Here is a 55,898-nt window from a genome sequence, read left to right on the forward strand (position 1 = left end):
GGGAGGAAGGCTGAGGCGGCATCAGATCCCTCCTCCTCGCCCATGCTCTTCCGGACGCCATCCCGGGAATGATTTGTGATATCTGTCACATTCTCCTCGGAAAACGTGGTACAATGGTCCGGGGCGAGGCCAGCCGGTACCGGCCCAGCGAGCCCAACCCAGAAGACCTGGCCTCCCGGCTCCGGCAGCACCCTCTCGGCGCCGGCGCCCTCTCCGGCCCCAGGCAGGGTTCCCAGCCCCGGGGCGATCCGACCCCTGGTCGGGTCACTAACGACGTGGATTCGGAGGCAGATGGGATGGAGTTGACTCGACGCCAACTCTTTCAGTGGGGTGCTCGGCTGGGCGCCGCCGGCGCGACGGGGTGGGTCCTCACCCAGAGTTCCCAAGCCCAGGCGGCCAGCCAGTCTCCCCCATCCTCCCAAAAGGGGATGCTGATCGACATCACCCGCTGCGTCGGGTGCCGTTTGTGTGAGCGGGCCTGCGCGAGCAAGTGGGGTCTGGACCCGACGGACGAGCACCCGTCCAACCAGTGGACCTGGCTGACTCAGGTGGCCTCCGCGGACGGGCCCCGTTACGTCCGGAACCAGTGTTTCCACTGCTTGGATCCGGCCTGTGTCTCCGCCTGCCCGGTGGCCGCCCTCCGGAAGACGGCCGAAGGCGCGGTGATCTATGAAGAGGCCCGGTGCCTGGGCTGCCGTTACTGCATGCTGGCCTGCCCCTTCCAGATTCCGCGGTACGAGTGGCACTCCTGGAACCCGGCGGTGACCAAGTGCGTCTTCTGCTACGACCGGCTGGCGGAAGGCGAGGCGCCCGCCTGTGCGGTGGCCTGCCCCACCGGGGCCACCCTCTTCGGCGACCGGGAAGCGCTGCTGGCCGAGGCCCGGCGGCGGATTGCAGCCCATCCCGACCGGTACGTGCCCCACATCTACGGGGAGCATGAGGCGGGCGGTACCGCCTGGCTCTTCCTCTCCGACGTGCCCTTCGAGGAGCTGGGCTTCCGGACCGATGTGCCCACCCAAGCACCGCCCCGCCGGACCGACGCCATCATGCGCCTGGTCCCGCCGGTGGCCGGCGGGCTGGTGGCGGCCCTGGGCGCGCTCGCCTGGTGGAACCAGCAGGAGGAGGCGGGCCCTGGCGTGGACAGGGGCCCTGAGCCCAAGGCGGAGCGGGACGATGAAGGGGGACCCTCGGCATGAAGGAACTCACTCTGGCGTACGCCCCGGGTCGGGTGCGGGACTGGGCCTGGCACCTCACCTGGACCTGGCCCCGGGTGGTGCTGGCGCTGGTCGCCGGCGCAGGCTTCGTCGCCACCATCTACCGGTTCATCTTCGGGCTGGGGGCGGCCACCAACCTCTCCGATGAGTGGCCCTGGGCCCTCTGGATCTCCTTGAACGTGCTGTCGGGCGTGGCCTTGTCGGCGGGGGCCTTCACCATGGCGGCGGCCGTCTACCTCTTCCGGCAGCGAGCCCTGAAGCCCCTCCTCCGGCCCGCCATCCTCCTGGGCTTCCTGGGATACCTGCAGGTGATCATGGGCCTCATCGTCGAGCTGGGCAAGCCCTGGAACATCTGGCATCCCATCATCATGTGGCAGCCCCGCTCGGCCATGTTCGAGGTGGCCTGGTGCGTCATGCTCTACACCGTCGTTCTCTTCCTGGAGTTCGCCCCGGTGCTGCTGGAGAAGGTGGGCGCCAAGGCCCGCTGGCTGCGGGCGGCCCAGCGGATCACGCCCGCCCTGGTGGTGGCCGGGGTGGTCCTCTCCACCCTCCACCAGTCCTCCTTGGGGACCTTCTTCGTGCTGGTGCCGGGCAAGCTCCACCCCCTCTGGAACACCATCCTCCTTCCCCTGCTCTTCTTCACCAGCGCCATCGTCATGGCCATCGGCGTGGTCAGCCTGATGACCGCCCTCGCCTATGGCACCCTGGTCCGGTGGGATCCCGCGCCCCTGACGGCCCGCCTTCTCCGGTGGCTGCCCTGGGCGGTGGGCCTCTACCTGATCCTGAAGGTTGGCGACCTGGTGGCCCGGGGCCAGGTGGGGGAACTCTTCACGGGCTCGCCGGAAGCAGGTCTCTTCTGGCTGGAGCTGGCCCTCATCGTGCTGCCGGCGGTTCTGGCCCTCCAGCCCCGCCTCCGCTCCAGCCGGCGGGGCCAGGGCTGGCTGGGCGCGCTGGTGGTGGCCGGGGTGATCCTCAACCGGTTCAACGTGAGCCACTTCGGCCTCCGGGCGTGGACGGCGGCCGGCTACGTCCCCAGCCTGCCGGAGCTGGCCATCAGCCTGGGCCTCATGGCCGCGACCGTCCTGGCCTTCATTGCCATCGCCGAGAACCTGCCCGTCTTCAGCCACCGGCCACCGGCGGACCGAGGCGCCTGACCCTGGGGAGGCCTGGGACCGTGGGGCGACGGCCCAGGCCTCCCCTCCCAGCGCGCCCACGCCAGGCCTTAGCGCGAGCCTCGCCTTACAGGATCCCTGCCTTGACCTCCCGTCTCAGTGCCGGTACCTCTAGAGTACACGCCTGTCCAGCCCGCCTCCCAGAGACGGTGGGAGGCATGCGCTGATGCACCCTTCCCAGAGCCCGTGGGCCATCCCCGCCCGACCCTCGCCGGCAGCCAGCCTCAGGCCTCGCCCCAGGGCCAGCTCACGCCCTGGCGACGGCTTCGGTCCCCCGGGCCGCGCCTTCCCCTGGCTGGTGGGCCTGGCGGCCTGGTGTCCACCCTACCGGCTGGGCCGGCGCTGGCAGGCGGAGCTCCTGGTGGTGGCCGATCCCCTTCCCCCATCCCGGCGGCGCCGGCGCCTCGGCCCCACCCTCAGGGGCGTGGACCTCCGGGTGACCTGGCGGAGCGTCGAAGGGCTCGCCTACTCCAGCCCTCGCCATCGGGAGATTCTGCGCTGGGGGCGGATCCTCTACGATCCGGCAGGCCTGCTCACCTCTTGGATGGCCGCCCTGGCCGGCTCTGGCGCAGGATTCCAAGCCCTCCGCGTCGAAGCCGCCCCCGCCGGACATTCTCAGAAGAGAAGAGGAGCGGAGCCCATGGCCCAGGCCGACGTGCCACAGATGTTGGAGCTGCTCCGGGGCCGGGGGGTGGACCCGGAGGACCTGGTGCGCCTGGTGCTCAAGCTCCAACGCCCATACGTGCCTGACCTGACTGCCGATGCGGCCCGGGCCCACCTCCACGCGGTCCTGGCCAAGCGGGAGGTGGAGTACGCCATCATCACCGGGGTCATTCTGGACCGGATGGCCGAGGAGGGCCGGCTCGACGAGCCTCTGGGGAGCATCGTGCGGGAGGATCCGTCGCTCTACGGCGTCGACAAGGGACTGGCCCTCTCCATCGTGAATGCGTACGGGAGCATCGGCATGAGCAATTTCGGCTATCTGGTCCACGAGCGGCCCGACGTCCTGGAGGCGTTCCGGACCCGTCCGGGACGGGTCTGCACCTTCCTGGACGACCTGATCGCGGGCCTGGTGGCCGCCACCTGCGCGCGGATCGCCCACCGCGCGGGCGATGCGGCCGAAGGAAGATCGACGTAACGAGGGGGCAAGGGAGACCGTTTGACCCAACCGCTCACCGAGGTCCGAACCTATCGGGGCTACGCCCTTGATCCGTTCCAGCAGGAAGCCATCGAGCACATCGACCGGGGCGACTCGGTCTTGGTGGCCGCCCCCACCGGGACGGGGAAGACCCTGATCGCGGATTACCTCATCGAGCAGATGCACCGGCAGGGCCGGCGCGTCGTCTACACCGCGCCCATCAAGGCCCTAAGCAACCAGAAGTTCAAGGAGTTCAAGCGCCTCCTGGGCGAGGAGGCGGTGGGCATCCTTACCGGCGACGTGGTGGTCAACCCGGAGGCCTCCATCCTCATCATGACCACCGAGGTCTTCCGGAACCTGCTCCACCAGGACCCCGAGCGGGTCGCCGATGTGGCCTACGCCATCTTCGACGAGATCCACTACATCGACGATCCCGAGCGGGGAAGCGTCTGGGAGGAGTCCCTCATCTTCATGCCGCCCCAGATGCGCCTCTTGGGCCTTTCGGCCACCATCCCCAACGTGGAGGAGCTGGCCGCGTGGATCAGCCAGGTCCACGGTCACCCGGTGCGGGTGGTGGTCCACACCGAGCGGGCCGTGCCACTGGAGCACCACCTCTTCGAGGGGACCTTGGGCTTCACCACCCGCAAGGCCCTGGAGCAGCGGTACCGCCGGTACATGAAGCGGGCCGGCCTCAAGTTTTCCGACCGGGCCCGCCTCCCCTTCCGGTTCGAGCCCACCACCCACCTGGACCTGCTGGAGGTGCTGGCGCCCGAGCAGTTCCCCGTCCTCTTCTTCACCTTCAGCCGGCGCAAGTGTGAGGTGAACGCGCTGGAACTCAGCCGGACGGGGAAGGTCTACCTCACCCCAGAGGAGCAACGCCAGGTGGATGAGGTGATCCAGGAGGCCCTGGCCACCCGGGTGCCCGAGGGCGCGGGCCACCAGAACAGCGTGACGGCCCAGCGGCTCCGGGGCATGCGGAACTTGCTGCTGAAGGGCATCGGGTTCCACCACGCGGGCCTCCTGCCCGTGGTGAAGGACGTGGTGGAGGAGCTCTTCGAGCGCCGGCTCATCCGGGTCCTCTACTGCACCGAGACCTTCGCGGTGGGGATCAACTTCCCCTGCCGGACGGTCTGCTTCGACGCCTTCAGCAAGTGGGACGGCCGCACCTTCCGGCCCCTCCTCAACCGGGAGTACTTCCAGATGGCCGGTCGGGCCGGGCGCCGGGGCATCGACGTCCGCGGCGACGTCATCACCCTGGTGGACTTCAACTACTTCATCCCCCAGGAGCTGCCCTCCATGGACGAGGGGGAGATCGAGCCGGTCCGCAGCCGCTTCTCCCTCTCGTACAACACCGTCCTCAACCTGGTGGAGGGTTACGACCAGGAAGAGGTGGCCCGGATCCTCGCCAAGAGCTTCGCCACCTACCAGGCCAACCAGCGGCGGCGGGAGTACGAGGCCCGCCTGGCCGAGCTGGAAGGAGAACGGCTCCGGATCCAAGGCTGTGCCTACATGGAGACCCCCCGGTGCCCCGTCAACCTGATGGAGCGGATGGCCCTCCTGGAGGAGAAGCGGGAGGAGGTGTCCCGGCGCCTCGCCCGGAAGGAGCGCCGGGGCGTGAAGCGCCTCCGCCGGAAGATCCGCCAGGAGGAGGCGGCCCTGAAGAAGCTCCAGGTGGCCGGCTGCCCGCCCGAGGTGCTGGACCGGTGCCAAGCGCTCCTCCCCACCTACCGCCGCCTGACCAGGCGGATCGAGCAGATGCGGGAGCGGATCAGCAACCTCCCCTCACCCCAGCGGTTCCTGGAGAGCTACCGTCAGAAGCGGGCCCTCCTGGAAGCCCTGGATTACGTGCGGGAGGGCAAGCTCACTGCGCGAGGGCTCTTCGCCTCCCAGATCAACATCCAGGAGCTCTTGGTGACGGAGCTCCACTTCGACGGGTGGTTCCATGAGCTGGATGTGGACACCCTGAACGCCCTGGTGGTCTCCATCGACTACGAGCCCCGCCGCGCCGAGCGGCGGGTCCGCCACCGCCTCTTCAACACGGCCCGGGTGGAGGCGACGGTGCAGTTCCTTGCGGAGATGGAACGCTCCTTCGGCCAGGAGCCCACCATCCGCTTCAACGACAACCTGGCCCTCCTCGCCTACCACTGGAGCGCCGGTGAGAGCTTCGCCGAGATCCTGCGCCGGGGCGACTTCGACGAGGGCGACATCATCTACGCCTTCCGGCGGGCCATCGACCTCTTGCGCCAGATCCGCCACGCGGTGCGGGATGATCCCTACCTCTCCACCAAGCTGCAGACCTGCATCGACCGGATGGACCGGGACGAGGTGGCCGTCGTCCTGTAGCCTCCCAGACCCTCGGGACGACGCGCTCGGGGCCTGCCCGCCGGAGGCGGTGCAGGCCCCGAGCCGTTGGAACCCGTTTCCCTTGGACGTTCCCCTGCTCTCCGAGGTTACCCCTTGAGGGAGCCGGCCAGCATCCCCCGGATGAAGTACCGCCCCAAGAGGATGTAGACCAGCACCGTGGGCAAGGCGGCCAGCACTGAGCCCGCCATGGGCATGTTCCACCGGACCGCCTCACCCCCAGCCAGGTTGGCCAGCGCCACGGTGATGGGCTGGGCCGCGGGCTGGGTCAGGGTAACCGCGAAGAGGAACTCGTTCCAGATCTGGGTGAACTGCCAGATGATCACCACCGTGAAGGCGGGCGCCGACAGGGGCAGGATCACCCACCGGTAGATGCCGAAGAAACCGGCCCCGTCGATGGAGGCGGCCTGCACCATCTCATCGGGCAGCTCCGCGTAGAAGTTGCGGAAGAGGAGGGTGGTGATGGGCAGCCCGTAGACCACGTGGACCAGGATCAGACCCGGCAGCCCCCCGTACAGGTTGACCGACCGGAGGAACTGGAAGAGGGGAATCAGGATGCTCTGGTAGGGGATGAACATCCCGAAGACGATGAGCGGGAAGATGTACCGCTCGCCGGGCAGGCGCCACTTGGCGAGGACGTACCCGTTCATCGACCCCATGATCGCCGAGAGCGCGGTGGCGGTGACGGCCAAGATGAAGCTGTTCCGCAGCTTGGGCGCGAAGTCCCGCCACGCCGTGGCGTACCCCTCCCAGGAGATGGGCCGGGGCGGCTCCCAGGCCGTCGGGAGGCGGATGTGGGCCGGATCCTTCAGGCTGGTGACCACCGTCAGGTAGACGGGTGTCAGGTAGATGATCACCAGCAGGATGAGCACCCCGTAGACCGCCACCCGCCCCCACCGGGCCCGCCCCGCCGCCTTCTGGCGGGACAGCTGCAGGTCGTGGGCCGGCGTTCCGGTGGCGACGGCAGGCTGATCAGCCATCACGCCTCATCCCCCTTCCGCAGGGTGGAGACCATGTAGGGAATGATCAGGAGCGAGACCAGGAGCAAGAGCAGCGTGGCGATGGCCGCCCCCTTGGCGAACTGGTTGCCCCGGAAGGTGGTCAGGTACATGAGGATGGCCGGCACGCTGGTCATGGCGTTGTCCGGCCCGCTCATGGCGAAGATCAGGTCGAAGATCTTCAGGGCGATGTGGCCCAAGACCACCACCGCGCTGAGGGTGATGGGCTTCAAGAGAGGCAGCTCCACGTACCGGTAGATCTGGAGCCGGGAGGCCCCGTCCACCTGGGCCGCCTCCCGCAGCTCTTCGGGGATCCCCCGCAAGCCCGCCAGGTAGAGGGCCATGGTGTAGCCCGACATCTGCCAGGTGGCGGCGATGATGATGCCGATCAAGGCCAGGTTGAACCCGTGGGTCTCCGGGAAGGGAAGCCCGCTCCAGTTGACCCCCCGCCCCACCAGGAGGACGTACGCCCCCGCGACCAGGCCTGGGAGGCCCAGGAGAAGGGCCTTCCGCCGGGTGCCCCGCCGCCAGGCCCGCACGCCCAAGAGGATGAGCACCACGGCGGCGAGCAGGATGAGTCCCTGAGGAACCGCCTGCCAGTTGAATTGGAGCACCCGCTGGCGGCTGGTGGTCCAGAGAAACTCCAGCCTCGGCAAGCCCACCAGGGTGGGGAGCACGTTCACCCCGCCCCGGGGCTGGAGCATCCAGCGCCAGATGGTCCCCGTCACCACAAAGGAGAGGGCCATGGGAAGCAGGAAGACCGTCCGGAAGAACCCCTCCCCCTTAAGCGGCCGGTCCAGCAGGGTGGCCAAGAAGAGCCCCATCCCCAAGCACGCCACGACGAAGATCAGGCTGAAGAAGACCATGTTGACCAGGTCTTGGCGGAACCGGACGTCGAGAATCCCGGTGAAGAGCTGGCGGTAGTTCTCCAGGCCGACGAAGGTGATCTCCGGCTGGAGGGCCAGGGAGGCGCCCCGCCCCCAGTCGGTGAGGGAGACGTAGACGGTCTGGCCGATGAAGCCGTAGACGAAGATGCCCAGCAGAATCAGGGAGGGTGCCAGCATCAGGCCGGCGATGAGGCGATCCTTTCCCGTTCTCATAGACGAAGCCCCCTCCCGGTGCGCGCGCACCAAGCTCGTTTCCACACGGTGACCGCTCCTTCTGCACCGATGGCACGGGGGCGAGCCCCCAGGGCCCGCCCCCGTCCAGACTCACCTCCGCGAGCCACCCATCGGGGCAGGCTCGGCTGCCGAGGGGCCCTGCCTCAGAGGCCGATGCCCGCCTGGAGCGCCACGGCGTGCGCCGCGTTGGAGGTGATGACGGGATCCCGGGTGGTCAGGAACATCTCCATCACCGTGGTGGCGAAGTCGTTCATGAACCGCTCGTTGGCCACCACGCCGTGCTGGAGGCTGCCCACGATCCGGTTGGTCTGCCAGTCCCGAGCCACCGACTGCCCGTAGGCGTCATACCGGCTCAGGTCGCTGTCCAACCGGGCGCTGATGGAACCCTTCAGGGGGTTGAAGATGTCCTGCCCCTCCCGGCTGCCCACGGTCCGCAGCCAGGCGATGGTCGCCTCCCGGTTGGGCGCGCCCTTGGGCAGGCCGAAGGAGTCGGCCAGCATCATGAAGATGCCCTCCGTGCCCGGCGACGGCGCCCAGCCGAAGTCGACCCCAGGCTTCAGCCCGAGGGTGGTGCTCATGTAACCCGAGGCCCAGTCACCCATGATGTTGAAGGCCGCCTCGCCGTCCACCACCATGTCGGTTGCCTGCTGCCAGGTGAGGGAGGCGAAGTCGGGGTTGGTGTACTCCATGATCCGGTCGAGGAGCTCCCAGGTGGCCACCACCTCAGGGCTGGTCCAGGCCAACTCACCCGTCCAGAGGGCCTCCCACTTGTCGGGACCGAGGACGGAGAGGGCCACGCTCTCCCACAGGTGGATGACCGACCAGTTCTCACCCACCGAGAGGGGCACCACGCCCTGGGCCTGGAGCTTGGGGGCGATCTCGAAGAACTCGTCCCACGTCGTGGGCACGCTGACACCCCACTTCTCCAGGTTCTCGGGGATGTAGTACATCACGTTGGACCGGTGGATGTTGACCGCCACCGACCAGATGCCCTCATCGGTCGAAAGCAGCTTGATCAGGTCCTCAGGCAGGACATCGTACCAGCCCTCTTCCTCATAGAGGAAGGTGAGGTCCTCCATCCGATCCGCCAGCACCCAGGTGCCGATCAGCTCCTGGCCCGCGTGCACCTGGAAGGTGTCCGGCGGGTCGCCGCCAAGCATCCGGGTCTTCAGGACGGCCTTGGCGTTGACGCCCGCCCCGCCCGTCACCGTGGCGTTGATGACCCGGACATTGGGATAGAGGCTCTCGTAGTGCTCGATCAGCGCTTCCAGGGCCGGGCCCTCATCGCCAGCCCACCAGGAGAAGATCTCCAGCTCCCCGCTCTGGGCGCAAGCCGTAGCCGGAAGCAGGAACGCCACAAGTACGGCCAGGACGCCCAGATACCAGCCAGTTCGCCGCATCTCTGATCCCTCCCGCTTTGGTTGCTTGGCAGAAACAACCTCTCGTGCCTTTCGATACCGTTTGATTTGGCTCCTTCTTGCCCAGGACTTTCGAATGGGTCTTATTCCCTTCATGTCTCGCTTTTCGAAACCATGCCGAGTACCCGTACACCATCGACGGGCCGGCACGGGAAGAGGTGGGCCGCCTCACCCCCTTCGGTGAGGTTCGCGGCCTGGTCCTGGAAGGCTCCGGCCGCCTCCCGCCGGACCACCGCCAGGATGCTGCCGCCGAAGCCACCGCCCACCAGCCGGGCGCCCAGGCACCCCGGCAGGTGGATGAGGGCCTCTACCCAGCGATCGATGGTGGGGGTGGAGACCTGGAACAGATCCCGGAGACTCTGGTGGGACTCGCTCACCAAGCGGCCCACCGTCTCCAAATGGCCCTGTTCCAGGGCCTGGGCCAGGGCCAAGACCCGGCCGTTCTCCTCCACCACGTGGCGGGCCCGGCGGTGGAGGGTGGCCACCGGGTGCCCGCGGAAGGACTCGCCCACCCGGGCTTCCAGGAAGCGCAGGTCATCGGAGGTCACATCCCGCAGCGCTTTCACGCCCGGCTTGGCCTGGGCTAGAAGCTGGGCGGCGGCCTCGCACTCCTGGCGCCGGCGGTTGTACCCCGATCCGGCCAAAGTCCGCCCTTGGGGCGGGTGAACGACGAAGAAGGTAAGGGTTTCGGGAATGGGGAGGGCCCGATACTCCAGGCTCCGGCAGTCCAGGAGGAGGGCGTGCCCCGCCTCCCCCAGGGTGGCGGTGAATTGGTCCATGATCCCGCAGGCGACGCCGACGAACTGGTTCTCCGCCCGCTGGGCCGCCTGGGCCAGCCGGAGGGGCGCCAGCTCCGCCTGGTGGAGGGTCAGGGCGAGCTGCCCGGTGGCCACCTCCAAGGCGGCCGAGGAGCTGAGACCCATCCCTTGGGGCACCGATCCGGTGAAGGCCAGGGCCATCCCTTCCAGCTGGAACCCTTCCAGCTGGAGGGACCAGAGGGTGCCCGCCACGTACCGGGCCCAGTCGGGCAGCTCACCCGCCCGGTCTGGGCTCAGCCCGTCCAAGCTGAAGCGGGCCTCCTCCTGCCGGTCCAGGGCCCGGACCCAGACCTCCGACCCGCCCCAACGGCGCCCGCTCATCACCACCCACCGGTCGATGGCGGCCGGGAGCACATACCCGTCGTTGTAATCCGTATGCTCCCCGATCAGGTTGACCCGTCCGGGCGCGGCGACGGTAACCACCGGGTCGCCGGAACCGGCCCCGGGGGCCCTTTCCAACGCTTCACAGGTCGCCCGGCGCATGGCGTCGAGTCCGTTCTGTACAGGGTCGCTCATCAAGCCTCATCCACTTCATGATCGAATCGCTTCGATATCTATGTCCTTATTTTTGGTTATTCGATTTCATCCCATTAGATTCCTTTTCACCCGCGTCTCGGACCTTTGCCGGTTGGGGCTGAGTTTCCGCTCAACTCTGCTGGCTCAAACCCACGTCCAGCGCTCTCGCAGCTCAGCTGCCTTCTCCTCGGGGAGGGTGTCGTTGATGAAGGTGCCGGCGCCCTGCTCGCAGCCCGCCAGGTACTTGAGCTTCTCCCGGGTGCGGTGGGGCGGGAGAAACTCCACGTGGAAGTGCCCCAGGGCGGGAGCCGGCGGCTTGGGCGCCTGGTGCATCACCATCAGATAGGGGAAGGGAAACTCGAAGAGCCGGTCGTAGCTGGCCACCACGCCTTGGAGGATGGCCGCCAGGGCCCGCTGTTCCTGGACGGTCAGTTCTGCCAGGGAGGCCACATGCCGCCGGGCCAGCACGTGGACCTCGTAGGGGTAACGGGCGTAGAAGGGAACGACGGCGGTAAAGGCTTCATTCTCCGCCACCACCCGCCGGCCGTCCTCTCGCTCGATGGCCAGCTGGCGGCAGAGGAGGCAGGCATCGGGCCCCTCCGCCCGCGCGCCCCGGAAGCGGGCCTGGGCTTCCAGCTCCTGCAGCGGCACGGGGGGCACATAGGGGAAGGCGTAGATCTGGCCATGGGGATGGTGGAGGGTCACCCCCACCGCCTCGCCCCGGTTCTCAAAGATGAGGACGTACCGGATCTCCGGCTCCTGCATCAGGGCCTGGTACCGGTCGGTCCAGACCTGGACCAGCCGGAAGGCGTGCTCCGGGTCGAGGGTGGCCAGGGACCCTTCGTGTTCGGGGGTGTAGCAGACCACCTCGCAGCGGCCCCGGGCGGGCTCCACGGGGCTCAACCGCGTCGCCGCCACCGCCGGCTCAGGCGGTGGCATCTTTAAGGAAGGGAACCGGTTCTCGAAGACCACGATCTGGTAGGAGCTGGCCGGGATCTCTGTCGGCTCCCGGCCGGGCCGGGTTGGGCAGAGGGGGCAGTGATCGGCTGGCGGTTTGTAGGTCCGATCCTGCCGGTGGGTGGCCGTGATCACCCACTGCTCCAAGAGCGGGTGCCAGCGGAGCTCAGACATGGCCTTCCCCCTCCTCGCCGCCCTCCCCGGGGCCGGCGCTCTCTTTCCCGGGAAACTCGTAGTAGATCAGGTAGCGGCCGTCAGGCTTGGTCTCCTGGCGCCGGGCCAGGCCCTCGGGCAGTGGTGGGGCCGCAGGAGTGGCCGGGCTATCTGGCTTCCCATGGGATGGGGCCGGGTACCCCTGGGGGTGGGCCAACCGCCACCGCCAGGCGCTTTCGATCATCGCCTCCACCGACGGCCGGCGGGGAACCCAGCCCAGCTCTCGACGGGCCCGCTCCGCGCTGGCCACCAGCACCGGCGGATCCCCGGGCCGGCGGGGGCCCACCTCCAAAGGAATGGGCCGGCCTGTCACCCGGACCGCCGCCTCGTACACCTCCCGCACACTAAACCCCGCGCCGTTGCCCAGGTTGTAGATCCGGGAGGGGCCTCCCCGGGCCAGGTGATCGAGGGCCAAGAGGTGGGCTTCGGCGAGGTCCAGCACGTGGATGTAGTCCCGAATGCACGTCCCGTCAGGGGTGGGGTAATCATCGCCGTAGATCTGGAAGGAGGGCCGCTGGCCCAGGGCCACCTCCAACAGGATGGGGATCAGGTGGGTCTCGGGCCGGTGATCCTCCCCCAACCCCCGATCGGGGTCGGCGCCGGCCACGTTGAAGTAGCGGAGGCTGACCCACCTCACCCCGTACGCCTCCTCGTACCAGCGGAGCATCCCCTCGAAGGCCAGCTTGGTCGCCCCGTAAGGGTTGGTGGGGTTGGCCGGCTCCTCCTCCACGATGGGGACCCGCTCTGGCTCCCCGTAGACCGCCGCGGTCGACGAGAAGACGACGTAGGGAATCTGGTGGCGCCGGACAGCCTCCAACAGGTGATAGCCGGCCACCACATTGTTCTCGTAGTAGAGGGCGGGGTTGGCCACCGACTCCCCCACCAGGCTGGAACCCGCCAGGTGGATGACCGCATCCCACGGGCCCCCGGCCAGCGCCGCCTCCACCTCCTCGGGCCGGCGCAGATCGGCCTGGATGAGCTCCAGCCCCCGCACTGCCAGGGGATGACCTTTGGAGAGGTTGTCCACCACCCGGACCCGATCCCCCCGCTCGTGGAGCAGGGCCGCCACGTGACTCCCAATGTAGCCGGCGCCGCCAGTGACCAGCACCCGCATCAGCCATCGCCCCTTCCCGTGGTCGGACCCGACTCCGGCGCCGGGCCCGTCGACTCCCGCACCCTCAGCTCCGTCGGAAGCCCCTCTTCCACCCCATCCAGGCCTTCGCCGTGGAGCCCCCGCAGCATCAGCTCCATGGCCCGCCGCCCCAGCCGCTCCATGGGCATGTCGACGGTGGTCAAGGCGGGGACCACAAAGGCGGCCTCGGGGATATCATCGAAGCCCACCACCGAGGCCTCCTCCGGCACCCGCCGGCCCGCCTCACGCAGGGCCCGCAGCACGCCGATGGCCATCAGGTCGTTGGCAGCCACGAAGGCCGTCAGCTCCGGGTGGCGGGCCAGAAGCCGAGACGCCGCCTCCCGGCCACCCGCGGGGCTGAACCCCCCCTCCGCCACCCATTCGGGCCGGACCTCCAGCCCGTGGGCCGCCATCGCCCGCCGGTAGCCTTCCAGCCGCTGGTAGGAGCCCCCCTGCTCCAGGAGCCCCCCGATGAAGGCAATCCGCCGGTGCCCCAGCCCGATCAGGTGCTCCACCGCCTGGAAGCACCCTTCCCGCTTCTGTCCCCAGACCGACGGGATCCCGGGCACCTGCCGCTCCACCAGGACCACCTGGATCCCCATGGCGACCAATTCCGCCAAGAGGTCGGCGGCGGGGTCGGGGCCCTTGCGGTGCTCGCCCACCAGGATGACGCCGTCCGCCCGGTTGCGGACCACCGCCTCCAGGCGCTGGCGCTCCACGTCCGGGTCGTTCTCGGTGGTGAAGAGCATCACGTCCAACCCGGCCCGCCGGGCTTCGGTGTCAATGCCTTGGAAGATCTTGCCGAAGAAGGGGTTCCGGGTGTTGGGAACCACCACCGCCAGCATGTCCGTCCGGCGGGCGACCAGCCGGCGGGCGATGGCGCTCGGCCGGTAGTTGAGCTTCCGTGCCGCGGCCAGCACCCGGGCCCGGGTGGCCGGCCGGACCCGTTCCGGATCGTTGAAAGCCAAGGAGACGGTGGAGGGGGCCACCTCCGCCTCCCTGGCCACATCCTCAATGGTCGCCCGGGCGACCACCCGCTTGCGCCGCCGGTCTCCTGAGGCCGGGCGGCGGTTTCTCACCTGGTCGGACACAGCGGCACTCCTATCGAAACGTTTCGATCCTATCTTTCACTTCTTCGGGGGCCCGCCTCATTCCTTTCCGGGCCCTTTCCCTCCCCATCGCCTTCGGAAGCCAGCGGCTTCTTCAGGAGAGGGTTCACCCTAACCTGCCCCCTCCCCTGGCTCGCCAGACGACGGGACGGGACCGGGGTGGTCCGCGCGAGGCCTACTCCGCCTGCGCGGCCTCGGCCGCGGCCACCGCCTCCTCGGGTGAGACGGCCAGGCCCTGGTCGCGCAGGACCTCCCCCAAAGCCAGCAGGCCCTGGAGCAGGTGCTCCGGCTGGATGGCTCCCATGTGGGCGATCCGAATCGCCCGGCTCTTCAGGGCCCCTTGACCGCCCGCCACCTCCACCCCCCGGGCCCGCAGGGCGCGGCGCACGGCGCCGGCATCCAGGCCTTCGGGCAGCAGCAGGCAGGTGACCGTCGGCGAGGCGTGAGCCTCCGGGGCCAGGACCTCCAGGCCCAAGGCCCGGCCTCCCGCCCGCACCATGGCGCCCATCCGCCGGTGGCGCGCGTACACCTGCTCGAGCCCCTCGGCTTCAATCAAGTCCAGCGCCCGGTCCAGGGCAAACCAGAGGGAGACGGCCGGCGTGTAGGGGGTCTCCCCCTGCTCGCCGAAGCGCCGGGCCTCCTGCACATCCCAGTAGGACCGGGGCAGGCGGGCCCGCTCCGTCGCCTGCCAGGCGCTGGGGCTCAGGGCCAGCAGAGCCAGCCCCGGCGGCGACATGAGGCACTTCTGAGAGGCGGTCACCACGCAGTCGATCCCCAGGCGGTCCATCGCCACCGGGGTGCCACCGAGGCCGCTGACCGAGTCGACCACCACCAGCGCCCCCGACTCCTGGCGGGCCACCCGGACCAGCTCCTCCAAGGGGCTCAGGGCGCCGGTGGAGGTCTCGTTGTGGGTGATGAAGACCCCCCGCACCTCCCCCGGCGGGTAGGTGAGGAGCCGCTCCCGCAAGCGCTCGGGCGGGACCACCTGGCCCCAGGGGGCCTCCAGCCGGTCCACCGCCAGCCCGAACGCTTCGGCGATGGCGGCGAAGCGTTCCCCAAAGGCGCCCGCCACCAAGACAATCACCCGGTCACCGGGCGAGAAGAGGTTGACCACCGCCGCCTCCATGGCGCCGGTGCCCGAGCCGGGGAAGATCAGAACCTCCTGCTCCGTTCCGAAGAGAGGCTTGAGACGGCGGGTCACCCGACGGTACAGCTCCACGAAAGCCGGTCCCCGGTGGCCGATCAGGGGCTGGGCCAAGGCTTCCCGCACGGCCGGCGGGACCGGTGTGGGTCCGGGGATCAAGAGCAACGGTTCCAAGGGGTTCGCTCCCTTCGGCGTGGCTTTGGTGGCCCTCACTTCGCCCGACCTGCGGGCAAGTCCTGCCCCCAGGCTGCCTCCCCAAGGGCTTCGCGCATATCCTTCCGCCCTGACGTGAAGCTAGCAGGGAGCCGGTCCACGGTGGGGAAGGAACGGGCCTAAGGAGGGAAGGCCAGTGCGCTACCACATCTCCCTGTACTTTGACATCAGCGGCACCGACCCTGAGGACTGGGTCCACGACGCTTTTGCGGCCTTGCGGGACGCGGGGCTTCTGGAGTACGTGCGGGGTGAGCTGGAGGAGGATTACGCCATCGAGCCCATGGACGAGAACGGTGAGGTGGACGGGTTCCCCCCGGACACCCTGGGGACCAACGGGGCCTCTCCCTAGGAACGCTGGCGACGGGGAGAGGGAGAGGCGGGCTCGGCCTCGAACGGTAGAGGAACAACGGGCGACGAGGGACGAGGGCCTCCCGCAGGCTCGGCGGTGCCCGGTCACCTCACCCTTCGAGGAGGATGGATGGGCGTGCAAGTCTACCTCAACGGCAAGCTGGTCCCCCGGGAGGAGGCGAAGGTCTCCGTCTTCGACCACGGTCTTCTCTACGGCGACGGCGTCTTTGAGGGGATCCGGCTGTACAACGGCCGCATCTTCAAGCTTCGGGAGCATGTGGACCGGCTCTACCGTTCGGCCCGGGCCATTCGGCTTGAGATCCCCATGACCCCCGAGGCGATGGAGCAGGCCATCATCGAGACAGTCCGGGCCAACGGGCTGCGCGACGGGTACATCCGGCCGGTGGTCACCCGGGGTGTGGGCGATTTGGGCCTCGACCCGGCCAAGTGCGAGACCCCGACGGTGATCATCATCGCCTCCACCATCCAACTCTACCCGGCCGAGCTCTACGAGCGGGGGGTCTCGGTGGTCACCGTCGCCACCCGGAAGAACCTGCCCGATGCACTGCCCTCCGAGGTCAAGTCCCTGAACTACCTGAACATGATCCTGGCCAAGCTGGAGGCCAACCTGGCGGGCGCCTCCGAGGCCTTGATGCTCAACCAGCAGGGCTACATCGCGGAGTGCTCGGCGGACAACTTCTTCGTGGTGCGGAACGGCGTGGTGGCTACCCCGCCCGTCTCCCAAGGGGCGCTAGGCGGCATCACCCGGGCAACGATTATTGAACTGGCCCGCTCCCTGGGCCACCCGGTGGAGGAGCGGCCCCTCACCCGCGCCGATGCCTGGGTGGCTGACGAGGCCTTCATGACGGGCACGGCCGCCGAGGTGGTCCCCGTGGTCACCATTGACGGGCGCTCCCTGGGCGATGGGCAGCCTGGACCCATCACCCGCCAGCTGATGGAGGCCTACAGCCGCCTCACCCGGGAGGAAGGAACGCCGGTCTACGACTGAGCCCGGAGAAACCCCGGCCGGGCCGCCAGAGGAGCTCGGCCGGCAGGCCTTCCCTCTTCACCTGCTTCAGGGGACGGTCTCCAGGCAGGACGGATGGGTCTCGACGGGGTTGACGTGGACCATCACCTGAGCCACCTCGGGGCACCCGCGCCGGATGGCCGCCTCCACCCGGTGGGCCACTCGGTCCCCTTCCTGGACGGTCAGGTGGGCGGGCACCCCGATGACCAGGTCGACCACCAGGTAGGGACCCATGGGCCGGGGGTGGATCTCCTCGACGGCCAAGCAGCCGCCTACGCTCCGCGCGGCCTGGGTGAGGCGGTGGATCAGCTCCGGGTCGGCCACCCGGTCCATCAGCTCATCGACCGCGCCGCGGGTGACGGCCACGCCCGTCCGAAGGACCAACAGGGCGATGACCAGACCAACCAGCGGATCGAGCCCCGGCCACCCCAGGCGGGCGCCCAGGACCCCGGCGAAGACACCCAGGGAGGCCACGGCGTCCGCCCGGGCATCCCGGCCGCTCGCCTCCAGGGCGGGCGACCGGTGCTGCCGCCCCACCCGGAGCAAGACCGCGGCCAGCCCTCCCTTCACGCCCACGGAGAGCAGGGCCGCGGCCAGGGCGACCGCGCCGGGCGGAAGGGGCTCGGGCTGGCGGAGCGCCTCCAGGGCCTGCCAGCCGATCTGGACCCCGGCGCCCGCCACCAGCACCCCCACCACCAAGGCCGCCAGGCTCTCCGCCTTCCCGTGACCGTAGGGGTGGTCGTGGTCCGGGGGGCGCCGGGCGATGAGCAGGCCGCCGAGGACCACCGCCCCCTTGAGCCCGTCGGCCAGGGTGTCGAAGGCATCGGCCACGAGCGCGGTGGACCCGGCCCCCCGGCCCGCCCAGAGCTTCACCAGGCCGAGGATCAGGTTGGTCGCGAAGGCGAGGGCCCCGGCGGCGACCACGGGCGAAGGGGCTAGGGGCTTGTCGAGGCGAACGGGGTCCACACGCTGGGCCTCCCACGAGGTGTTGGAGCGGCCGCAGTATATCATGGATCCCCGTGGTTGGCCAAGACAAAGGCCTTTCTTTCGCCTTGCCTGATCAGACGGCTTAGGGCGGCCTAAATCGCGGCCGGGCGCGTCCCTCTGCGGCCAGGCTCCTACGGCGTGCGGCATCCCGGGGGGCGAAAAGGCCCGGCCAGCAGGGCCGGGCCTTCCCAGAAAGCCTCCTCCTGGAGCCTACTCGGTGACGGCGGTGATGACCGCCGCCTGAACCACATCCTCCGCGCTGCAGCCCCGGGAGAGGTCGTTGACGGGGCGGCGCAGGCCCTGAATCAAGGGCCCGATGGCCGCCGCGCCGGCCAGCCGCTGGACCAGCTTGTAGCCGATGTTCCCGGCGTTCAGGTCGGGGAAGATGAGAATGTTGGCCCGGCCGCCGATGGGGCTGGTGGGCGCCTTCCGCTGGGCGATCTCCGGCACCAGGGCCGCATCCACCTGGAGCTCCCCGTCCAGGAGCAGGTGGGGCACCCGCTCCCGGGCCAGCCGGACCGCCTCCCGCACGTGGTCCACCAGCGGGTGCTCCGCGCTCCCGTGAGTGGAGAAAGAGAGGAAGGCCACCCGCGGCTCCAGATCAAAGAGGGTCTGCGCGGTCTGGGCGGTGGTGATGGCGATCTCGGCCAGGGCCTCCGGGTCGGGCTGGGGCACCAGGCCCGAGTCGGCGAAGAAGAGCAGGCCGTCCTCCCCGAAACGGCGGTCGGGGACCACCATGAGGAAGTAGGAGGAGACGACCTTCACCCCTTCCCGGGCCCGGATCAACTGCAAGGCCGGCCGGAGGGTGTCGGCCGTGGCGTGGACCGCGCCCCCCACGTACCCGTGGACCTCATCCTGCAAAACCAGCAGGGCGCCGTAGTAATTGGGGTCCTCCCGCACCAGGCGGGCCGCCTGCTCCTCCGTCATCCCCTTGGCCTTGCGCAGCTCGTAGAGCTGGCCAGCCAGGGCCTCCTGCTGCGGGTCCTGGGCCGGATCCTTCACCTCAATACCGTCCAAGCTCAGGCCGAGCTGCTCCGCGAGCGCTCGGACCCGGTCCGTCGCGCCCACCACCACCGGCTGCGCCAGGCGTTCGTCGGCCAAGATCCGGGCCGCCCGGAGGACGCGCTCATCCTCGCCCTCCACCAGCAGAACCCGCCGCTGAAGGCTCCGGGCCTTCTCCCAAAGAGGCTCCATCACTCGACGTGCCAGCTCATCTGCCAACAGCGTTCCCCCCTCAATCCCTCACCGGCTCATCCCGTCGACGAGCCCTCCCTGTCCATTTCCCCGGCGGGGCGGCGGACTCCTCGCGGCCCGGCACCCCTCCTTGCAGCCCGAGAACCCCCTTTCCAGGATCCCCCATCCGATCGGGCGGGGACCGCCCGAGGTGGAGCGCGACGGGGGGCCGCCAGCGCGGCCCCCCGTCCCAGCCAGATGAGCCGTGCCGTGCGCTCCAGGTTTAGGGGAAGATCCCCCGCAGGCGGACCGCCTCCGCCACCCGCCGCAGAGCCAGGGCGTAGGCCGCCTGCCGGTAGGGGAGGCCGTCCTTCTCGGCGACGGCCATCACCTCGTGCAAGGCCCGGACCATCTTCTGGCGGAGGCGCTGGTTCACCTCGTCCTCGTCCCACTGGTAGCGCTCCAGTCCCTGGACCCACTCAAAGTAGGAGACGGTGACGCCGCCCGCGTTGGCCAGGATATCCGGAATGACCACAATCCCCCGATCCCGGAAGATGGCGTCCGCCTCGGGCGTGGTGGGCCCGTTGGCCCCTTCCACAATCAGCTTCGCCCGCACCTGGCCGGCGTTCGCTCCCGTCAGCTGGTTTTCCAGGGCAGCGGGGATCAGGACGTCGCACGGCAGCGCGAGGAGCTCCTCGTTGGTGATGGGCTCGCCGCCCTCAAAGCCTTCGATGACGCCGTGGCGGTCCCGGTGCTCGAGGAGGGCGGGGATGTTCAAGCCCCGCTCATCATAAAGGGCGCCCGAGATGTCCCCCACGCCCACCACCTTCACCCCGAGCTCGTGCAAGAAGCGGGCCGCCGCGCCGCCGACGTTGCCGAACCCTTGAATCACCGCGGTGGTCTCGGCCAGGTTGATGCCCTTCTGGCGCGCGTACTCTTCCAGGACGTAGACCAGACCCCGGCCCGTGGCCGCATTCCGGCCCAGGGAGCCGCCCAGCTCAAGAGGCTTGCCCGTCACCACCGCCGGCGTCATGGCCCCCCGGTGCATGGAGTAGGTGTCCATGATCCAGGCCATCACCTGGGGGTTGGTGTTCATGTCCGGTCCGGGAATGTCCACTTCAGGGCCGATGACGGCGCTGATCTCGTAGGTGAACCGCCGGGTGAGCCGCTCCAGCTCCGCCTGGGAGAGCTCCCGGGGGTCCACCACCACCCCGCCCTTGGCCCCGCCGTAGGGGAGGTCGAGCACGGCGCACTTCCAGGTCATCCACATGGCCAAGGCGATCACCTCATCCATGGTGACCGCCGGGTGGAAGCGGATACCGCCCTTGGCCGGCCCTCTTGCGAAGTTGTGTTGGACACGGTATCCTTCAAACATCCGCACGCGGCCGTCGTCCATCTTCACCGGGAAGTTGACCTGCAGGACCCGCTGGGGCTTGCTCAGGTACTCGATCAGATCGTCGGCCAAGCCGAGTTCCCGGCCGGCCGTTCGCAGCTGGGTGAGCGCGACGGTCAGCGCGTTCTCGCTGGGTTGCGGCTGGTTCCCGGGTACCGCCATGGGCGAACCTCCTTGAATGTGGGGCATCCTTCCGGTACGGCCTGAGGAGGCCTTCTCTTCCCGCAGTTTCCTTACCAGTTCGCCCTGGACGGGCGGCCACCTGCTGGGGAGGTGGGGCCATGCGCCTGGAAGACCGGCTCAAGGCCGAGGGCCGCCGGCTGGGCTTTCACCGGGTGGGCATCGGGCCCGCCACCGAACTCCGGCGGGCCCGGGAGGTGCTGCAGGCCCAGCAGGCCCGAGGCATCGATCCCGCCTTTGTCCCCAAAGAGATCAGCCTCCGGACCGATCCCCAGCGGTGGCTGCCAGGCGCCCGTTCCCTCATCGCCGTGGCCCTGGCCTACCCCCGCCCGCCCCGGCCAGCCCCGCCCGACAGGGAGCCCCGGGGCCTCATCGCCCGCTACGCCTGCTTTGAGGACTACCATGCGGCCATCGAAAACCGGCTGGAACGGCTCATGCGCTTCCTGGAGGACGAGGCGGGCCGGCCCATCGCCTGGCGCTCTCTGGTGGACACCAGTCCCGCCGTCGATCGGGCCGTGGCGGAACAGGCGGGGGTGGGAGCCTTCGGGAAGAACGGGTGCCTCTTCGTTGAGGGTGCGGGCTCGTGGGTCCTCTTGGGGGCTGTGGTCACCGACCTCCCCTTGGAGCCTGACCCGCCCGTGGAGCTGGACTGCGGCGCCTGCACCCGCTGCCTGGACGCCTGCCCGACCGGTGCCCTGGAGCCCTACCAGGTGAACAGCCGTCTCTGCATCTCGGAGGCAACCCAGCTGCGGGGGCCCCTGCCGCCGGAGCGGCGGGCGAGCCTGGGCCGCTCTCTTTGGGGGTGCGACATCTGCCAGCAGGTCTGCCCCTGGAACCGGGGGATGCCCGAGGAGCCGGGACCGCTCCAACCCCTCTCCCAGGTGGGCGCCAACCCCTCCCTCCTGGAGATGCTCACCCTCAGCCGGCGGGGGTTCCTGGAGCGCTTCGCGCAGAGCGCCCTCAACTGGCGGGACGAGAAGGTCTTGCGCCGGAACGCGGCCTACGCCTTGGGGAACCTGCGGCGGGCCGAGGCGGTGCCCGCCCTCGCGGAACGCTTGGCCCACGACCCCTCGCCCACCGTCCGGGGGGCGGCTGCCTGGGCCCTGGGCCAGATCGGCACCCCCGAGGCCCGGCGGGCCCTCGAGGAACGCCTGGCCCACGAGGCCGACGAGGGGGTGCGGGCCGAGCTGGAGGCGGCCCTTACGGCCGGGCGTTGGTCAGGGTGACCACCATGGCCAGCTCCCCCGACTGGGCGAGGGCCTCCTCGAAGAGGGACCGGAGGGCCTGCCACACCTGGTCCGGCGGCCCGTGCAGCTCGGTGCTGACCGGCCCCACCTCCCACTGGACGCCGGCCTGGGCCAGGCTCTCCAGAGAGTGGTTGATCACCTGGTCGGCGTCGTCGCTCTCCACGGGGTAGAGGGCCACCTGGGCCGTGAGCATGGACCCCAACCTTTCGCGAGGACTCCTGGCGGGGACGCGAGCGCCCGCCGTCCCTGGCTGCGCCTTCCTCCGTGAAGGACGGCTCGCCTCCCCGTCAGGGCGCCTCTAGTGTGGCAGCCAAGGGGGCCGCCTATACAGGGCCAGCGAGGCTGGGCGGGACGGGGGAATGCCGGGAGCGGGCCGCCTAGGCCGCCTCCCGCATCACCCGGCGGACGGCCCTGATGGCCTGCTCCAGCTCCCCATCGCCGATGTGCCGGTGGAGCACCATCCGAATCCGGCCGGGCGCGGGGGAGCCAGCCAGGACGCCTTGCGCCCGCAGGGCCCCCAAGAAGGTCTTCTCGTCCATCTGGGCCAGCTGGAAGATGACGATGTTGGTCTCCACCGTCGCCGGATCCAGCTCGATCCCCGGGATCTCGGCCAGGGCCGCGGCCAGGCGCCGGGCCCGGGCATGGTCCTCGACCAGCCGGTCCACCATCTGCTCCAACGCGATCAGGCCCGCGGCCGCGAGCACCCCTGCCTGGCGCATGCCCCCGCCCAGGAGCTTCCGCAGCTTGCGGGCCCGGGCGATGGTCTCAGCCGGGCCGCAGAGAATGGAGCCGACGGGCGCGCTCAAGCCCTTGGAAAGGGAGATCATCACCGTGTCGGCCGGGGCGGCCAGCTGGGCGGCGGGAACACCCTGGGCGATGGCGGCGTTGAAGAGCCGCGCGCCGTCCAGGTGGACCCGGAGACCGTGCGCGTGGGCCACCCGGCAGAGGGCCTCCGTCTCCTCGACGCTGTACGTGCTCCCCCCGCCCCGGTTGTGGCTGTTCTCCAGGCAGAGCAAGGTGGTGGGCGGGAAGTGGATGTCCGGCTGCCGCAGGGCGGCCGTCACCTGCTCGGGCGTCAGGCGGCCCCGGTCTCCCGGCAGGGTGCGGGGGATGACGCCGCCGATCCGGCTCACACCCCCCACCTCATAGTAGTAGACATGGGACTCTACGTCACAGAGGAGCTCGTCCCCCGGCTGGGTCTGGCTCAGGACGCCCAGGAGGTTGGCCATGGTCCCCGAGGGACAGAAGAGGCCTGCCTCCTTCCCCAGGAGGTGGGCGGCGCGCTCCTCCAGCGCCCGGACCGTGGGGTCCTCCCCGTAGACGTCGTCGCCCACCGGGGCCCGGGCCATCGCCTCCCGCATCGCCTCGGTCGGTTGGGTGACGGTGTCGCTCCTGAGATCGATCGTCTGGGTCATGGCGTCTTCATCTCCTTCATCGCTCCTGAGCTCCGTCGAGGTGGGCGCTCCTCCTGGCTCAGGCCGTGCCCCAGGTCTCGCCCAACAGCTCCACCCGGGCGGTCCCACGGCTTTGCTCCTGCAGGACGGCCGAAAGGGGTTCCACCCCTTCCGGGGGCAGCTCCAGCTCCCAGGTGACCTCCACCCCGTAGGCCGCCTCCACCAGCCGGGCCCCCCACTCGGGCAGCCGGGCTTCCACCCGGGCCGCGGTGGCATGGTCACAGGTGACCCGGACCCGGACCAGGGGCCGCACCTCTACGGGCTGGGCGGCCGCCAGAGCCCCTTGGGCGCTCTGGGTGTAGGCCCGCACCAGGCCGCCGGCCCCCAGGAGGATCCCGCCGAAGTACCGGACCACGACGACGGCCACCTGGACCAGGTTGGACCGTTCCAGCAGGGTGAGAATGGGCCTCCCCGCCGTCCCGGCGGGCTCCCCGTCCTCGTCGTAGGACTGCCACAGCTCGGGGTTGGCCAGCCGGGCCGCCCAGACGTGGTGCCGGGCCTGAGGATGCTCCCGGCGCTGCTCGGCGTGGAGCGCGCGGGCCTCCGCCTCGTCGGCCACGGGCCGGGCGATGGCCAGGAAGCGGGATCCTTTCACTTCGATCTGGTAGGTCCCTTCCCGGGAGAGGGTCCGTCGGGGGGCCTCGGGCACGACCATCCTCCCTTCAAATCCGCGGCGGTTCTGCCGGGCCTCCGTACGTAGAATGCGACAGGGCCCAAGGGGGCTCCTGCCCAGGGAGGACGGCCCCCTGCCGTTGACACCGCCCGGGCCTGCGGCTACCATAGGAAGGGAGAGCGACTGAGAACGGATCTCACCCCTAAGAGTGCCCCGAAAGCGCGCGGCTGGGTGAGGGGGGAAGACCTTTGGACGAGGAACTGCTGGTCCTCCGGCGGAAGGGGATGCGCCTCACCCCTCAGCGCCAGGCCATCTACCACTACCTGAAGAACACCAAGAGCCACCCGACGGCGGAAGAGATCTTCGCCGCGCTTCACCCGCGTTTTCCGGGCCTGAGCCGGGGAACGGTCTACAACACCCTCAACATGCTGGTTCAGGAGGGCTTGGTGCGGGAGCTCCGGGTGGACGACACGGCCAGCCGGTACGACGCGGACACCTCCCAGCACCACCATGCCACCTGCCAGAAGTGCGGCCGAGTGACCGACTACTTCGGACCGTCCTTGGACAGCCTCCTCCGGGAGGCCGAGTCGGAGACCGGATACCGCCTGGAGAGCGCCGAGCTCTACTTCGAAGGGCTCTGCCCCGCCTGCCAGGCAAGCAACAACGTGGCGCCCTAAGCTCTCGGTCTCAGGCTCCCGTTGGCCTTCCTTTCCGTCAGCGTGAGCTCCGTTGCCGATATGGTACAATAGGCCTGTCGGACGGAGACGCACGGACTCCCCGGGCCGTCCCGCGTTCCCCGTTGGGCGGCCCGAACTGGGGGACAGACGGGAAGCATGCTACCTTTCGGAACCAAGGACGGATCCTCTGAGTCTTTTGACCCATCGAGTATCCGTCGGATTCTGGTCTTGATTCTGAGCCCTTTGGGCGACACCCTCTTCGCCACCCCAGCCCTCCAGGCGCTGGACTTGGCCTACCCGGAAGCCTCCATCACCGTCTGCTGCTGGCCCAGCAGTGGGGCCCTGCTCCAACACAACCCGCACGTGGATCGGATCATCACCTGCAAGCACAGCCTCGACCTGCCCCGGACCCTGCACGAGCTCCAGGGCGAAGCCATCGACATGGCCGTGGGGCTCTCCCACTTCGGCAGCTGGCTGTTGCCTCTGGTGCGGGCCCGCTTCCGGGTGGGCTTCCGGTCCGACGAGCTGGGCTGGCTCTACTCGGTCCCCGTCCCCGACGACCGGCAGGTCCACGCGGCCCAGTACTGCCTCGAGGTGGTCCGGGCGGTGGGCGCCCCCCAGGTTCCCCTGCGCCTCCAGATCTGGGTCCGGCCCGAGGAGCGGGCCGAGGCCGCCCAGATCCTTCAGACCCGGGGCCTGGCCGGCTACCCGGTGGTCGCCATCCACCCCGGCGGCCATCACTTCCGGGGGAAACGCTGGTCCCCCGAGGGCTTCGCCCAAGTGGCCGACGCCCTGATCGACGAGAAGGGGGTCCGGGTCGTCCTGGTCGGGGGCGACGAAGACCGGGAGCTGGCGGAGGAGATTCGGCGCCGGGCCCGCCGGCCGCTGGTGGACCTCACCGGCCAGCTCAACCTGCGCCAGACGGCGGCCCTCCTCCAACTGTGCCGCCTCTTCATCGGCAACGACTCAGGTCCCCTCCACATCGCGGAAGCGGTGGGCACGCCGGTGGTGGCCATCTTCGGCCCCACCAATCCGGCCAACTTCGCCCCCCTGATCGAACCCAGCCGGCTGGTCCGTAAGGACCTCTGCGGGCCGTGCATCCACTGGCTGGAGCCGGGGAGCTTGTACTTCCATTCCATCCGGAATCCCGACTGCAACTTTGAGTGCATCCGCCAGGTGACCGCGGCCGACGTGCTGGCGGCGGCCCGGGCCCTGCTGGAGGAGGCGGAGCCCCAGCGGGAAGTACCGGCCAGCAAGGGGTTGTGATCATGCACATCGCCATGTTCTCCGACAGCTACCTGCCCTACGTCAGCGGCGTGGTCCGCTCCATCGAGATCTTCACCCGCGAGCTCCGATCCCGGGGGCACACCGTCTCCATCTTCGCCCCCGCCTACCCCAACCAGGGCCCGGACGAGCCAGGGGTTTACCGCGTCCCCTCCATCCGGACGCCCTACCACCGGGAGTTCACCCTGGCCATTCCCTTCTCGCCCCAGCTGGCCCGCCAGGTGCGGGAGCTGGGAGTGGACGTGATCCACGTCCACTCGCCCTTCATCATGGGCCGGGTGGGGGCTCGGGCAGCCCGGCAGCTGGGGCTCCCCTTGGTCTTCACCCACCACACCCTGTACGACCAGTACGTCCACTACGTGCCGGTGGCCCCGCCCGCCCTCACCCGGCGCCTCACCGTCCGGGTGGTCACCGCCTTCGCCAACCGGTGCCACCAGGTCATCGCCCCCAGCCGGACGGTGGCCGAGCGGATCCGGGCCCAGGGGATCACCGCGCCCGTGCGGGTCATCCCGACGGGGATCCAGACGGACCGCCTGGCTTCCGGCGATCCCGGGTGGCTCGCCCGAACCTGGGGGATCCCCGCGGGTGAGCCGGTCTTGATCTATGTGGGCCGGCTGGCCAAAGAGAAGAACCTGGACTTCCTGCTGGAAGCCTTCGCCCAGGTGCGCCAGCGGGTCCCCCGGGCCTGGCTGGTCTTCGTGGCCGGCGGGCCCGAGCGGGCCCATCTGGAGGCCCGGGCCCGGGAGCTGGGCATCGGTCCCCGGCTGATCATGACGGGCGTGCTCCCCTATGAGCGGGTGATCGACGCCTATGCGGGGGCCGACCTTTTCGTCTTCGCCTCCCAGACTGAGACCCAGGGGATGGTCATCGGCGAGGCGATGGCGGCCGGGCTGCCCGTGGTGGCCGTCGCCGCCTCGGGCGTCACCGATCTGGTCCGGGACGGGGTGGACGGCTACTTGACCCCGCACCAGCTGGCGCCTTTCGTGGAGCGGGTCGTGGAGCTCTTGGAGCACCCCGAGCAGCGCCGCCAGATGGGCGCGGAAGCCCGTCGCCAGGCGGAGACCATCTCCGTCGCCCGGACCACCGATGCCCTCCTGGAGGTCTATGCCGCAGCAGAGGCCAGCCTCCGGCAGGCGGCTACCTCATCGGCCTAGAAGATGGGCCCAGAAGCTTCCCAAAGAGGAGGAGGAAGGCCTACGGCCACCCAGAAGCCCCCTCAAGCGAGCCGGCCCATTCCCGACCCCACCGGCGGCCGCCGGGCTCTGGCCGTCCCTGCCCTGGCCGGTCTGGTCCGGACCTTCTCCGGCCGGCGGATCGTCGTCGTGGGAGATTTTCTCGCTGACTGCTACCTGACCGCGGAACCCACCCGGATCTCCCGGGAGGCGCCGGTGCTCATCCTGCGGGAGACGGGCCGCCACATCCGCCCCGGTGGCGCCGGGAACGCGGCGGCCAACGTGGCCGCCCTGGGGGGCGTGGTGGAGGCGGTGGGCCTGGTGGGTGATGACGAGCCGGGCCGCTCCCTGCGGCAGGTGCTCGCCGCCTCAGGGCTGAAGGTGACCGGACTGGTGGAGGTGCCCGGCGGCCAGACCATCACCAAGACCCGGGTGGTGGCCGGCAGCCGCCATGCCGTCCAGCAGCAGGTCCTCCGCATTGACCGGGCCGAAGAGTGGGAGCCCCCCGCCTGGGCCCGGGAGCAGCTCTACCAGGCCCTGGAGCGGGCCCTGGCCCGGGCTGACGGGGTTCTCATCGCCGATTACGCCGCCCGGGTGGTGGATGAGCCGGTGGTGGACCAGATCCGGCAGGCCCGCCGGCGGCGCCCCCTGCCCGTGGTCATCGACACCCGCCACCGGCTGCCCTTCTTCCACCGGGTGGGGCTCCCCACCCCCAACCAAAGCGAGGTGGAGGAGTGGCTGGGCCAGCCCCTGCACACCCAGGGGGAGGCGGCCTGGGCCGCCCAGGAGCTCTGCCGGCGCCTGGAGGTGGAGGCGGCGCTGGTCACCCGGGGCGAGGAGGGGCTCATCGCCGCCCGGGCCGGGGGGCCCACCTTCCACGTGCCGGCCTTCCGGCCCACCCGGGTCTACGACGTCACGGGAGCGGGGGATACGGTGGCAGCTGTGCTGGCCCTGGCCCAAGCGTCGGGCGGGAGCCTCTTGCAGGCGGCCCTGCTGGCTGTGGTGGCCGGCGGCATCGTGGTCCGCAAGCCGGGCACGGCCACCGTCACCAGCCGGGAGATGCTCGCCTACCTCAACGGGAACGGGGAGCTGCCCCATCCTTCCCCAGTGGAACCCCAGCCGCCGGGAGGGAGCACCCCATGAGCCCTCCCCGCCCGCCTGAAGCCTGCCCGTCCCCGGCCAGCCCCTCCCCGGGCGCCCGGGTGGGTCCAGCCCCCATGGGGCCCGCCCACCGCCTGTACGACCTCTGGAGCTTCCAGGCCGTGCGGGCGGAGCTGGAGCAGGAAGGGGCCCGGATCGCCCTGACCAACGGCTGCTTCGATCTCCTCCACCCGGGCCACCTCCATCTGCTGCTGGTGGCCCGCTCCCAGGCCGACCGGCTGGTGGTGGGCCTCAACACCGATCTCTCCGTCCAGCAGCTCAAAGGGGCGAGCCGGCCTGTGCAGCCCGCCGCCCACCGGGCCCTCCTGCTGGCCGCGCTCCGGCCCGTGGACTACGTGGTCCTCTTCGGAGACCGCCATGCGGACCGGCTCCTGGAGGTGGTCCGGCCCCATGTCTACGTCAAAGGCGGGGACTACACGCCCCAAACCCTGCCCGAGGCGCCCACCGTGCGGCGCCTCGGCATCGAGCTGAGCTTGGTCGATCTCCGGTCGGGGCTCTCCACCACCCGCTTGATCCACCGGGTCGCGGGCGGCCCCGCCGGCTGAGGTTCCCTTGTCGGAGGCGGTGTCACGCCGACGCGCTCTGGGAGAGCTCCTCCGTGGGCTCGGCCGCCTCTGCCGCGGGAACCGCCCGCTCCAGCTCCTGGAAGAACCGCTCCTTGTTGCCGAAAGCGTACATGATCTGGCCGTACTTCAGACCCGCCTGCCGGGCCACCGCCGCCAGGGTGAGCTTGCGGCCCTTGGCCTGGAGCTCTCGGGCCGCATTGATGGCCAGCTCAATGGCCTCCTCCTTGGGGATCCGGCCCCGGACCATGGTCCAGCGGTCGCCAGGCGGGACCACCGCCTCCATCTGGCGGGCCGCTCCTTCCACCCGTTCCTGCACCTCCACGAGCTTCCGGACCACCGCCTCCACCTGGCGGAAGGTGTCCAGGGCGAACCGGTCCATCCGGTTCATGCCCGCCACCAGCTGGTTCAGCTGGGCCTCCGCCCGGTCCAGGCGGCTGCGGAGCTCGCCCATCTCCTGGAGGGCCGGCCGGAGGGCCTCGTCCAGCGAGCGGCGAACCTGGTCGGAGGACCGGCCCCATCCCAAAGCCTCCGCCGGCCGGAGGACGGACAGGTAGTCCAGCAGGTTGACGAAGGCCCCAAAGGCCTTCATCCCCATTTCCGCGTAAACACTCTGGAACGGATCGGCCACCTCGTCGGCCGCAGCCTCAGCCCGGGAGGCCGGGAGGGCCCGCTGCTCCTCCACGAGCTTGGCGTAGTAGGGCTGCCTCTCTCGGTTTGAACGGGCCACGTCAACGTCCCCCTTCTGCACGAGAGCTTTGTCTTTCGCGGCTTAGTATGGATCCGAGAGAGGCGATTGATGCGCGCATTCCAGGAAAACGCGCAAAAAAGCGACGGGCCCGCGCGCTCGGGCGGGGCCCGCCAGGGAACCGGTTCCGTCCAAGAGGCGCTGGGACGGGCGCTCAGTCGCTCTCCCGACGCCACCACTCCACATCGGTGCTGTACTGGTCCAGCGCCCGGGCCCACCGCTGCCGCTTCTCCTCCACCCGGCTGCGGAGCTCCTCCCGCTCCGCCTGGGTGAGGGAGCCCTCCACGATGGCCTCCAGCCGCTCCCGCAACTCGGGCGCGAGGGAGCTCCCCTTGGATTCGGCCACCTGCACCAGTGCATCGAGGAGCACCTTCCGGTCGCGCCGCAGCAGGAGGTCCAGCGCATCCCGCTGGACGGCGATGGAACGGTCCTCCACCGCCATCCGCCGGGCCTCGGAAAGGAGCTCCTCGCTGGGCAGGAAGTCGATGAGCCTCAGAGCCACCTGCCGGACGGCCTCTCCGCCCTGCCGGGCCAGAATCTTGATGGCCTTCTCCATGGCGTCGGCCCGGGCCTGCCGGAGGAGCTGGCCCACCTCCGCCGCGCCCTGCCCGCCGTCCCTGAGCTCCAGCCCCGCTTCCTCCAAGGCCAGCAGGGTGGTGGCCGCATCGTCGCGGTTCTTGGCATCGACCAAGACCAGCCGGACCAGATCGACGGCTGTCTCCACCATCTCCCGGCTCCGGGCCACCTCCACCCCCACCTTGCGGACCCGGCTGTTGCCGTCCGCGAGCCACTGGCGGATGACCGAGACGGGGAGCTTCTTCCCCGCTTCCAGGAGGGCATCCCGGCTCTTGCTCTCCAGCCGGTCGAGCTTCTCCCCTTCAGGCTTGCGGTAGAAGGCAACCAGGACCTCCGCCAGCCGGGGGTGGCCCGACTGGCCCGCGAGATAGATGGCCAGGCACTGGAGGAGGTAGTCGCGGGTCGCGAGAGCCTTCTCCACCGCCTTCGCCAGGTGCTCCGGCTCGAAGGCCAGGCACAGATGGATCAGCTCCCCAGCCAGCCACCCTTCGTCGGTCTGCCGGATGAGCCGGAAAAGCCCCGGCAGGACCTCCGGCTCCTGGGTGAGGGAAGCCAAGACCTGCTTGATCTCGTCCCGGGCCTCGTAGAAACGGTGCCGCAGGTGCCGCTCCATGTCGGCGAAGAACTGATCGGTCTTGCCCCGGGACAGAAGGTACGCGTAGAAGTGCCGCTGGACCTCTGGCGGCTCCCGGTCCAGCTTCTTCAGGAACTCCCGGGTCTGCTTCGGTTCGAGCGCCACCCGCTCCAGGGCCTGCCGCTCCTCGCCGCGGCCAGGTTCCTGATCCCGCAGCGCGTCAAACTGCCTCGAGACCGCCATGCGGTAGGCCTCACTCTCCATCCTCATGGGATACCAAGCCTCGCTTCAACCGTGCTCCTCGGCTACTGACGCTCCAGGAAGTGGTACTCTGTCCAGCGCACGTCGGCCCGGATGCCCAGCGGGTCCACACGCGCCTGTTGGTGGTCCAGGAGCACGAACTCTCCTTCGGTACGGAAGACCTGCTGGATGGTGACCCGACCCCACCAGTACTGGACCTGAATGCGGTTGATCAGAAAGGTCTTAGGGTCCACCCAAATGGTTCCCCAACGGGTCTGACTCTCTTCCCCGGGGAGGGGCGTCCCGTAGAAACGGTGGTAGAGGTGCCCATCCAAGGACTCCACGCCCTGGTACTCAATGGCAAAGGTCTCCAGCCAGTCGGCCACCTCGAAGAGGGTGGCCGAGATTTCCTTGGGGAAGAGGGCTGGAGCCCCTTCCAAGACGACCTCCGCCACGTCGCTCGTCTTTAGGACCCTGCCGGTGAAGTGCCAGTGCATGATCAGGAGTCGAACATCGTACTCCTGATAGGCCACCATGTCCTGACTGTAGATACGGTTCGCGGCCGCCACCCGATCGAGAAAGGGACCGATCTCGTCGGGTCGCAAGGGCTCCACGCCTGCCGCAGCCTGGGCCGCGGGCGCTGCCAGCACCAGGGCGACCAGGACCCAGACGACCCTGCTCTTCGGGGGAACCACCCTCGTCCCTCCAGGTGGCAAGCATTCTTACTGACCTGCCCATTCCGGCATCTGCGGAAGACTTCGGGTTGAGGGGCTCAATCTCCTGCCGGGGGGGCCTCCTCCCCGGTTCCCGGCCGGGCCCGGGCCGCCTCCCGGATGGCGGCCCGGGCCAGCTCGTCGCACCGTTCGTTCCAGCGGACCTGGGCGTGCCCGGGGACCTTCAGCCACCGGACCCGGTGGCGGCGGGCCAGCTCCAGCAAGCGGCGCCAGAGGTCCTGGTTCTCCACCGGCTCCTTCCGGGCGTTCCGCCAACCGTTCTGCTGCCAGCGCTTGATCCAGCCCTGCTGGAAGGCGTTGACCAGGTAGGCCGAGTCGGAGTAGAGGTCCACCTGGCAGGGCCGCTTGAGCGCCGCCAGCCCCTCCACCGCCGCCCGCAGCTCCATCCGTTGGTTGGTCGTCTCAGGCTCGAAGCCGGAGAGCTCTTTCACGTGGCCCCGGTAGAGGAGAACGGCCGCCCAGCCCCCCGGGCCCGGGTTGCCCGAGCAGGCGCCGTCGGTGTAGATCTGGACCCGCTCCCCCGCCATCGCCTCAACCCGCCAGGTCCAGCTCCGCCGCGATGCTGCTCATGGCCTGGATGACCCGTTCCACGTGCTCTTGGAAGGGCACCCCCAGCTCCTCCGCGCCCCGCTCCAGATCCTCCCGGTTGACGCCCCGGGCGAAGCTCTTGTCCTTCATCTTCTTCCGAACCGACTTGAAGGCCACCTGGTCGATGCGCCGGTCGGGCCGAACCAGGGCCACCGCCGTTAGAAAGCCCGTCAGTTCGTCCACCGCGAAGAGGGCCCGGTCCAGGAGGCTCTCCCGGGGAACGGTCGGGTCCGCATGGGCCTGGATGGCATGGAGCATGGCCTCCGGGTAGCCCCGCTCCCGGAGGATGGCCACCCCCCGGTGGGGGTGCTCCTCAGGCCAGCGCTCGTAGTCCAGGTCGTGCAGGAGGCCCGTCCGGGCCCAGAGCTCCTCGGGCTCGCCAAAGTGCCGGGCGTAGGCGGCCATGGCCGCCTCCACGGCCCGGGCGTGCTTCAGGAGCTGGGGTGAGTGGGTGTAGGTCTGCAGCAGGGCCAGGGCCTCCTCCCGGCTTTCGGGGAGGGCGCTGGACGAGGTCACGCAAACACCTCCTCGGTCGGGGCGATGGGCTTCGATCGGGCGCCGACTAGATCCGGGCGTTGAGCAGGAAGCGCTTCACATCCTGGATGGCCCGGGTCACCTCGATCCCCCGCGGGCAGGCATCGGCGCAGTTGAAGATGGTGCGGCACCGCCAGACCCCGAACTTGGAGTTGAGAATGTCCACCCGCTCGGCCGCGCCCCGGTCCCGGCTGTCAAAGAGGAACCGGTGGGCGTTGACGATGGCCGCCGGCCCAATGTAATCCTCGTTGGCCCAGAAGGAGGGGCACGAGGTGGTGCAGGCGGCGCAGAGGATGCACTTGGTGGTGTCGTCGAACCGCTCCCGCTCCTCGGGCGACTGGCGCCGCTCGGTGCGGGGGGCCGGCTCGTCGTTGATCAGGTAGGGCTTCACCGACCGGTAGGCGGCGAAGAAGGGCTCCATGTCCACCACCAGGTCCTTGATCACCCGGAAACCCCGGAGGGGCTCGACGGTGATCCGGTCGCCCAGATCCTTGATGAGCACCTTGCACGCCAGCCGGTTGACCCCGTTGATCAGCATGGCATCCGAGCCGCAGATGCCGTGCGCGCACGACTTCCGGAAGGTGAGGGTGCCGTCCTGGTACCACTTGATGGCGTTCAGGGCGTCCAAGAGCCGGTCGGTCGGCTCCACCTCCACCTCATACCGCACCATGCGCGACTTGGTGTCCGTCTCCGGGTTGAACCGCCGGATGAAAAGCTCCACTTTCATACGTCCCACCCCCGCCGCGGGGCGGGGGAAGCCCGCGCTTCCCCGCCCCCTACTCGACCCCCATCGGTGACCGCTCGTTCAGTACTTCCGCGCTTCGGGCTGGAAGCGGGTGATGGTCACCGGCTTGTAGCGCAGCTCGAAGCTGCCGTCCTCCTTCCGGAAGAAGAAGGTGTGCTTCAAGAAGTTGGCGTCGTCCCGCTCGGGGTAATCCTCCCGGTAGTGGGCGCCCCGGCTCTCCTTCCGGGCCAGGGCCGACTCCACCGTCGCCTCGGCCACATCCAGGAGGAAGCCCAGCTCCAGGGTCTCCAGGAGGTCCGTGTTGTACTGGCGGCCCCGGTCGCCCAACCGCACGTGCTGGTACCGCTCCCGGAGCTCCTTCAGCCGCTCCCGCATGGTGAGGAGCCCCTCCTCGGTCCGGAAAACCGAGACGTGCTCCGTCATCCCGTCCTGGAGATCCTTCCGGATGGCGGCCGCGTTCTCCCGCCCCTCCTGGGTCAAGAGCCGCTCGATCTCGGCCCGGACCCGCCCTTCCGGCTCCTTGGGCAGGGGCACCAGGTCCGCCTCCTGGACGAACTGGCGGATGTGGGCGCCCGCCCGGCGGCCGAAGACCAGGATGTCCAAGAGGGAGTTGGTTCCGAGGCGATTGGCCCCGTGGACGGAGACGCAGGCCACCTCGCCGGCCGCGTAGAGCCCGGGGACAGGCGTGTTCTTCTCGTCCCGCACCACCCGCCCGTCCACATCGGTGGGGATGCCCCCCATGATGTAGTGGGCCGTGGGCTGGACCGGGATGGGGTCCTTCACCGGATCGAGCCCCAGGTAGGTCCGGACGAAGTCGGTGATGTCCGGGAGCCGCTCCTCGATGATGCGGGCGTCCAGGTGGGTCAGGTCCAGGTGGACATAATCCTCGCCGTTGATCCCCCGGCCCTCCCGGATCTCGGAGTAGATGGCCCGGGAGACCAAGTCCCGGGGTGCCAGATCCAGGAGGGTGGGCGCGTAGCGCTCCATGAAGCGCTCGCCCTTGTTGTTCCGCAGGATCCCGCCCTCGCCCCGGGCCCCTTCGGTGATGAGGATCCCCATCTTCCGGATCCCCGTCGGGTGGAACTGGAAGAACTCCATATCCTCCAGGGGCAGCCCCCGGCGCAAGACCAGGGCCATGCCGTCCCCCGTCAGGGCGTGGGCGTTGGAGGTCACCCGGTACATGCGCCCCGCGCCGCCCGTGGCGAAGAGGACCGCCTTGGAGTGGAAGACGTGGAGCTCACCCGTGCGGATCTCCAGGGCGACCACGCCTGCGGCCCGGCCGTCTTCGATGAGCACGTCCAGAACCTGAAACTCGTCAAAGAAGGTGACCTGGTTCTTGATGCACTGCTGGTACAGGGTCTGGAGGATCATGTGACCCGTCCGGTCCGCGGCGTAGCAAGCCCGCCGCACGGGCCCCTCCCCGAAGTTGCGGGTGTGGCCGCCGAAGGGCCGCTGGGCGATGCGGCCGTCGGGCGTCCGGCTGAAGGGGAGCCCCATGTGCTCCAGCTGGTAGACCACGTCGATGGCCTCACGGCACAGGATCTCGATGGCGTCCTGGTCGCCCAGGTAGTCGCTCCCCTTCACCGTGTCGTACATGTGCCATTCCCAGTGGTCCTCTTCCATGTTCCCCAAGGCCGCCCCGATGCCGCCCTGGGCCGCGCCCGTGTGGGACCGGGTCGGGTAAAGCTTGCTGATGACGGCCACGCTGGCTGACCGAGAGGCCTCCAAGGCGGCGAAGAGCCCGGCGCCCCCTGCCCCCACGATGCAGGCGTCAAAGGTGTGATGCTGCATCCCGCTGCCTCCTTACTTCCTTCCCCTTCACCGGCGGGCCGCTCCCGGCCCGTGCCGAACCAGACCTGGCAGGACCACCCTGACCCGGGCTAGACGCCAGGGGTGAAGGTGAGGAGTACCTCCGTGCCCATCACCAACAGCACGAAGGCGAGCACGTACAGGGCCGATGTACAGAAGGCCCGCCAGCCCCGGTGATGGACGTAGTCGTCGATCACAACGCGAATGCCGTTGGACCCGTGCAAAACCCCCAAGGCCAGCAGGATCCAGTCGTAGACGCGCCAGAAGGGGACCGCCCACCGCCTTGCCACGAAGGCGTAGTTGATCACCTCGACGCTGTTGATGATGTGCATGATCACGATGTGGCCCAGGGCCATCAGAACAAGCAAGAGCCCCGAGATCCTCATGAAGTACCAGGCGAACAGCTCAAAGCCGCCCCCCATCGGGCGCTGGCGGCTGTAACTGCTCCTGGCCATCTCGCTCCCCCCTTGCCTCAGGCGGCCCGTCCGCCACGGGCCCTACCCCCACGCCGCCCCCACCGGCGCCGGCTAGTAGATGATGTCCCAGATCATGTACCCGGCCACCGGGACGTACAGGATAAAGAAGAGCACCACCACCACTTGGAAGAGCTGGCGCTGCTTCTGGAAGAGCCCCGCCTCGGGCCAGAAGTCGATCAGGATGACCCGGAGCCCGTTGAGGGCGTGGAAGAGGAGCGCCCCCACCAGGGCCACCTCACCCAGCCGGAAGATGGGATGCCGGTAGATGTTCATCACCGTGTCGTAGACCTCCGGGCCGAAGCCGATCAACCAGGTGTCCAGGATGTGGATCACGATAAAGATCATGACCCCCACCCCGGTCACCCGGTGGAGGATCCAGGCCCACATGCCCTGCCCGCCGCGATACACCATCCGTCACCCTTTCCCGAATCCTTTCCCGAAGCGCCCATCGGCGATCGGGGCTTACGACTCCCGGAGCCGCTGGACCGTCGCCTCATCGAGCCGGCGGATCACCGCCGCCAAGAGCTTGACCAACATCTCCAGATCCCCTTCATGCAGGATGGAGGCGTGGCTGTGGATGTAGCGGGTGGCCGGTCCCAAGGCGAGGGCGGGCGTGCCGGCCCCGTGCAGGTGGAACCGCCCCGCGTCCGTCCCGCCCCGGGGCATCACCTCGAACTGGAGGGGGATCCCCTCCTGGGCGGCGGTCTCCACCACCAGGTCCCGCAAGCCCCGGTGGGGGACCATGCTCGCATCGTAGAGGAGCACAACCGGCCCCTGGCCCAGCTTGGCCCGGGCCTCATGCTCCTTGATGCCCGGTGTGTCGCCGGCGATGGCCACGTCCACCGCAAAAGCCACGTCGGGGTTGATCCGCTCGCTCATGGTCTGGGCCCCCCGCAAGCCCACCTCTTCCTGCACCGTGCCCACCGCGTAGACGGTGTTGGGGTGATCGGTCCCTTTGAGCTCGTGGAGGAGCCGCACCGCCACGGCACAGCCCGCCCGGTTGTCCCACGCCTTGGCCATGAGGAGGTCGCCCTTGCCCAAGGGGGTGAAGGGGCAGATGGGCACCACCGGATCCCCCGGCAGCACCCCCAGCTCCTCCGCCTCCGCCCGGCTGCGGGCCCCGATATCAATGAACATGTCCGAGATCTCCACGGGCTGCTTCCGGTCCTCGGGCGAGAGCAGGTGGGGCGGCTTGGAGCCGATGACACCCACCAGCTCCCCCTTACGGGTGAGGACCCGGACCCGCTGGGCCAGCATCACCTGGCTCCACCAGCCGCCCAGGGTCTGAAACCGGAGAAAACCTTCCTCGGTGATGTGGGAGACGAGAAAGCCCACCTCGTCCAGATGACCGGCGACCATCACCCGCGGGCGCTCCGACCCACCCCGGAGCACCCCGGCCACCCCGCCCAGGTTGTCGGTGATCACCTGGTCGGCGACGGGCTTCAGGTACCGGCCCATCACCTCCCGGGCTGGCGCCTCAAAACCCGGAACCCCAGGAGCCTCCGCCAGCTCCTGGAGCATCTGCCTCCATGCCTCCATGCCCATCCTCCCTATGCCGCTCCGATCCCGCCCCCATGGGAGCCCAACCACCCATGGCGTGCCCTTCTGGAGCCGTCTCGAAACCTCCGCGTTACCAACACGGAACGGTTTCGTTGCCCCAACGCCGTCTCCTGCTTCTTTGCGGATCGCTCCTACTCGCAGGAAGCAACCCTCGTCCCGCGGGACAGGGGAAAGCTCCAAGGGGGACGAACACTTCCGTAGGAAAGGGGTTGGTCGAGGTGGAGTCGTTGACCATCGGCCGCTGGAGAGGGCTACAGCAGCTGGCCACGCCCGAGGGCGTCTTCTGCATCGTGGCCGTCGACCAGCGGGGCAACCTGAAGCGGATGCTGGAGAAAGCCGGGCGGCCGTCCGACCCCCAGGCGATGACCGCCGTCAAGCGGGAGATCGTCGGCGCGCTCAACCGGGACGCGAGCGGTTTCCTCTTGGATCCCGAGTTCAGCGCGGCCCAGCTGATGGCCAGCGGGGAGCTCCTGGGCCAGAACGGCCTGGCGGTCTCCTTGGAGGCGACGGGCTATGAGGACCGGGAGGGCGACCGGCTCACCTCCATCCTGGAGGGCTGGAGCGAGGCCAAGATCAAGGCCATGGGCGCCAGCTCGGTGAAGCTGCTCATCTACTACAACCCCCGCCGGGAGGCGGCGGCCCGCCAGCAGGAAGAGCTGGTCCGGCAGGTCTCCGCCCGCACTCGGGCGTTGGATATTGCCCTGATGGTAGAAGTGGTCACCTACCCCTCTTCCGACGACCAGACCCAAGAGGCCTTCCAGGCCGAGCGGCGGGAGCTCATCATCGAGAGCGCCCGGCGGGTCACCGCCTTGGGCATCGACCTCTTCAAGGCCGAGTTCCCCGTCCACCCGTCGGTCACCCAGGACGAGGAGGTCTGGTACGAGGCCTGCCGGGAGCTGACGGAAGCCTCCCAGGTGCCGTGGGCTCTGCTTTCGGCCGGGGTCGACTTCGACACCTACGCCCGGCAGCTGAAGGTGGCCTGTCGGGCCGGCGCTTCGGGCTTCGTCGCCGGGCGGGCCATCTGGCGGGAGGCGGCTGAGGAGACGGACCCGGCCAAGCGGGAGGCCTTCCTGCAGACCACCATGCCCTGGCGGCTGCGGGAGCTGGTGGCCATCGCCCGCCGGGAGGCGACCCCCTGGACGGCCAAGCTCTCTGCCGGCGCGGTCGACGAAGGCTGGTACCGGACCTACCCCGGCCTCAGCCTCTGAGCCCCGCCCAACCTGGCATCTATGGTGCTCCTCTCCGGGCCCGGAACCCCTCCGGGCCCGGACCCTTCCACCGAGAATAGGCCTCCCTGCCCAAGACGATACTTCCCAAGGCGGCGACCGGCAGGAGACCCCTGAGGAGGCGCCGAAGAGTCGTTCGCATACGTTGAGGTGAAGGACTCCCTTGTGATGAGCCGCGGTCCACGGTGGAGGCGTGCCGATGATGGCAACCAAGCAGCGACGTCAGACCCAGCGCAGCCAAGACCGGTACTACCGGCCGAGCCTCCGGCCCTGGGGCCACGATGACTACCTGGTCCTGGCCGATCTCCTCTTCGATGGGTTCGAGCCCGCGGAGATCGCCCGGATCCTCAACCGGTATGTCCACGACGTGCTCCGGGCCCTCCGCTCGCCCGAAATGGAGACGGCCCAGCGCTGGCTGATCATTGCCCGCTACGCCGCCCGCTTTCCCTGGTAACCCCACCCCGCCCCACGCGCTCATCGTCATCCCGTCGCTTGATTCCGCCTCGCCGCCCTCTCCCGGCAGGAGCCCCCAGCCGCGGGTCGAATTGCCTCTTTGAGCAAACGTTTGAATAGCCCCGGGAGGCCGATTTGGCTGGCCCTCCCGGGGCTGAAGGAGCTCAAGGAGTGATGCGGCGATGAAGCGTCTGGCGGCTGCCCTGGTGCTGGTCGCCCTGCTCGCTCTGGGCGCCTGCCCGGCTCTGGCTTCGACGCCCGGAACCCTCCTGATCTGGGCTGATGAGGTCCGCTCTGAAGTCCTCCTCGATCTGGCCCGGACCTTCGAGGCCGAATACGGCATCCCCGTCCGGGTCCAGGAGATGGGCTTCGGCGACATCCGGGACACCTTGAACGTCGCGGCCCCGGCCGGCGAGGGGCCCGACATCCTGGTCGGGGCCCATGACTGGCTGGGCCAGCTGGTGACCAACGGCCTGCTCGAGCCCATCCAGCTGGGTGAGAAGGCGGACGCCTTCCTCCCCACCGCGTTGGAGGCCTGGACCTACGATGGGGTCCTCTACGGCCTGCCCTATGCCACCGAGGCCATCGGCCTCTTCTACAACAAGGCGCTGGTCCCCCGGGCTCCGGCCACCTTCGAGGAGATGATCGAGCTGGCCCGGGCAGCGGCGGATCGGTCCCAGGGGATCTACGGCTACGCCCTGCCCATCCCCGACCCCTACCACACCTTCCCCCTCATGTCGGCGCAGGGCGGCTACGTCTTCGGGCCCACCCCCGAGGGGGGCTTGGACCCGCTGGACATCGGGCTGAACACCGAGGGGGCGGTGGCCGGCGTTGAGCTCTTCGACCGGCTGATCGAAGAGGGTGTCCTGCCCGTCCTCGACTTCGCCACCATGGAGGGGCTCTTCGTCAGCCATCGCCTGGCCTTCATGCAGACCGGCCCCTGGGAGCTGGCTACCGTCCGGAACGCGGGGATCGACTACGGCTTCATCCCCATCCCGCCCATCAACGGCCAGCCCGCCCGTCCCTTCGTGGGCGTGCAGGGCTTCATGATCAGCAGCTTCAGCGCCAACAAGCTCCTGGCCCAGGCTTTCCTCAACGAGTACATCGCCACGACGGAGACCATGCTCCGCCTCTTCGAGCTGGATCCGCGGCCCCCCGCCTACCTGCCCGCCCTGGAGCGGATCGACGATCCCGACATGGAGGCGGTGGCCCAGGCGGCCGCGGTGGGCATCCCCATGCCGGCCATCCCCCAGATGGCTGCGGTCTGGACGGCCTGGAGCGATGCCCTCACCCTGGTGGCCAATCAGGAGCTGGAGCCCAAGGCGGCCCTCGACGATGCCGTCGCCCAGATCCGGGCCACCATCGAGGCGAGCCTGAACCGTTAGGGAAGAGGACGGGCGGCCTCAGGCCGCCCGTCCCCACTGGGGAGGTAGGTGGGACCAAGCATGTTCGTGACCCAGCCTGCCCGGCCGGGCCCCCGAACCGCCCCGGGAGGCCGTACCCGCCCCTGGCGGTGGGCGGTGGTGGCCCTCATCGACGGGCTCGCCCTCTGGGCGGCCCTCTGGCTGGCCAGCACCGGGGCGTGGCTCCTGCTCATCATCCTGGTGGCGGGCGCCATCGGGATCAACGTGGCCTTCCTGAGCGAGCGGGCCTACCCCTTGCGCTACCTCCTGCCCGGCCTCTTCTTCATGTTCATGATGGTGGTCTACCCCATCGTCTACACAGTCTACGTCGCCTTCACCGACTACGGCACGGGCCACATCCTCACCAAGGCCCAAGCCATCCGCCAGTTTGAGAGCCGGCTCTACGAACCCCCCGGCGCACCTCGCTTCCCCTTCACCGCCTTCCAAAACGACGGCGGCGACCTACGCTTTCTGATCCCCTGGGAGGACGGGCGCTGGATCCTGTCGGAGGGGGACCAGTTCCAGCCGGTGGATCGGGACGACCCGGCCCTGATCGACGCCGACGGCGACGGCGTGGTGGACGGCCTGGCGGGAGGCTACCGGGCCCTCCCCACGCTGGGCCTGATGCGCCACCTCCATGAGCTGCAGGAGCGGGTCTTCCACTACGACGGGGTGGAGCTGCGGCTGGCCAGCCTCACCCAGTTCGCCCGTCTCTCCCCTCGGTACCGGTACGACCCGGCGGCGGACCAGCTGGTCGACCTCGAGACGGGGACCGTCTACCGGCCGGTCAACGGCTATTTCACCAGCGAGGCGGGGGAGCGGCTCACCCCTGGCTTCCGCAGTCTGGTGGGCTGGCGGAACTTCACCGCCCTGCTCACCAACCCGCGGATCTCGGGGCCCTTCTTCCGGGTCTTTGTCTGGACCTTTGTCTGGGCGTTCCTGAGCGTGGCCTCCACCTTTGGGCTGGGCTTTGGGCTGTCCTTGGTGCTGAACGACCCCCGGCTTCCCTTCCGGCGGGTGTACCGCTCCCTCCTCATCCTGCCCTACGCCTTCCCGGCGTTCATCTCCGCTTTGATCTGGCGGGGGCTGCTCAACACCGAGGTGGGGGTCATCAACCAGGTGCTGCGGGCGGTGGGCCTGGGCGGGGTCCCCTGGCTGACGGACCCCCTCTGGGCCAAGGTGGCCGTTCTTCTGGTCAACCTGTGGTTGGGCTTCCCTTATATGATGCTGGTCACCACCGGCGCCCTGCAGAGCATCCCCGACGAGCTGTACGAGGCGGCCTACTGCGACGGGGCGACGAGCTGGCAGCAACTCCGCCACATCACCCTGCCCCTCCTCATGGTCTCGGTGGCGCCGCTTCTCATCAGCTCCTTCGCGTTCAACTTCAACAACTTCAACGTGATCTACCTGGTCACCCAGGGCCGGCCGCCCATCCCCGGCGCGGGGACCCCGGCGGGGGCGACGGACATCCTCATCTCCTACACCTACCGGCTGGCCTTTGAGGGGGGCTCGGGCACCGACTACGGCCTGGCCTCGGCGGTGGCGGTGGTCATCTTCATCCTCATCGGCACCATCAGCTACGTCAACTTCCGCATGACGGGGGTCCTGGAGAGGGTGGGCGAGCATGTATAAGGGGCGCCTGACAGCCTTCGGCCAGCTCTGGCGGCACGGGCTGCTCCTCGTGGCGGTCCTCTTCGCCCTGGGGCCCATCCTGTGGGTGATCTCCGCCTCCTTCAACCCGTCCAACACCATCGTGGGCCAGTCGCTCATCCCGGCCAACCCCACCCTGGCCCACTACCGGCAGCTCTTCCAGGACCCCCGCCACCCCTTCCACCTCTGGATCTGGAACAGCACCAAGGTGGCTGTCATCGCCTCCACCCTCACGGTGGCCCTCACCGCGCTGGGCGCCTACGCCTTCTCCCGCTTCCGCTTTCGGGGCCGTCGGGGTGGGCTCTTCACCCTGATCCTGATCCAGATGTTCCCCCAGATGCTGGCCATGGTGGCCATCTACCTCCTACTCCTCCAGCTCGGTGAGGTCTTCCCGGCCCTGGGGCTCAACACCCATGCGGGCCTGATCATGGTCTACCTGGGGGGCGCGCTGGGGGTGAACACCTGGCTGATGAAGGGTTACTTTGATACCATCCCCCGGTCCCTGGAGGAGTCGGCCATGATGGATGGGGCCACCCCCTTCCAGGCCTTCGTCCGCATCATCATGCCCTTGGTGCGGCCCATCCTGATCGTCGTCTTCATGTTGAGCCTGATCGGCTGCTACTCGGAGTACGTCCTGGCCCGGATCATCCTGCAGACGACCGACCAGTACACCCTGCCGGTGGGGATGCAGCTCTTCATCTCGGACCAGTACAGCAGCCGGTGGGGCATCTTCGCGGCGGGGGCCCTCTTGGGCGCGCTGCCCATCGTCATCATCTTCTTGGTGATGCAGCGCCAGCTCGTCTCGGGGCTCACCTCAGGCGCGGTGAAGGAGTAGCTCACCCTGGGGCGGGCCCCGTCGACCGCCGCACGACCAGTTCGGTGGGGACCAGCACCTGGCGGGCCGGGGCGTCCGGGTTCTGGAGCCGCTCCAGGAGGAGCTGGGCGGCCACCCGGCCCAGCTCGAAGACGGGCACCCGGACGGTGGTCAGCGGGGGGGCCACGTAGGCGCTCAGGAGATCGTCGTTGAAGCCCACCACCGAGACCTGGCCGGGCACCGCCAGGCCCAGGTCCCCCGCGGCCTGGACCGCGCCCCAGGCCAGCAGGTCGTCGGTGGCGAAGAAGGCGGTGGGCTGAGGGGTTTGCTGGAGCAGCTCCCGGGCCGCCGCCCACCCCTGGTCCCGGGAGAAGTCCGTGTACCGGACCAGGTGGGGATCGAAGGGGATCCCCGCTTCCTCCAGGGCCTGGCGGTACCCGGCCACCCGGTCCTGGGTGACCAGGTAGTCGGGATCCCCGGCCAGGCAGCCGATGCGCCGGTGGCCCAGGGCGAGGAGGTGCTCCACCGCCTCCCGGGCGGCTTGGGTGTTGTCAGTGTTCACCCACCAGACCCCTTCCCCTTGCGGGACCCGGCCCACCACCACGAAGGGGTGGCCCTCCTGGACCAGGCGGGCGACCAGCCGGTCCTTCACCCGGGAGGCGAGCAGGATCACCCCGTCCACCCGGTGGCTCTCCAGCATCTCCACGCACTCGTCCAGCTCCTCCTGGGGCGTGAGGGAGGTGGAGAGCAGGAGCGCGTAGCGGGCTTGGTTGGCCACCGCGCCGATCCCCCGGATCACCTCGGGGAAGAAGGGGTTGGCCAGGGCCGTCTCCGCCGCCCGAGAGAGGACCAGCCCGATGGTCCGGCTGCTTTGGGTGACCAGGCTCCGGGCGATGGCGTTGGGGTGGTAGCCCAGCTCCTTCATCACCCGCCGGACCCGCTCCTTGGTGGCCTGGCTGATGCGGGGATGATCGGAGATGACCCGGGAGACCGTGGACGGCGAAACCCCCGCGGCCCGGGCCACATCCTTGATGGTCACGCCCACAACCCTTCCCCCCGATGACCCTGCCTACGTTCTGACCGGCCCAATGGTACCCGGACTCCTGTTCCCCAGGGAGCCGAGCGGCTCCTCCCGAGCCCCTTCGTCAAGTTCTCGCTGATGCAAGCCGAAGGCATGAGCAAAGAGATTGCGGAGATTGCGCCGAGAGCCTTTGGGGACCGGGGTGAGCTTATGGCCAAGGGTTGGACCAAGGGACAGCGGACTGCTAGTCGAGATCTGACCTGGTTTCTGGTCGTCTCCAGTCTCTTCATCATCCTGTTGGTCGCTGCCGGCGCCGGCGTCACCAGCCTCCTAAACGAGAAGGCGGCCCGCCTGGCCGACCGGGAGCTGGAGCTGTTGGAGACCGTTCTGGAGGTGGAGACCCGCCTGGAACGGACCCGCTCGGCCTACCTTCTCAGCCTTCCCCCAGGGGGCGAAGGCCTCCGCACCTACGCGCTCAGTTTCGGCTTCCTCGCCAACTTCTCCGCCGCCCAGAACCCGGTGGACTGGGTGGACCTCCTGAAAGGGGCGGCGGCCCAGGCGGAAGACCACCGGGAGCTCTGGCAGGAGGCGATCGATCGTTCCCTTGCTCTGGAGCAAATCTTCAGGTCCTTCAGCCAGTCGTGGGACCTGCGGGAGCAGGAGGACCTCATCGGCCAGGCCTCTGCCCAGGCCGCGGCGTTGGCCGAGCTCCTGCGCGGCTTGCGGGAAGAGGTCCGCCGAGGGACGGCCACCATCGCCCAGGAGGCCACCCAAACCGCGGCCCTGAGCATCCGCCTCTTTACCGCCTTGGGGGCCTTCTTGCTCCTCTTCAACGGCCTCTTGGGCCGGTCCAACCTCCGCCGGCTCCGCGCCAGCGTGCGGGCCATCCAGGCCGATGCGGCCAAGACGGCGGAGAACGCCTCCCGCCTGGACGCTTGGCTGGGCGAGATGGTCCAGACCTCCGAGGAGGTCCGGGCAGGGATGGAAGAGGCCACGTCGGCCGCCGATCAGATCACCCAGGGGAGCCGCCACGCGGCCGAAGCCGTCAACCGGCTGAGCCAGCAGCTGAGCCAGGTGGAAGCCCAGGTCCAAGCCAGCAGCGAGCGCCTTGCCGAGACGACCCACTCGGTAGAGCAGGCTTCGGAGAAGGTCCACGAGGTGGTCGCCCAGGTCCGCGCCGGCGCCGACAACCTCCGGCAAGGCCTGGAGGGCCTCCGGCAGAACCTGGTCCACTTCGGCACCCTGACCCAGCGGCTCGCCGGCTTCCGGCAGGAGATGCGGGAGATCCACAAGATCGTCCAGGCGATGGCCGAGATCGCCGAGCGGACCCGGGTCCTCTCCTTCAACGCCAGCATCGAGGCGGTCCGGGCCGGGACAGCGGGCCAGGGCTTCGCGGTGGTCGCCCGGGAGATCAAGGCCCTCTCCGAGAGCAGCCGGGAGTCGGCCCAGGCCATTGGGCGGATCGTGGACGGGCTGGACCGGGCCAGCGAGCAGGTGGCAGGCCAGGCGGCCGCCCTGGTGGCTGAGGTTCAGGCGGGGGCGGCCACCATTGGCGAGCTGGACACCCTCTTCGTCGCCCTGGAGGAGAGTTTCCAGGAGGTGAGCCGCCAGGGCGAGCAGATGCGGGAGCTGGCCGCGCACCAGGAGGCCTTCCGGGACGAGGTGAGCCGCCGGTTCGCCGACGCCGCGGCGGGGATCGAAGAGGTAAGCGCCCAGCTGGAGGAGACGGCGGCGGCCATGGAGGAGCTCCACGCGACGGCCCAGCAGATTCTGGGCCGCAACGCGGAGCTGGCCCGGGGTCTGGCCACCCAGCGGGATCTGGCCCACGCCCAGGAGGCTCTGGCCGCCCAGGTGCAGGCCCAGCTCCTGGTCCTGGACCGGCCGCCGACGCCCAAGATGGTGACCCAGCCCCCGAGCCAGTCGGCCTCCGGCACCCCCGCCTCCTAAGCGGGCGTCCTGCGCCTCGCCCGCCAGCGGGCGAGCAGCCCCTGGTGGGGGGCGAGCAGCAGGGCCAGGGCAAAGAGGAGACCGGCCATGGTGGCCGTCGCCCCGGCAATGGAGAGATCGAACCAGGAGGCCAGGCCGTACCCGGCCACCGCGGCCGGCACCCCCACCAGCACGCTCAGCCCCAGCATGCTCTCCAGGCGGTCGGTGAGGAGGAACGCGGTCGCCCCGGGCGCGACCAGCATGGCCACCGCCAGGATGGCCCCCACGCTCTCGAAGGCCGCCACCGTGACCAGGGTGACCAGCCCCGTCTGGAGCCAGGTGATCCAGGCGACGGGGAGCCCCACCACGGCCGCGAAGGCCGGGTCGAAGGCGATCACCTTGAACTCCTTGAAGAAGAGCCAGGTCGTCAGCCCAGCGATCAGGAGGGCGCCCCCCACCGTCCAGACGGCCCGGGGGCCCAGCTCCCAGCCCCGCCAGGCCAGGATGTCGAAGGGCACATAGACCAGGTCGCCAAAGAGGACGTGCTGGGTGTCCAGGTGAACATCGCCCGCGTGCAGGGTGAGGAGGACCACCCCCAGGCCGAAGAAGGCGGTGAAGCTGATGCCCGTCGCCGCGTCCTCCTGGACCCCGGCCCGCCGCAAGAGCTCCACCATCCAGGTGCTCAAGAGCCCCGCCGCCCCCGCCCCGAGCACCATGGGGAGCAGGCCCGTACTGCCCGTGAGCAGGAAGGCGACGACGATGCCCAAGAGGACCGAGTGGCTGATGGCGTCGCCCACCATGGCCAGGCGGCGGAGGATGAGGAAGCAACCGACGAAGCCCAAGCTGGCCGCCACCAGGACCGCGGTGAGGAGGATCCACAGATCATGGGGAGTCATGACGCCTCACCCTCCCACCGGACCGGGGTGCCGCCGGCCAGGCCCCGGCGGCGGATCCCAGCCTGCCGAACCCGCTGCACCACCAGGCCCCGGCTGCTGCCGAAGGCCATCGAGATCAGGAGGAGTCCGGTGGCCACCAGCACCACCAAAGGGCCGGTGGGCAGCTGGGGCCGGCTGAGGCTGATAAGGGCCCCCGCCACGCCCGCCAGCCCCCCGAAGGCCGCCGAGAGGATGGCCATCCGCTCCAGCCGCTCCGTCCAGAAGCGGGCAGCTGCCGCGGGGGTGATGAGGAGGGCCGCCACCAGCACCACCCCCACCGCCTGCAGGCCGACGGCCACCGCCGCCACCACCAGCCCCATCAAGAGCCGGTCCATGAGGGCCATGGGGAGGCCCAGCCCCGCCCCGAACTCGGGATCGAAGGCGAGCAGCTTCAGCTCTTTGAAGAAGAGGAGGACCCCCAGGGTGACCGCCAGGGCCGCCCCGCCGATGACGAGCACGTCGGACCGGACCAGGGAGGCGGCCTGGCCGATGAGGAAGCGGTTGAGCCCCGACTGGCCCCCCAATCCCGTCCGGGCTAGGACCGTCAGAAGGACCACCCCCATCCCGTACGAGACGCTCAACACCAGGGCCTGGGCCGTCTCCTCCTTGATGCGGGAGTGGCGGGTGATCCCGTCGACCGCCGCCGCGCCCAGAAGACCGGTCACCAGGGAGCCCACCAAGAGGGGCGCCACCGACTTGGCGCCTGTCACCCAGAAGCCCAGGGCCACCCCCGGCAGGGCCGCGTGGGCCAGGACGTCTCCCATGAGGCTCCGCCGGCGCAGGAGGGCGAAGGTGCCCAGCAGCCCGCAGCCCGCGCCGAGGAGGAGGCTGCCGGCCAGGACCCAGCGGGCATTGGGGCTGTTCAGCAACAGGATCAGCGCCTCCCAGGTCACAGCCTCACCCCCGAAGGGGCCGAGGCCTCCGACCCCACCGGCGCCGGGAGCGAGAGGAGCCGCCCCCCGTAGGCCGCTTGCAGATGCTTGGGGGTGAAGACCTCGGCGGTGGGGCCGGCGGCGACCACCCGCCGATGGAGGAGGACCAGCCAGTCGAAGAAAGCCTCCACCGTGTTCAGGTCGTGGTGGACCACCAGCACCGTCTTGCCCGCCGCGCGCAGCTCCTGGAGCAGGGTGATGATGGCCGTCTCCGTGGCCGCGTCCACCCCCGCCAGCGGCTCATCCATGAGGTAGAGGGCCGCGTCCTGGGCCAGGGCCCGGGCGAGGAAGACCCGCTGCTGCTGGCCGCCCGAGAGCTGGCTGATCTGCCGGTGGGCGTAGGGGGCCATCCCCACCTGCTCCAGGGCCTGCCAGGCCGCCTCCCGATCGTGGCGGGAGGGCCGGCGGAAGAGGCCGATCCGGCCGTACCGGCCCATGAGCACCACATCCAGCACGGTGGCGGGGAAGTCCCAATCGACCGACTCCCGCTGGGGCACGTAGCCCACCCGCCGGCGGGCCTCCGCCCCCCGTTGGCCCAGGAGACGGACCCAGCCCGACCGGAGGGGCACCAGGCCCAGGAGGGCCTTGAGCAGGGTCGATTTCCCCGCCCCGTTGGGGCCGACCAGCCCCACCAGGGTGCCCCGGGGCAGATCCAGATCGATCCCCTCGAGCACTGGCTCTTTCCGGTAGGCCACCGAAAGCCCCCGGGTCTGGACGGCCAGATCCACCGTGCCCGTCGCTGCAGCCACGGCTCAGATCCCTCCCTGGCTCGAGCCGCCCGGCCCTTCGGGGCCGAGGGCGGCGAGGATGGTCTCCACGTTGTGCCGGATCATGCCCACGTAGGTCCCCGCCGCGGTCCCTTCGGCCCCCAGGGCGTCGGAGAAGAGCTCCCCGCCCAAGGCCACCTGATGCCCTCGAGCCGCGGCGCCCTCGATGAGCGCCCGGATCCCCCGGCCAGAGACGCTCGTCTCGACGAAGACCGCGCCGATCTGCCGCTCCACCAGGAGGTCCACCAGCTGGATGACGTCCGCCAGACCGTACTCCGCGTCGGTACTGATCCCTTGGAGGCCCACCACCTCCAGGCCGTAAGCGCGGCCCAGGTAGCCGAAGGCATCGTGAGCCGTCACCAGGACCCGCCGCTGTGGGGGGATCTGGGCCAGCCGTTCCCGCACCCAAGCGTCCAGCTCGGCCAAGGTCTCCAGGTAAGCACGGGCGTTGGCCTGGTAGATGGGGGCCCTCTCCGGGTCCACCTCCACCAGGGCGTCCCGGATCCGTTCCACCGCCTTCATCCAGAGGCGGACGTCGAACCAGACGTGGGGATCGTACGCGCCCCCGAAGCCCTCGGCGGCCAAGAGCTCCTCCACCGGGAGAAGCTCGGTGACCGCGTAGGTGGGAACCCGCCGGGCCATGCGGGCCAGGACGTCGCCCAACCGCCCCTCCAGCTGGAGGCCGTTGGAGAAGATAATGTCCGCGCCCGCCAACCGCCGGACGTCCCCTTGGGAGGCCTGGTACAGGTGGGGATCCACCCCCGGTCCCATGAGGGCCACCACCGTCCCCGCCTCCCCCACCACGTTCCGCACGGCGTCGGCCACAATGTTGGTCGTCGCCACCACCTGCAGGCCGTCGCCCGCCTGGGCCTCTGCCCCCCACCCTGCCAGCCCGAGGAGCCCGCCCAGGAGCACCAAGCCAACCCCCAGCCGGGAGAGCCACCGCCATCGCCTGCTCACCGCTGTTCCGCCTCCCTTGGATCCGGGTCCGACCTGTTTTAGACCCGGCTAATTTTGCTGTTTGCCGTATCTAACATCGGTTCGCGCGGGCTGTCAAGGGCTGTGGGCCTTCTGGGTCCCCAAACCCGGCGGGTCGTGGCCCAGCGCGCCGAGGGCCCGGCCCGCCTTCCGGCGGCACCGGGCCCTCCCAGCCCCTCTGGCCCTTTCCGTCCTGGCCTCTTAGACGACGGGGTTCTCCAGGGTGCCGATCCCTTCCACCTCGATCCGGACCCGGTCGCCCCGCTGGAGGGGCCGCACCTGGCCCGCCTGCTCGCCCACGCCGGCGGGGGTGCCGGTGGCGATGATGTCGCCCGGCTCCAGGGTGATCCCGTCCGAGAGCCAGGCGATGATCTCGGCCACGGAGAAGATCATCTGGCTGGTGGGGGCGTCCTGGCGGAGCTCCCCGTTGACCCAGGTCCGGATCCTCAAGGCCTGGGGATCGGGGATCTCATCGGCCGTGACGATCCAGGGCCCCATGGGCCCGAAGGTGTCCAGACTCTTCCCCCGGAACCACTGGTGGTGGAGGCGCTGAACGTCCCGGGCGGTCACATCGTTCAAGATGGTGTACCCGAAGACGTGCTCCAGGGCCCGTTCCTTGGGGATCTGCTTGCCGCCCCGCCCGATCACCACCGCCAGCTCCCCTTCGTAGTCGAGGAGCTGGGTGACGCTGGGGTACTCGATGGCCTCCCCGGGGCCGATGACGCAGGTGGGCGCCTTGGTGAAGAAGATGGGGGCTTGGGGCACCTCCTCACCCCGCTCCTCGGCATGGGCCCGGTAGTTCCGCCCCAGGCAGACCAGGTTCTTGGCCGGCCGGGGGATGGGGGCGAGCAAGCGGCCGCCCTGGCGCTCCAGCTCGTCCAGGGAGCGGACCACCCCCTGGTCCACGTAGAGCCGCCAGCCTTCAGGATCGGACGCCCGCCGAACTTCCGCCGCCTCCAGGCACGCGGTGACCTGCTGCCAGAAATTGGGGCCCAGGTGGATCACATCCAGCATCGTCTCGGGCCGGGGCCCATGGGCCGGGAGGCTCTCCTTCCCCTCCATGCGGATCAGCTCCGCCAGATCGTAGAGGAATTCCCCCGCCACCACCCCGACCCGGTCCGCCCCGTTGAGGCGGTAGGTTGTGTACCGCACCGCAAGCCACCTCTTTTCATCCCATGGGCCAGACCCATCGCCGGGTCCGGAGCTCCCGTGGGGCTTCAGACATTGAACCGGAAGTGGATGATCTCCCCATCCTGAACGGGATACCCTTTCCCCTCCAGGCGGAGGACCCCCTCCTCCTTCGCCTTGGCCAGGCTCCCCAGGCGGACCAAGTCGTCGTAGGCGCAGACCTCGGCCCGGATAAAGCCCCGGGCGATGTCCGAGTGGACCTTCCCCGCCGCCTCCACGGCGGTGGCGCCCCGGCGGACGGTCCACGCCTTCACCTCGTCCTCGCCCACGGTGAAGAAAGAGATGAGGCCGCAGGCCTCGTAGGCCGCCCGGGCCACCCGGTCCAGCCCCCGCTCCTTGATGCCCAGCGCCTCCAGGAACTCCGCCCGGTCCTCGGGATCCAGTTCCTCGACCTGCCGTTCCAGCTCGGCCGAGACCAGGATGGAAGGAAGCCGGTGCTCTTCAGCCCACGCCTCCAGCTCCCGGGCCCCCGCAAAGGGCTCCTCCCCCCGGCCGGCCCGGCTCCAGCCCTCCTCGTCCACATTCAGCACCAAGAGGCAGGGCTTCTGGCTGAGCAAAGTGTAGGGCCTCAGGGTCCGCGCTTCCGCTTCACTCAGCTCCAGCGCCCGGACGGGCCGGCCCTCCTCCAGGGCGGCCACCACCCGCTCCAGGACCGCCTGCTCCTGCTGCTTGGCCACGTCCCCTTTGGAGATCTCCTTGGCCATCCGCTCCAGCCGGCGGGAAAGCAGGCTCCAGTCGGCCAGGATCAGCTCCTCCTCCACCCGCTGGGCGTCCCGCCGGGCGTCCACCTCCCCCAGGGGATGGGGGACGTAATCGGAGTGGAAGGCCCGGCAGACGTGGACCAGGAGCTCCGCCTCCTGGACCTGCTGGAGGAAGGCGGCGGCGCTCATCCCCTGGCCGCCGCTCCCCCCGCCGGGATCCAGCGGGGGCAGATCCGCCAGCTCCAGCCGGGCATAGGTGGTCTTCTTGGGCTGGAACATTCGGCTCAGGAGGTCGAGCCGGGGGTCGGGCACGTTGGCCGTCCCCAGTTGGACCCCGCTCCGTTCGGTGCGGCCCTCGTGGCCCACCAGCAGGCTGAACAACGTACTCCGGCCCGATTGGGGCAGCCCGATCAGTGCAATCCGCAAGACTCTGCCTCCTACCCGCCGCTTCTGGCGACAACAGAAAGGCCGGCGGCCCGCGCCGCCCGGCCTCCGGTTCCAGGATACCGTATCGGGACGGGCCATGAAAGGGGGATCCTGGGCGGGAGACCATCCGTTCCCTTGCAGAGAGGAGTTCTCACTTCGGCCGTCGAAGCAGGCGGCGGCCAAGGACCCGAGGAGGCGAGGACGTGCACGACATCCAGTGGCTGCTCAACCTGATGCCCCACCGCTACCCCTTCCTCCTGGTGGACCGGATCCTGGAGGTGGACGAGCGCCGGGCGGTGGGCCTGAAGAATGTGACCTACAACGAGCCCTTCTTCCAAGGGCACTTCCCCAAGTGGCCCGTCATGCCCGGGGTTCTCATCGTGGAGGCCATGGCTCAGGTCGCCTCGGCGGTGCTCTACCGCATCCCCGAGTATGCGGAGACCATCGGCCTCTTCGCCGGCATCGACGAGACCCGGTTCCGCCGGCCGGTCATCCCGGGCGACCAGCTGAGGATCGAGATTGAGCTGCTCAAGCGCCGGGGGGCCATCGTCAAGTGCCAGGGGAAGGCGTGGGTGGGTGATGAGCTGGCGGCCGAGGGCATCCTCACCTTCGCCATGAGCCCCCGGGAGGGCAAGTGGGAGGGTCCCGTCGGCATCGAGCCCGCCCGCCCGAGCTGAGGCCCGCCCTTCCCGGCGCTCCCATCAAGAAGAGCCCCGTCAAGGCGCGCGCACCAGGAGCCAGTCGCCCTCCCGGAGGCCCAAGCGGTCCGCCTCGCCGGCGGGCAGCTCCAGGACATAGCGCACCGGTTGCCCCGAGGGGTAAACGGGGCAGTTGGGCTCCGAGTCGGGGCAGGGCGGCACATTCCGGGTGATCCGGACGATCTGCCCGAACCGGTCGGCGAAGATCATGTCCAGCGGGATCCGGGTGAAGCGCATCCACATGCTGACGGGTTCCTCAACGGGCCAGACAAAGAGCATGCCCTGCCCCCGCGGCAGCTCCGTCCGGCCCATGAGCCCGATCCGCCGCTCCTCGGGCTCGTCGGCCAGCTCCGCCACCACCTGGCCCAGGAAGCCCTCCCCTTCCGCTTGGGGATCGAGCCGCAGCAGCCAGACCGTCACCGTCGGCAGCGGCGGCTGGCCCTGAGCCCCAGCTCCCAGGTCGACGCTCCCCGCCGCCAGGAGGCATCCCGCCAGAAGCAGAGCCCCCCACCGGGCCCACCCCCTGCCCTGCCCACCCGTCGCAAGCCGCTCCTTTCGAGGCGCCACCGCCTCCACCTCCTGCCACCGAGCCCTTCCCCCAACCGGCCCGTCCTCCAGTTCGGCCGGCCCTGGGCCAAACCCTGCCGCCCGAGCCAGGCGGCGACCGCCCGTGCAAGGGTGCCTGACCTATGGGAGAGACTACCTCCGGGCGGCCCGCCAAGGGAGGCCAGGGGCGCCCGCCAGGGGGTGGGGCGTACGGCAGTCCAATCGTCGGTTCGGGAAAGGGGCGTCCGAGGAAGGGGTCGGGCCGGGGACGGTTGGCACCTGGGGAGGCTCTTCGGCAGCGTCCTCCCCCTGGCCCACCGGGAGGTGGCCCGCTGGATCCAGCGGGCCGAAGCCATCCCCGACCCCGCCCTCCGCCGCCAAGCCCTGGACAGCCTCCACTTCAAGCGCTTCCACGCCCTGGGTGCCGCGGTCTACGGCGCGTTGCGCCGGGATCCCGCGCCCCTGGTCCGCTTCGCGGTGGCCTACCAAATCATCAGCGACTACCTGGACAACCTGGCCGACCGGGACCGCCAGCCCCCGGCCCGCCGGGAGGCGAACCTGACCTGTCTCCACCAGGCGATGGTGGACGGGGTGTCGGCCGAGCCCCCCCGGGGCGGCTACTACCGGTTCCACACCGCCTCCCAGGACGGGGGCTATCTGGAGGAGCTGGTGACCCACTGCCGGGCGGCCCTGGCCGAGCTGGATGCCTGGGAGCTCAGCCCCCGCCTGGTGCCCCTGGCCGCCCGCTTCGCCCGGATGCAGGTGCTGAAGCACCTGGAGACGGGCCGGCGGGGCCCGGCCCTGCAGGCGTGGGCCGAGGCGGAGGGGGCGCCCTGGCCGGAAGTGCGGTGGTACGAGTTTGCCGCCTCGGCCGGTTCCACCCTGGGCATCTTCGCCCTGGCCGCGGCCGCCGGGGCCCCCCCAGACCACCTGGACCGCCTGGAGGCCGCCTACGTCCCCTGGCTCACCGCGTACCACATCCTCCTCGACTACCTGATCGACCTGGAGGAGGACCGACAAGGCGGCGACTTCAACTTCGTCGCCTGCTACCCGTCCCTGGACGAGGCGGAAGCCCGCCTCCGCCTGCTTGCCCAGGAGGCGGCCCGCCAGATCGACCGGTTGCCGGAGCCCGCCTTCCATCGGCTGGTCCTCTGGGGGCTGGCCGGCCTCTACCTGGCCGACGCGAAGGCGGAGGGCCCCCACCTCCAGGCCCACGCCCGGCGGCTCCTGCGCCACGCGGGGGGCGCTGCCCGGTTCCTGGCCTGGCTCTGCCGGCGGGCCAACCCCTTCGGCCAGGTGGCCGAGCTCCAGCCGCCCCCCGTCCCCTAAGCCACCTGCCCCAGGCGGCCCTGGCTCAGGGCCCCAAGGCCTTCTGCGCCGGGTCCGAGCCGCCCTGTCCCCGCCGTGCCCGGCCCGGCAGCTAGGCAGGCTCCCGGTGGGTCCGGAAGGTCCTTAGGCTCCAGACGAGGAGCCATCCCAGGATCGCGATGACGGCCACCCACTCGGCCGCCCGGCCCAACCAGGCGGCCACCGAGGGCCAGCGGCTGCCCAGGACGTACCCTGCCGCCACGGGCAGCCCCACCCAGGCCGCCCCGTGAAGCACCGCCGCCACCAGGAAAGGGAGAAGACGGACGCGGCCCGCCCCGGCCAGGTACGGGGTCACGTTCCCCAGGGTGGGCACGAAGTGGCCCAGGGCGTACCCCCAGATCCCCCAGCGGGCCAGGGCCGCCTGGGCCCGGCGGAGACGCTCGGGCGCCACGCCCAGCCGCTCCAGCCAGCGGTGCAGCCGCGAGGCCTGCCCCCGGCCGAGCCAGTAGGCACTGCCCGTGCCGGCCACGATCCCCACGGTGCCCGCCAGCAGGATCCCCGCCAGGTGAAGGTCTCCCCGGGAGGCGAGGAACCCCGCGAAGAGGAGGGCGATCTGGCCGGGAAAGGGCAAGCCCAGGCCGTCGATGAAGAGCCCCAGCGCCACCACGGGGTAGCCAAAGGTCCTGACGTGCCCCAAGATCCACTCGACCACCGTCTCCCTCCGTTCCCTTCCAGGGTGCCTCAAGGGCCTCCGGGTCGATGCAAGGCCCGCCCCGGAGAGCGGCACCCCACGGCAGCCCGTGTCCACCCGTGCCCCCGCCCCTGGAACCAATCGTCGGCGGCCGTCATTGGATCGAAGGGGAATCTCTCTCGCTGTCGAAAAGATCGATTGACTTGAACGGTAGCGATTCGGATCAAGCCTCGGACGTGCCGGCAGCGTCCGGGTTGGGCCTACCGGTGCCTTTGGGGGTCGGCGCCGGGGCCCAGCCGCTGGCGGTCCGTCGCCACCGTGAGTTGGGGGAGGCAAGGTCATGGCACAGTCGGCCGTTCAGACTGGCTTACAGGGGGTCGTGGCGGCCCCGTCGGCCATCTGTTACATCGATGGCGAGCAAGGCATCTTGAGCTACCGCGGGTATGACATTCGCGACCTGGCTGCCCACGCCACCTACGAAGAGGTGGCCTACCTGCTCCTCATGGGCGAGCTGCCCACCCAGCAGGAGCTGGAGCGCTTCCAGGGGGAGCTGGTCCGCCGCCGGCCGGTGCCGGAGGCGGTCTGGAACGTCCTGGCAGCGGTCGCCCAGCACGATGAGCCGATGGCCGTGCTCCGCACGGGGGTCTCCGTTTTGGGCCAGTACGACCCGCTCGCCGGCCAGACCTCCCGGGAGGCGGCCCTGGAGCAGGCCCTCAACCTCATCGCCCAAGTGCCCACCCTGGTGGCCGGCATCGCCCGCCTCCGCCGGGGGCAAGAACCCCTTCCGGCCGACGAGGCGCCGTCGGTGGCCCGGAGCTTCCTCACCATGCTGAAGGGCGAGCCGCCCA

53 protein-coding genes and 1 pseudogene (1 of these 54 running past the window's edge) are annotated in these 55,898 nt (G+C 69.8%); 21 read left to right on the plus strand and 33 right to left on the minus strand.

Annotated features, from left to right (window positions below):
* Positions 1–296: 296 nt before the first annotated feature.
* From FWJ67_RS03300 to FWJ67_RS03315, 4 genes are all read left to right on the plus strand, one after another.
* Positions 297–1,196, plus strand: coding sequence for a 4Fe-4S dicluster domain-containing protein (locus FWJ67_RS03300; RefSeq protein ID WP_414482042.1), 900 nt, complete (start codon positions 297–299; stop codon positions 1,194–1,196).
* Complete coding sequence (nrfD, locus tag FWJ67_RS03305; protein WP_414482573.1) at positions 1,193–2,368, plus strand: NrfD/PsrC family molybdoenzyme membrane anchor subunit; 1,176 nt, start codon at positions 1,193–1,195, stop codon at positions 2,366–2,368. The genes FWJ67_RS03300 and nrfD overlap by 4 nt, the downstream gene beginning before the upstream one ends.
* Positions 2,369–2,552: 184 nt before the next feature.
* Positions 2,553–3,524 carry a phosphatidylglycerophosphatase A gene (locus tag FWJ67_RS03310; RefSeq protein WP_304175134.1) on the plus strand — a complete coding sequence of 324 codons (972 nt, stop codon included), beginning with the start codon at positions 2,553–2,555 and terminating at the stop codon, positions 3,522–3,524.
* A 21-nt stretch (positions 3,525–3,545) separates the two neighbouring features.
* The gene (locus FWJ67_RS03315) at positions 3,546–5,867 is read left to right on the plus strand and encodes a DEAD/DEAH box helicase (RefSeq protein WP_414482041.1); all 2,322 of its coding nucleotides are present in this window, start codon (positions 3,546–3,548) and stop codon (positions 5,865–5,867) included.
* Positions 5,868–5,974: 107 nt separating this feature from the next.
* Here FWJ67_RS03315 and FWJ67_RS03320 read toward each other — a convergent pair whose 3' ends face one another.
* The 8 genes and pseudogenes from FWJ67_RS03320 to FWJ67_RS03355 all read right to left on the minus strand — a co-directional run bounded on the left by FWJ67_RS03320 (position 5,975) and on the right by FWJ67_RS03355 (position 15,485).
* The gene (locus tag FWJ67_RS03320) at positions 5,975–6,865 is read right to left on the minus strand and encodes a carbohydrate ABC transporter permease (protein ID WP_304172469.1); all 891 of its coding nucleotides are present in this window, start codon (positions 6,863–6,865) and stop codon (positions 5,975–5,977) included.
* Positions 6,865–7,983, minus strand: coding sequence for a carbohydrate ABC transporter permease (locus tag FWJ67_RS03325; protein WP_304172468.1), 1,119 nt, complete (start codon positions 7,981–7,983; stop codon positions 6,865–6,867). The genes FWJ67_RS03320 and FWJ67_RS03325 overlap by 1 nt, the downstream gene beginning before the upstream one ends.
* 164 nt (positions 7,984–8,147) lie before the next feature.
* Positions 8,148–9,404, minus strand: coding sequence for an ABC transporter substrate-binding protein (locus tag FWJ67_RS03330; RefSeq protein ID WP_304172467.1), 1,257 nt, complete (start codon positions 9,402–9,404; stop codon positions 8,148–8,150).
* 110 nt (positions 9,405–9,514) lie between these two features.
* Positions 9,515–10,756 (minus strand): galactokinase, encoded by a 1,242-nt coding sequence (gene galK, locus FWJ67_RS03335; protein WP_414482574.1) that lies wholly within the window; start codon positions 10,754–10,756, stop codon positions 9,515–9,517.
* Between the two features lie 144 nt (positions 10,757–10,900).
* Positions 10,901–11,887 carry a galactose-1-phosphate uridylyltransferase gene (galT, locus tag FWJ67_RS03340; RefSeq protein ID WP_304172465.1) on the minus strand — a complete coding sequence of 329 codons (987 nt, stop codon included), beginning with the start codon at positions 11,885–11,887 and terminating at the stop codon, positions 10,901–10,903.
* A 175-nt stretch (positions 11,888–12,062) separates the two neighbouring features.
* A pseudogene (gene galE, locus FWJ67_RS03345) lies at positions 12,063–13,040 on the minus strand (UDP-glucose 4-epimerase GalE); the annotation flags it as partial.
* Positions 13,040–14,149, minus strand: coding sequence for a LacI family DNA-binding transcriptional regulator (locus FWJ67_RS03350; protein WP_414482482.1), 1,110 nt, complete (start codon positions 14,147–14,149; stop codon positions 13,040–13,042). The pseudogene galE and the gene FWJ67_RS03350, both read right to left, overlap by 1 nt.
* 193 nt (positions 14,150–14,342) lie before the next feature.
* Positions 14,343–15,485: a pyridoxal-phosphate-dependent aminotransferase family protein gene (locus FWJ67_RS03355; protein ID WP_304172462.1), complete on the minus strand. Its 1,143-nt coding sequence runs from the start codon at positions 15,483–15,485 to the stop codon at positions 14,343–14,345.
* A 175-nt stretch (positions 15,486–15,660) separates the two neighbouring features.
* Here FWJ67_RS03355 and FWJ67_RS03360 point away from each other — a divergent pair, with 175 nt between their 5' ends.
* The gene (locus FWJ67_RS03360; RefSeq protein WP_304172461.1) at positions 15,661–15,873 is read left to right on the plus strand and encodes a hypothetical protein; all 213 of its coding nucleotides are present in this window, start codon (positions 15,661–15,663) and stop codon (positions 15,871–15,873) included.
* Positions 15,874–16,002: 129 nt separating this feature from the next.
* A complete protein-coding gene (gene ilvE / locus FWJ67_RS03365; protein ID WP_414482161.1) occupies positions 16,003–16,881 on the plus strand; it encodes a branched-chain-amino-acid transaminase in 879 nt (292 codons plus the stop codon).
* 66 nt (positions 16,882–16,947) lie between these two features.
* Here ilvE and FWJ67_RS03370 read toward each other — a convergent pair whose 3' ends face one another.
* From FWJ67_RS03370 to FWJ67_RS03380, 3 genes are all read right to left on the minus strand, one after another.
* Entirely contained in the window at positions 16,948–17,865 is a 918-nt protein-coding gene (locus FWJ67_RS03370; protein ID WP_414482160.1) for a cation diffusion facilitator family transporter, read from the minus strand.
* Between the two features lie 231 nt (positions 17,866–18,096).
* Positions 18,097–19,107 carry a phosphate acetyltransferase gene (pta, locus tag FWJ67_RS03375; protein WP_304172458.1) on the minus strand — a complete coding sequence of 337 codons (1,011 nt, stop codon included), beginning with the start codon at positions 19,105–19,107 and terminating at the stop codon, positions 18,097–18,099.
* 235 nt (positions 19,108–19,342) lie between these two features.
* Positions 19,343–20,614 (minus strand): Glu/Leu/Phe/Val family dehydrogenase, encoded by a 1,272-nt coding sequence (locus tag FWJ67_RS03380; RefSeq protein ID WP_304172457.1) that lies wholly within the window; start codon positions 20,612–20,614, stop codon positions 19,343–19,345.
* Positions 20,615–20,733: 119 nt separating this feature from the next.
* Here FWJ67_RS03380 and queG point away from each other — a divergent pair, with 119 nt between their 5' ends.
* Positions 20,734–21,858: a tRNA epoxyqueuosine(34) reductase QueG gene (queG, locus tag FWJ67_RS03385; RefSeq protein ID WP_304172456.1), complete on the plus strand. Its 1,125-nt coding sequence runs from the start codon at positions 20,734–20,736 to the stop codon at positions 21,856–21,858.
* Here the strand turns inward: queG and FWJ67_RS03390 are convergent.
* The 3 genes from FWJ67_RS03390 to FWJ67_RS03400 form a co-directional block, all read right to left on the minus strand.
* Positions 21,833–22,072, minus strand: a complete 240-nt coding sequence (locus tag FWJ67_RS03390; RefSeq protein ID WP_304172455.1) for a YkoF family thiamine/hydroxymethylpyrimidine-binding protein — start codon at positions 22,070–22,072, stop codon at positions 21,833–21,835. The genes queG and FWJ67_RS03390 overlap by 26 nt on opposite strands.
* 184 nt (positions 22,073–22,256) lie before the next feature.
* Entirely contained in the window at positions 22,257–23,294 is a 1,038-nt protein-coding gene (locus tag FWJ67_RS03395) for a threonine aldolase family protein (protein ID WP_304172454.1), read from the minus strand.
* Between the two features lie 58 nt (positions 23,295–23,352).
* Positions 23,353–23,982: an IMPACT family protein gene (locus FWJ67_RS03400; RefSeq protein ID WP_414482158.1), complete on the minus strand. Its 630-nt coding sequence runs from the start codon at positions 23,980–23,982 to the stop codon at positions 23,353–23,355.
* A 212-nt stretch (positions 23,983–24,194) separates the two neighbouring features.
* Between FWJ67_RS03400 and FWJ67_RS03405 the strand changes: the two genes are divergently transcribed.
* The 5 genes from FWJ67_RS03405 to FWJ67_RS03425 all read left to right on the plus strand — a co-directional run bounded on the left by FWJ67_RS03405 (position 24,195) and on the right by FWJ67_RS03425 (position 28,785).
* Positions 24,195–24,623 carry a Fur family transcriptional regulator gene (locus tag FWJ67_RS03405; protein ID WP_304172452.1) on the plus strand — a complete coding sequence of 143 codons (429 nt, stop codon included), beginning with the start codon at positions 24,195–24,197 and terminating at the stop codon, positions 24,621–24,623.
* A 228-nt stretch (positions 24,624–24,851) separates the two neighbouring features.
* Entirely contained in the window at positions 24,852–25,889 is a 1,038-nt protein-coding gene (locus tag FWJ67_RS03410) for a glycosyltransferase family 9 protein (protein ID WP_304172451.1), read from the plus strand.
* A gap of 2 nt (positions 25,890–25,891) precedes the next feature.
* On the plus strand, positions 25,892–27,061 hold the full coding sequence (locus tag FWJ67_RS03415) for a glycosyltransferase family 4 protein (protein ID WP_304172450.1): 1,170 nt from the start codon (positions 25,892–25,894) through the stop codon (positions 27,059–27,061).
* A gap of 3 nt (positions 27,062–27,064) precedes the next feature.
* Positions 27,065–28,222 (plus strand): bifunctional heptose 7-phosphate kinase/heptose 1-phosphate adenyltransferase, encoded by a 1,158-nt coding sequence (locus tag FWJ67_RS03420; RefSeq protein WP_414482575.1) that lies wholly within the window; start codon positions 27,065–27,067, stop codon positions 28,220–28,222.
* The gene (locus tag FWJ67_RS03425) at positions 28,219–28,785 is read left to right on the plus strand and encodes an adenylyltransferase/cytidyltransferase family protein (RefSeq protein WP_304172448.1); all 567 of its coding nucleotides are present in this window, start codon (positions 28,219–28,221) and stop codon (positions 28,783–28,785) included. The genes FWJ67_RS03420 and FWJ67_RS03425 overlap by 4 nt, the downstream gene beginning before the upstream one ends.
* 22 nt (positions 28,786–28,807) lie before the next feature.
* Here FWJ67_RS03425 and FWJ67_RS03430 read toward each other — a convergent pair whose 3' ends face one another.
* The 10 genes from FWJ67_RS03430 to FWJ67_RS03475 all read right to left on the minus strand — a co-directional run bounded on the left by FWJ67_RS03430 (position 28,808) and on the right by FWJ67_RS03475 (position 37,366).
* On the minus strand, positions 28,808–29,533 hold the full coding sequence (locus tag FWJ67_RS03430; protein WP_304172447.1) for a TetR family transcriptional regulator: 726 nt from the start codon (positions 29,531–29,533) through the stop codon (positions 28,808–28,810).
* Between the two features lie 172 nt (positions 29,534–29,705).
* Positions 29,706–30,944, minus strand: a complete 1,239-nt coding sequence (locus tag FWJ67_RS03435) for a hypothetical protein (RefSeq protein ID WP_304172446.1) — start codon at positions 30,942–30,944, stop codon at positions 29,706–29,708.
* Between the two features lie 62 nt (positions 30,945–31,006).
* Positions 31,007–31,636: a hypothetical protein gene (locus FWJ67_RS03440; protein ID WP_304172445.1), complete on the minus strand. Its 630-nt coding sequence runs from the start codon at positions 31,634–31,636 to the stop codon at positions 31,007–31,009.
* Between the two features lie 77 nt (positions 31,637–31,713).
* Complete coding sequence (gene rnhA, locus FWJ67_RS03445; RefSeq protein ID WP_304172444.1) at positions 31,714–32,202, minus strand: ribonuclease HI; 489 nt, start codon at positions 32,200–32,202, stop codon at positions 31,714–31,716.
* 4 nt (positions 32,203–32,206) lie between these two features.
* The gene (locus FWJ67_RS03450) at positions 32,207–32,779 is read right to left on the minus strand and encodes an HDIG domain-containing metalloprotein (protein ID WP_304172443.1); all 573 of its coding nucleotides are present in this window, start codon (positions 32,777–32,779) and stop codon (positions 32,207–32,209) included.
* Between the two features lie 46 nt (positions 32,780–32,825).
* Positions 32,826–33,524, minus strand: coding sequence for a succinate dehydrogenase iron-sulfur subunit (locus FWJ67_RS03455; protein ID WP_304172442.1), 699 nt, complete (start codon positions 33,522–33,524; stop codon positions 32,826–32,828).
* A 78-nt stretch (positions 33,525–33,602) separates the two neighbouring features.
* Positions 33,603–35,333, minus strand: coding sequence for a succinate dehydrogenase flavoprotein subunit (gene sdhA, locus FWJ67_RS03460; protein ID WP_304172441.1), 1,731 nt, complete (start codon positions 35,331–35,333; stop codon positions 33,603–33,605).
* Between the two features lie 89 nt (positions 35,334–35,422).
* On the minus strand, positions 35,423–35,806 hold the full coding sequence (locus FWJ67_RS03465; RefSeq protein ID WP_304172440.1) for a succinate dehydrogenase hydrophobic membrane anchor subunit: 384 nt from the start codon (positions 35,804–35,806) through the stop codon (positions 35,423–35,425).
* 72 nt (positions 35,807–35,878) lie between these two features.
* The gene (sdhC, locus tag FWJ67_RS03470) at positions 35,879–36,235 is read right to left on the minus strand and encodes a succinate dehydrogenase, cytochrome b556 subunit (RefSeq protein WP_414482156.1); all 357 of its coding nucleotides are present in this window, start codon (positions 36,233–36,235) and stop codon (positions 35,879–35,881) included.
* A 54-nt stretch (positions 36,236–36,289) separates the two neighbouring features.
* A complete protein-coding gene (locus FWJ67_RS03475; protein WP_304172438.1) occupies positions 36,290–37,366 on the minus strand; it encodes a M42 family metallopeptidase in 1,077 nt (358 codons plus the stop codon).
* 239 nt (positions 37,367–37,605) lie between these two features.
* On the opposite strand from FWJ67_RS03475, the gene FWJ67_RS03480 reads away from it, so the two are divergent.
* The 5 genes from FWJ67_RS03480 (at position 37,606) to malG (ending at position 42,954) form a co-directional block, all read left to right on the plus strand.
* Positions 37,606–38,595 (plus strand): tagatose 1,6-diphosphate aldolase, encoded by a 990-nt coding sequence (locus tag FWJ67_RS03480; RefSeq protein ID WP_304172437.1) that lies wholly within the window; start codon positions 37,606–37,608, stop codon positions 38,593–38,595.
* A 217-nt stretch (positions 38,596–38,812) separates the two neighbouring features.
* Complete coding sequence (locus FWJ67_RS03485; RefSeq protein WP_304172435.1) at positions 38,813–39,067, plus strand: hypothetical protein; 255 nt, start codon at positions 38,813–38,815, stop codon at positions 39,065–39,067.
* 181 nt (positions 39,068–39,248) lie between these two features.
* Positions 39,249–40,451, plus strand: coding sequence for an extracellular solute-binding protein (locus FWJ67_RS03490; protein WP_414482576.1), 1,203 nt, complete (start codon positions 39,249–39,251; stop codon positions 40,449–40,451).
* 60 nt (positions 40,452–40,511) lie between these two features.
* Positions 40,512–42,101: a maltose ABC transporter permease MalF gene (gene malF, locus FWJ67_RS03495; RefSeq protein ID WP_304172432.1), complete on the plus strand. Its 1,590-nt coding sequence runs from the start codon at positions 40,512–40,514 to the stop codon at positions 42,099–42,101.
* The gene (gene malG, locus FWJ67_RS03500; protein WP_304172430.1) at positions 42,094–42,954 is read left to right on the plus strand and encodes a maltose ABC transporter permease MalG; all 861 of its coding nucleotides are present in this window, start codon (positions 42,094–42,096) and stop codon (positions 42,952–42,954) included. The genes malF and malG overlap by 8 nt, the downstream gene beginning before the upstream one ends.
* A 1-nt stretch (position 42,955) precedes the next feature.
* Here malG and FWJ67_RS03505 read toward each other — a convergent pair whose 3' ends face one another.
* Positions 42,956–43,978 (minus strand): LacI family DNA-binding transcriptional regulator, encoded by a 1,023-nt coding sequence (locus FWJ67_RS03505; RefSeq protein ID WP_414482577.1) that lies wholly within the window; start codon positions 43,976–43,978, stop codon positions 42,956–42,958.
* A gap of 129 nt (positions 43,979–44,107) precedes the next feature.
* On the opposite strand from FWJ67_RS03505, the gene FWJ67_RS03510 reads away from it, so the two are divergent.
* Positions 44,108–45,901 carry a methyl-accepting chemotaxis protein gene (locus FWJ67_RS03510; protein WP_414482154.1) on the plus strand — a complete coding sequence of 598 codons (1,794 nt, stop codon included), beginning with the start codon at positions 44,108–44,110 and terminating at the stop codon, positions 45,899–45,901.
* Here the strand turns inward: FWJ67_RS03510 and FWJ67_RS03515 are convergent.
* The 6 genes from FWJ67_RS03515 to ychF all read right to left on the minus strand — a co-directional run bounded on the left by FWJ67_RS03515 (position 45,898) and on the right by ychF (position 51,807).
* Positions 45,898–46,776: a metal ABC transporter permease gene (locus FWJ67_RS03515; RefSeq protein WP_414482153.1), complete on the minus strand. Its 879-nt coding sequence runs from the start codon at positions 46,774–46,776 to the stop codon at positions 45,898–45,900. The two genes, FWJ67_RS03510 and FWJ67_RS03515, sit on opposite strands and share 4 nt — an antisense overlap.
* Positions 46,773–47,708 carry a metal ABC transporter permease gene (locus FWJ67_RS03520; RefSeq protein ID WP_304174373.1) on the minus strand — a complete coding sequence of 312 codons (936 nt, stop codon included), beginning with the start codon at positions 47,706–47,708 and terminating at the stop codon, positions 46,773–46,775. The genes FWJ67_RS03515 and FWJ67_RS03520 overlap by 4 nt, the downstream gene beginning before the upstream one ends.
* Positions 47,705–48,496 carry a metal ABC transporter ATP-binding protein gene (locus FWJ67_RS03525; protein ID WP_414482578.1) on the minus strand — a complete coding sequence of 264 codons (792 nt, stop codon included), beginning with the start codon at positions 48,494–48,496 and terminating at the stop codon, positions 47,705–47,707. The genes FWJ67_RS03520 and FWJ67_RS03525 overlap by 4 nt, the downstream gene beginning before the upstream one ends.
* A gap of 3 nt (positions 48,497–48,499) precedes the next feature.
* Entirely contained in the window at positions 48,500–49,474 is a 975-nt protein-coding gene (locus FWJ67_RS03530; protein ID WP_304174369.1) for a metal ABC transporter solute-binding protein, Zn/Mn family, read from the minus strand.
* Positions 49,475–49,693: 219 nt separating this feature from the next.
* Entirely contained in the window at positions 49,694–50,644 is a 951-nt protein-coding gene (locus FWJ67_RS03535; RefSeq protein WP_304174366.1) for a fumarylacetoacetate hydrolase family protein, read from the minus strand.
* A 65-nt stretch (positions 50,645–50,709) separates the two neighbouring features.
* On the minus strand, positions 50,710–51,807 hold the full coding sequence (ychF, locus tag FWJ67_RS03540; protein WP_304174364.1) for a redox-regulated ATPase YchF: 1,098 nt from the start codon (positions 51,805–51,807) through the stop codon (positions 50,710–50,712).
* 203 nt (positions 51,808–52,010) lie between these two features.
* Between ychF and fabZ the strand changes: the two genes are divergently transcribed.
* Positions 52,011–52,484: a 3-hydroxyacyl-ACP dehydratase FabZ gene (fabZ, locus tag FWJ67_RS03545; RefSeq protein WP_304174361.1), complete on the plus strand. Its 474-nt coding sequence runs from the start codon at positions 52,011–52,013 to the stop codon at positions 52,482–52,484.
* 39 nt (positions 52,485–52,523) lie between these two features.
* Here the strand turns inward: fabZ and FWJ67_RS03550 are convergent, their stop codons facing one another.
* Positions 52,524–53,072 carry a DUF192 domain-containing protein gene (locus FWJ67_RS03550; RefSeq protein ID WP_304174359.1) on the minus strand — a complete coding sequence of 183 codons (549 nt, stop codon included), beginning with the start codon at positions 53,070–53,072 and terminating at the stop codon, positions 52,524–52,526.
* Between the two features lie 180 nt (positions 53,073–53,252).
* Between FWJ67_RS03550 and FWJ67_RS03555 the strand changes: the two genes are divergently transcribed.
* Complete coding sequence (locus FWJ67_RS03555) at positions 53,253–54,380, plus strand: DUF2600 family protein (RefSeq protein WP_304174357.1); 1,128 nt, start codon at positions 53,253–53,255, stop codon at positions 54,378–54,380.
* 91 nt (positions 54,381–54,471) lie between these two features.
* On the opposite strand, the gene FWJ67_RS03560 is transcribed toward FWJ67_RS03555, so the two are convergent.
* Complete coding sequence (locus FWJ67_RS03560) at positions 54,472–55,071, minus strand: DedA family protein (protein WP_304174355.1); 600 nt, start codon at positions 55,069–55,071, stop codon at positions 54,472–54,474.
* Positions 55,072–55,390: 319 nt separating this feature from the next.
* On the opposite strand from FWJ67_RS03560, the gene FWJ67_RS03565 reads away from it, so the two are divergent.
* Positions 55,391–55,898, plus strand: partial view of a citrate/2-methylcitrate synthase gene (locus tag FWJ67_RS03565; RefSeq protein ID WP_304174353.1) — the 5' end (the start) only. It continues 629 nt past the right edge of the window; 508 of the gene's 1,137 nt are visible here — the first part of the coding sequence; it begins with the start codon at positions 55,391–55,393; its stop codon lies off the right edge, out of view.

The sequence above is a fragment of the Limnochorda sp. genome (genome assembly GCF_047459355.1).
GTDB lineage: Bacteria > Bacillota > Limnochordia > Limnochordales > Limnochordaceae > Limnochorda.

Excerpts from the sequence above, each read along its gene's own strand:
- FWJ67_RS03395 (WP_304172454.1), bottom strand. The coding sequence starts at position 23,294 with ATGACCCAGACGATCGATCTCAGGAGCGACACCGTCACCCAACCGACC.
- FWJ67_RS03330 (WP_304172467.1), bottom strand. The coding sequence starts at position 9,404 with ATGCGGCGAACTGGCTGGTATCTGGGCGTCCTGGCCGTACTTGTGGCG.
- ilvE (WP_414482161.1), top strand. The coding sequence starts at position 16,003 with ATGGGCGTGCAAGTCTACCTCAACGGCAAGCTGGTCCCCCGGGAGGAG.
- FWJ67_RS03420 (WP_414482575.1), top strand. The coding sequence starts at position 27,065 with ATGGGCCCAGAAGCTTCCCAAAGAGGAGGAGGAAGGCCTACGGCCACC.
- rnhA (WP_304172444.1), bottom strand. The coding sequence starts at position 32,202 with ATGGCGGGGGAGCGGGTCCAGATCTACACCGACGGCGCCTGCTCGGGC.
- FWJ67_RS03435 (WP_304172446.1), bottom strand. The coding sequence starts at position 30,944 with ATGGCGGTCTCGAGGCAGTTTGACGCGCTGCGGGATCAGGAACCTGGC.
- malG (WP_304172430.1), top strand. The coding sequence starts at position 42,094 with ATGTATAAGGGGCGCCTGACAGCCTTCGGCCAGCTCTGGCGGCACGGG.
- FWJ67_RS03455 (WP_304172442.1), bottom strand. The coding sequence starts at position 33,524 with ATGAAAGTGGAGCTTTTCATCCGGCGGTTCAACCCGGAGACGGACACC.
- FWJ67_RS03320 (WP_304172469.1), bottom strand. The coding sequence starts at position 6,865 with ATGGCTGATCAGCCTGCCGTCGCCACCGGAACGCCGGCCCACGACCTG.
- FWJ67_RS03325 (WP_304172468.1), bottom strand. The coding sequence starts at position 7,983 with ATGAGAACGGGAAAGGATCGCCTCATCGCCGGCCTGATGCTGGCACCC.
- FWJ67_RS03310 (WP_304175134.1), top strand. The coding sequence starts at position 2,553 with ATGCACCCTTCCCAGAGCCCGTGGGCCATCCCCGCCCGACCCTCGCCG.
- sdhA (WP_304172441.1), bottom strand. The coding sequence starts at position 35,333 with ATGCAGCATCACACCTTTGACGCCTGCATCGTGGGGGCAGGGGGCGCC.
- FWJ67_RS03300 (WP_414482042.1), top strand. The coding sequence starts at position 297 with ATGGAGTTGACTCGACGCCAACTCTTTCAGTGGGGTGCTCGGCTGGGC.
- FWJ67_RS03390 (WP_304172455.1), bottom strand. The coding sequence starts at position 22,072 with ATGCTCACGGCCCAGGTGGCCCTCTACCCCGTGGAGAGCGACGACGCC.
- FWJ67_RS03515 (WP_414482153.1), bottom strand. The coding sequence starts at position 46,776 with ATGACTCCCCATGATCTGTGGATCCTCCTCACCGCGGTCCTGGTGGCG.
- FWJ67_RS03380 (WP_304172457.1), bottom strand. The coding sequence starts at position 20,614 with ATGGCGGTACCCGGGAACCAGCCGCAACCCAGCGAGAACGCGCTGACC.
- FWJ67_RS03485 (WP_304172435.1), top strand. The coding sequence starts at position 38,813 with ATGATGGCAACCAAGCAGCGACGTCAGACCCAGCGCAGCCAAGACCGG.
- FWJ67_RS03490 (WP_414482576.1), top strand. The coding sequence starts at position 39,249 with ATGAAGCGTCTGGCGGCTGCCCTGGTGCTGGTCGCCCTGCTCGCTCTG.
- FWJ67_RS03425 (WP_304172448.1), top strand. The coding sequence starts at position 28,219 with ATGAGCCCTCCCCGCCCGCCTGAAGCCTGCCCGTCCCCGGCCAGCCCC.
- nrfD (WP_414482573.1), top strand. The coding sequence starts at position 1,193 with ATGAAGGAACTCACTCTGGCGTACGCCCCGGGTCGGGTGCGGGACTGG.
- malF (WP_304172432.1), top strand. The coding sequence starts at position 40,512 with ATGTTCGTGACCCAGCCTGCCCGGCCGGGCCCCCGAACCGCCCCGGGA.
- FWJ67_RS03415 (WP_304172450.1), top strand. The coding sequence starts at position 25,892 with ATGCACATCGCCATGTTCTCCGACAGCTACCTGCCCTACGTCAGCGGC.
- FWJ67_RS03475 (WP_304172438.1), bottom strand. The coding sequence starts at position 37,366 with ATGGAGGCATGGAGGCAGATGCTCCAGGAGCTGGCGGAGGCTCCTGGG.
- queG (WP_304172456.1), top strand. The coding sequence starts at position 20,734 with ATGCGCCTGGAAGACCGGCTCAAGGCCGAGGGCCGCCGGCTGGGCTTT.
- galT (WP_304172465.1), bottom strand. The coding sequence starts at position 11,887 with ATGTCTGAGCTCCGCTGGCACCCGCTCTTGGAGCAGTGGGTGATCACG.
- FWJ67_RS03510 (WP_414482154.1), top strand. The coding sequence starts at position 44,108 with ATGAGCAAAGAGATTGCGGAGATTGCGCCGAGAGCCTTTGGGGACCGG.
- galK (WP_414482574.1), bottom strand. The coding sequence starts at position 10,756 with ATGAGCGACCCTGTACAGAACGGACTCGACGCCATGCGCCGGGCGACC.
- FWJ67_RS03465 (WP_304172440.1), bottom strand. The coding sequence starts at position 35,806 with ATGGCCAGGAGCAGTTACAGCCGCCAGCGCCCGATGGGGGGCGGCTTT.